This is a genomic window from Blautia sp. DFI.3.45, from assembly GCF_020593505.1.
Taxonomy (GTDB): Bacteria; Bacillota; Clostridia; order Lachnospirales; family Lachnospiraceae; genus Blautia_A; species Blautia_A wexlerae.
In genome coordinates this window covers 1-52,771 of record NZ_JAJDMI010000026.1, presented here as the reverse complement: position 1 = coordinate 52,771, position 52,771 = coordinate 1, and the positions used below count along the sequence as shown (strand labels likewise).

47 protein-coding genes are annotated in these 52,771 nt (G+C 37.7%); 1 reads left to right on the top strand and 46 read right to left on the bottom strand.

All coding sequences use genetic code 11. The features are described from left to right. Positions 1-38: 38 nt before the first annotated feature. The 24 genes from LJE09_RS10655 to LJE09_RS10540 all read right to left on the bottom strand — a co-directional run bounded on the left by LJE09_RS10655 (position 39) and on the right by LJE09_RS10540 (position 23,486). Complete coding sequence (locus LJE09_RS10655) at positions 39-803, bottom strand: sugar phosphate nucleotidyltransferase (RefSeq protein WP_227311307.1); 765 nt, start codon at positions 801-803, stop codon at positions 39-41. 11 nt (positions 804-814) lie between these two features. Then, positions 815-1,021 (bottom strand): 4Fe-4S binding protein, encoded by a 207-nt coding sequence (locus tag LJE09_RS10650; protein ID WP_179985298.1) that lies wholly within the window; start codon positions 1,019-1,021, stop codon positions 815-817. 26 nt (positions 1,022-1,047) lie between these two features. Further along, positions 1,048-1,974 carry an acyltransferase family protein gene (locus LJE09_RS10645; RefSeq protein ID WP_227311305.1) on the bottom strand — a complete coding sequence of 309 codons (927 nt, stop codon included), beginning with the start codon at positions 1,972-1,974 and terminating at the stop codon, positions 1,048-1,050. 99 nt (positions 1,975-2,073) lie between these two features. Beyond that, on the bottom strand, positions 2,074-3,042 hold the full coding sequence (locus tag LJE09_RS10640; protein ID WP_173702756.1) for a Coenzyme F420 hydrogenase/dehydrogenase, beta subunit C-terminal domain: 969 nt from the start codon (positions 3,040-3,042) through the stop codon (positions 2,074-2,076). Beyond that, on the bottom strand, positions 3,042-4,061 hold the full coding sequence (locus LJE09_RS10635) for a Coenzyme F420 hydrogenase/dehydrogenase, beta subunit C-terminal domain (RefSeq protein WP_173702755.1): 1,020 nt from the start codon (positions 4,059-4,061) through the stop codon (positions 3,042-3,044). The genes LJE09_RS10640 and LJE09_RS10635 overlap by 1 nt, the downstream gene beginning before the upstream one ends. A 14-nt stretch (positions 4,062-4,075) precedes the next feature. After that, on the bottom strand, positions 4,076-5,026 hold the full coding sequence (locus tag LJE09_RS10630) for an acyltransferase family protein (RefSeq protein WP_207739571.1): 951 nt from the start codon (positions 5,024-5,026) through the stop codon (positions 4,076-4,078). A 62-nt stretch (positions 5,027-5,088) separates the two neighbouring features. Continuing rightward, a complete protein-coding gene (locus tag LJE09_RS10625; RefSeq protein ID WP_195455123.1) occupies positions 5,089-6,495 on the bottom strand; it encodes a lipopolysaccharide biosynthesis protein in 1,407 nt (468 codons plus the stop codon). A 62-nt stretch (positions 6,496-6,557) separates the two neighbouring features. After that, the gene (locus LJE09_RS10620) at positions 6,558-7,658 is read right to left on the bottom strand and encodes a polysaccharide pyruvyl transferase family protein (protein ID WP_055058503.1); all 1,101 of its coding nucleotides are present in this window, start codon (positions 7,656-7,658) and stop codon (positions 6,558-6,560) included. Continuing rightward, positions 7,655-8,782 (bottom strand): UDP-galactopyranose mutase, encoded by a 1,128-nt coding sequence (glf, locus tag LJE09_RS10615; protein WP_173703725.1) that lies wholly within the window; start codon positions 8,780-8,782, stop codon positions 7,655-7,657. The genes LJE09_RS10620 and glf overlap by 4 nt, the downstream gene beginning before the upstream one ends. Continuing rightward, positions 8,779-10,041, bottom strand: coding sequence for an O-antigen ligase family protein (locus LJE09_RS10610; RefSeq protein ID WP_173703724.1), 1,263 nt, complete (start codon positions 10,039-10,041; stop codon positions 8,779-8,781). The genes glf and LJE09_RS10610 overlap by 4 nt, the downstream gene beginning before the upstream one ends. Beyond that, positions 10,025-11,104: a glycosyltransferase family 2 protein gene (locus LJE09_RS10605; protein WP_173703723.1), complete on the bottom strand. Its 1,080-nt coding sequence runs from the start codon at positions 11,102-11,104 to the stop codon at positions 10,025-10,027. Before LJE09_RS10605 ends, LJE09_RS10610 begins: the two co-directional genes overlap by 17 nt. A gap of 22 nt (positions 11,105-11,126) precedes the next feature. Next, positions 11,127-12,074, bottom strand: coding sequence for a family 43 glycosylhydrolase (locus LJE09_RS10600; RefSeq protein WP_055058507.1), 948 nt, complete (start codon positions 12,072-12,074; stop codon positions 11,127-11,129). Between the two features lie 17 nt (positions 12,075-12,091). Further along, a complete protein-coding gene (locus LJE09_RS10595; protein WP_173703722.1) occupies positions 12,092-13,273 on the bottom strand; it encodes a glycosyltransferase family 4 protein in 1,182 nt (393 codons plus the stop codon). Positions 13,274-13,306: 33 nt separating this feature from the next. Then, entirely contained in the window at positions 13,307-14,449 is a 1,143-nt protein-coding gene (locus LJE09_RS10590) for a Coenzyme F420 hydrogenase/dehydrogenase, beta subunit C-terminal domain (protein WP_227311303.1), read from the bottom strand. Continuing rightward, positions 14,433-15,569, bottom strand: coding sequence for a polysaccharide pyruvyl transferase family protein (locus tag LJE09_RS10585; protein ID WP_117674300.1), 1,137 nt, complete (start codon positions 15,567-15,569; stop codon positions 14,433-14,435). The genes LJE09_RS10590 and LJE09_RS10585 overlap by 17 nt, the downstream gene beginning before the upstream one ends. Before the next feature lie 15 nt (positions 15,570-15,584). Continuing rightward, positions 15,585-16,694 (bottom strand): glycosyltransferase, encoded by a 1,110-nt coding sequence (locus LJE09_RS10580; RefSeq protein WP_195455118.1) that lies wholly within the window; start codon positions 16,692-16,694, stop codon positions 15,585-15,587. A 19-nt stretch (positions 16,695-16,713) separates the two neighbouring features. Further along, positions 16,714-17,544, bottom strand: a complete 831-nt coding sequence (locus tag LJE09_RS10575) for a glycosyltransferase (protein WP_173703760.1) — start codon at positions 17,542-17,544, stop codon at positions 16,714-16,716. Between the two features lie 824 nt (positions 17,545-18,368). Further along, complete coding sequence (locus tag LJE09_RS10570) at positions 18,369-19,823, bottom strand: sugar transferase (RefSeq protein ID WP_173680975.1); 1,455 nt, start codon at positions 19,821-19,823, stop codon at positions 18,369-18,371. Between the two features lie 164 nt (positions 19,824-19,987). After that, on the bottom strand, positions 19,988-20,500 hold the full coding sequence (locus LJE09_RS10565) for a hypothetical protein (protein ID WP_055058514.1): 513 nt from the start codon (positions 20,498-20,500) through the stop codon (positions 19,988-19,990). A 107-nt stretch (positions 20,501-20,607) separates the two neighbouring features. After that, entirely contained in the window at positions 20,608-21,762 is a 1,155-nt protein-coding gene (locus LJE09_RS10560) for a tyrosine-type recombinase/integrase (RefSeq protein WP_055052909.1), read from the bottom strand. Between the two features lie 682 nt (positions 21,763-22,444). Then, positions 22,445-22,729, bottom strand: a complete 285-nt coding sequence (locus tag LJE09_RS10555) for a DUF4160 domain-containing protein (RefSeq protein ID WP_055052910.1) — start codon at positions 22,727-22,729, stop codon at positions 22,445-22,447. Position 22,730: 1 nt separating this feature from the next. Then, on the bottom strand, positions 22,731-22,952 hold the full coding sequence (locus LJE09_RS10550) for a DUF7723 family protein (protein WP_081016990.1): 222 nt from the start codon (positions 22,950-22,952) through the stop codon (positions 22,731-22,733). Then, a complete protein-coding gene (locus LJE09_RS10545; RefSeq protein WP_055052912.1) occupies positions 22,945-23,217 on the bottom strand; it encodes a DUF7724 family protein in 273 nt (90 codons plus the stop codon). The genes LJE09_RS10550 and LJE09_RS10545 overlap by 8 nt, the downstream gene beginning before the upstream one ends. Next, positions 23,214-23,486 carry a helix-turn-helix domain-containing protein gene (locus LJE09_RS10540; RefSeq protein ID WP_173703537.1) on the bottom strand — a complete coding sequence of 91 codons (273 nt, stop codon included), beginning with the start codon at positions 23,484-23,486 and terminating at the stop codon, positions 23,214-23,216. The genes LJE09_RS10545 and LJE09_RS10540 overlap by 4 nt, the downstream gene beginning before the upstream one ends. Positions 23,487-23,629: 143 nt before the next feature. Here LJE09_RS10540 and LJE09_RS10535 point away from each other — a divergent pair, with 143 nt between their 5' ends. Continuing rightward, on the top strand, positions 23,630-23,920 hold the full coding sequence (locus LJE09_RS10535; protein WP_155512384.1) for a hypothetical protein: 291 nt from the start codon (positions 23,630-23,632) through the stop codon (positions 23,918-23,920). 54 nt (positions 23,921-23,974) lie between these two features. On the opposite strand, the gene LJE09_RS10530 is transcribed toward LJE09_RS10535, so the two are convergent. From LJE09_RS10530 to LJE09_RS10430, 22 genes are all read right to left on the bottom strand, one after another. Next, positions 23,975-25,648: a phospho-sugar mutase gene (locus LJE09_RS10530; RefSeq protein WP_173703538.1), complete on the bottom strand. Its 1,674-nt coding sequence runs from the start codon at positions 25,646-25,648 to the stop codon at positions 23,975-23,977. A gap of 41 nt (positions 25,649-25,689) precedes the next feature. Continuing rightward, positions 25,690-26,676, bottom strand: a complete 987-nt coding sequence (locus tag LJE09_RS10525; protein WP_227311301.1) for a type I phosphomannose isomerase catalytic subunit — start codon at positions 26,674-26,676, stop codon at positions 25,690-25,692. A gap of 58 nt (positions 26,677-26,734) precedes the next feature. Continuing rightward, positions 26,735-28,051 carry a sugar phosphate nucleotidyltransferase gene (locus LJE09_RS10520; RefSeq protein WP_173698405.1) on the bottom strand — a complete coding sequence of 439 codons (1,317 nt, stop codon included), beginning with the start codon at positions 28,049-28,051 and terminating at the stop codon, positions 26,735-26,737. 24 nt (positions 28,052-28,075) lie between these two features. After that, positions 28,076-29,017: a GDP-L-fucose synthase family protein gene (locus LJE09_RS10515; protein WP_334296862.1), complete on the bottom strand. Its 942-nt coding sequence runs from the start codon at positions 29,015-29,017 to the stop codon at positions 28,076-28,078. 21 nt (positions 29,018-29,038) lie between these two features. Continuing rightward, positions 29,039-30,091 carry a GDP-mannose 4,6-dehydratase gene (gene gmd / locus LJE09_RS10510; protein WP_008704427.1) on the bottom strand — a complete coding sequence of 351 codons (1,053 nt, stop codon included), beginning with the start codon at positions 30,089-30,091 and terminating at the stop codon, positions 29,039-29,041. 162 nt (positions 30,092-30,253) lie between these two features. Beyond that, positions 30,254-31,129 carry an AraC family transcriptional regulator gene (locus tag LJE09_RS10505; protein WP_173698403.1) on the bottom strand — a complete coding sequence of 292 codons (876 nt, stop codon included), beginning with the start codon at positions 31,127-31,129 and terminating at the stop codon, positions 30,254-30,256. A 22-nt stretch (positions 31,130-31,151) separates the two neighbouring features. Then, on the bottom strand, positions 31,152-34,097 hold the full coding sequence (locus LJE09_RS10500) for a fucose pyrophosphorylase domain-containing protein (RefSeq protein ID WP_173703539.1): 2,946 nt from the start codon (positions 34,095-34,097) through the stop codon (positions 31,152-31,154). Between the two features lie 55 nt (positions 34,098-34,152). Next, the gene (locus tag LJE09_RS10495) at positions 34,153-34,326 is read right to left on the bottom strand and encodes a hypothetical protein (protein WP_173698365.1); all 174 of its coding nucleotides are present in this window, start codon (positions 34,324-34,326) and stop codon (positions 34,153-34,155) included. A gap of 271 nt (positions 34,327-34,597) precedes the next feature. Then, positions 34,598-37,351 carry a hypothetical protein gene (locus LJE09_RS10490; RefSeq protein WP_173698364.1) on the bottom strand — a complete coding sequence of 918 codons (2,754 nt, stop codon included), beginning with the start codon at positions 37,349-37,351 and terminating at the stop codon, positions 34,598-34,600. A 9-nt stretch (positions 37,352-37,360) separates the two neighbouring features. Next, on the bottom strand, positions 37,361-39,721 hold the full coding sequence (locus LJE09_RS10485) for a hypothetical protein (RefSeq protein WP_173698363.1): 2,361 nt from the start codon (positions 39,719-39,721) through the stop codon (positions 37,361-37,363). Positions 39,722-39,742: 21 nt separating this feature from the next. After that, positions 39,743-41,035 (bottom strand): tetratricopeptide repeat protein, encoded by a 1,293-nt coding sequence (locus tag LJE09_RS10480; protein ID WP_173698362.1) that lies wholly within the window; start codon positions 41,033-41,035, stop codon positions 39,743-39,745. A gap of 34 nt (positions 41,036-41,069) precedes the next feature. Continuing rightward, on the bottom strand, positions 41,070-42,482 hold the full coding sequence (locus LJE09_RS10475) for a non-canonical purine NTP pyrophosphatase (protein ID WP_147419396.1): 1,413 nt from the start codon (positions 42,480-42,482) through the stop codon (positions 41,070-41,072). A 345-nt stretch (positions 42,483-42,827) separates the two neighbouring features. Continuing rightward, entirely contained in the window at positions 42,828-45,101 is a 2,274-nt protein-coding gene (locus LJE09_RS10470) for a hypothetical protein (protein WP_227311299.1), read from the bottom strand. A gap of 520 nt (positions 45,102-45,621) precedes the next feature. Beyond that, complete coding sequence (locus tag LJE09_RS10465; protein ID WP_173698360.1) at positions 45,622-48,459, bottom strand: hypothetical protein; 2,838 nt, start codon at positions 48,457-48,459, stop codon at positions 45,622-45,624. Then, the gene (locus LJE09_RS10460) at positions 48,410-48,634 is read right to left on the bottom strand and encodes a hypothetical protein (RefSeq protein ID WP_173698359.1); all 225 of its coding nucleotides are present in this window, start codon (positions 48,632-48,634) and stop codon (positions 48,410-48,412) included. The genes LJE09_RS10465 and LJE09_RS10460 overlap by 50 nt, the downstream gene beginning before the upstream one ends. Before the next feature lie 157 nt (positions 48,635-48,791). After that, positions 48,792-50,285 carry a hypothetical protein gene (locus tag LJE09_RS10455; RefSeq protein WP_173703541.1) on the bottom strand — a complete coding sequence of 498 codons (1,494 nt, stop codon included), beginning with the start codon at positions 50,283-50,285 and terminating at the stop codon, positions 48,792-48,794. A 204-nt stretch (positions 50,286-50,489) separates the two neighbouring features. Then, positions 50,490-50,783 carry a VanZ family protein gene (locus LJE09_RS10450; protein ID WP_118521955.1) on the bottom strand — a complete coding sequence of 98 codons (294 nt, stop codon included), beginning with the start codon at positions 50,781-50,783 and terminating at the stop codon, positions 50,490-50,492. A gap of 27 nt (positions 50,784-50,810) precedes the next feature. Further along, positions 50,811-51,110 (bottom strand): helix-turn-helix domain-containing protein, encoded by a 300-nt coding sequence (locus tag LJE09_RS10445; protein WP_055060664.1) that lies wholly within the window; start codon positions 51,108-51,110, stop codon positions 50,811-50,813. 221 nt (positions 51,111-51,331) lie between these two features. Beyond that, positions 51,332-51,634 (bottom strand): helix-turn-helix domain-containing protein, encoded by a 303-nt coding sequence (locus LJE09_RS10440; protein ID WP_044952070.1) that lies wholly within the window; start codon positions 51,632-51,634, stop codon positions 51,332-51,334. Continuing rightward, positions 51,621-51,971: a type II toxin-antitoxin system RelE/ParE family toxin gene (locus LJE09_RS10435; protein WP_227311297.1), complete on the bottom strand. Its 351-nt coding sequence runs from the start codon at positions 51,969-51,971 to the stop codon at positions 51,621-51,623. The genes LJE09_RS10440 and LJE09_RS10435 overlap by 14 nt, the downstream gene beginning before the upstream one ends. Positions 51,972-52,113: 142 nt before the next feature. Next, the gene (locus LJE09_RS17960; RefSeq protein WP_255601799.1) at positions 52,114-52,248 is read right to left on the bottom strand and encodes a hypothetical protein; all 135 of its coding nucleotides are present in this window, start codon (positions 52,246-52,248) and stop codon (positions 52,114-52,116) included. Positions 52,249-52,275: 27 nt separating this feature from the next. Then, on the bottom strand, positions 52,276-52,575 hold the full coding sequence (locus LJE09_RS10430) for a helix-turn-helix domain-containing protein (protein ID WP_055060664.1): 300 nt from the start codon (positions 52,573-52,575) through the stop codon (positions 52,276-52,278). Positions 52,576-52,771: the final 196 nt, after the last annotated feature.

Genomic DNA, 52,771 nt, shown 5'->3' with positions numbered 1-52,771 from the left:
AGGGAAATAAAACATGCGTTTTGTGCAATTTTTATTTTTCAGACACGCTCTAGTAGCTGACCGATGAAAATAGGAATCAGATACTCTGCCTTCAGCGGATTGCCCGGCACTTCCTTTTCAAAGAACTCTTTGAATCCTTCCTCCAACACAGCCAGGAAGTCAGGAGTCAAGCCCCACATGTTCATGGAAACCAGAGAATTCACATCGACAGCCACACCGTCTGCCTCTGCTCCGGTTGCAGTCTTCACGATATTCTTTGTTTCCACAACCTCAGTCAGGTTGTTATCCTCATCCATCTTGCAGATACCACGGGTCACACCGCCATTATCGGACAATGTGTTCTTCAGCACAAATCCCGCCATGCAGGACTTGCCACCATTCACCAGATACTCATGGACTGCCTTGAAACCTTCTTTTCCATAGTAATCATCTGCATTGATTACAATGAACGGGGTCTTTATTACGCTCTTTGCTGCAAGCACAGCCTGACCAGTTCCCCACGGCTTTGTACGTCCTTCCGGCAGAGTTCCCGGAATATCGTTAATGTCCTGAAAAGCGTAATCCACAGTTACATTATGAGCAGAGCAAATAGCTGCGATACGATCACCGATGACCTCTTTGAATTCCTTCTCGATATCCTTACGGATAATAAATACCACATGATTGAAACCAGCCTCAATCGCATCATGGATTGAGTAGTCCATGATGATATGGTTGGCATCATCGACCGGTTCCAACTGTTTTATTCCTGTTCCAAATCGGCTGCCGATTCCGGCCGCCATGATAAGTAATGTTGTTTTCATAATCTCTCTCCTTACTGTGCTCGTGCTGCTTTTATCGGACATACCTTAATGCACTGATGGCAACGAACACATTTACTTTCATCTATCTGCGGATACTCAAAGCCTTCTTCGTCCTCGACCATAGAAATAGCCTCTTTCGGACAGATGGCATAACAAGCTGTACATCCACAGCATTCTTCCTTTCTTTTATATAATACTGGTACTTCTTTTTCCACCATTCACAACAACCTTCCTATTCATTTCACTATTGCCATAACCACCTAATTCTTTTATTTTTATTTCCAGCCCAGACGAGCAATGCAGACAATAAAAATGCAGACACACCAACAAACGTAAATTTATGTATTCCTTCTGGGAAACAAACTGCTAATGTTGGAAAACATTCAAACGCTCTGACAAAAATATAATGGCACAGAAACAGTAACGTGCTCATAGATCGGAACCATTTTCCCAAAGATCCAATATGCAAAGGTAGCATAATAACTGACTCAACTACAAGCACCGACACAACAGGTAGCAACAGTTTTCTCCATTCGTACTGAAAGTACACTCCCACAACATAAAGTATAAAAGCTGAGATTGTGCAAATGAATACTGTTTTTGTTTGAGGGATTTTCTGGATTAGCGTCCCAAGCATACAATAAAACATCCCCATAAACACACCATTTTTTATTGTCTTTCCCCAAATCATATAATACAATTTCCAAAATCCTGCATATCCATTGACAGATGCCACATCCAACTGTTTTTGAACAAAGATACCGGCAATAAAGAATACAACTCCTATCAACATGATCCAAGTATCGTTAATTTTCGATTTCTTCAATATCAAAATCAGAATCAATCCAATCAGTAATGCATTCAAATACCATAGCTGCGCATCACCGATAAAAAATACGGTTCTGAACCACTTCAAAAGTACGCCAAGCATACTACTTTTACTCAGTATCAACCTGCTCGGTAAAAGCACAACTGACCAGACAAAATATATTTTCAATGTTTTCAACAGATAACTTATCGCATATTCTTTTTTCTGAGCTTCGTTTTCTAGTTTTTCAATTCTGTTAAAAAAGAAATAACCTGCCACTATAAAAAAAAACGGAACCGCTAAGCTATCAAAAGAATTAACAATACTTGCTAAAATCGGATGTACGACCGTCCCCCCCCGCATGAATATGAATAACCGCAAAAGCGAAAACAAATTTAGCCAGATCGATACTATCCATTTCCTGCTTGTTTAATGCTTTTCCACTCATAAATACTCCTTTCCTCAAGTTTTACTTATTAAGTGCTGTATTTTTCGTTTTGCTCTTCTCAGAACCTTCTTTATATAATTTGCAGTTCCATTGTCCCCATATGCTCTGGCAATATACGAAAAAGATTTATCATTCACATCGTTCCAAAACTGTTCTCTTCCCTCTGGTTTTGGAAATGGGGCTTTCAAAGGTGGTTGCATACTATCTTCAATTCTTGTGCTCTTCCACTTCAATTCAATCTTCACATTTTCAAAGATGCTATCAGCCTTTTCATTATTAACTAGGACCAATGACACTCCTTTATTATCATCGAATTCCGGAGCAGCCTTTTCGATTCCCCAATAATCTGCTATCGTAATATCTCCTGGATGCATGATGGACTTATATGGACATTCATAACAACTCGGTCTAAGAACCATGTGACCATAGAAGAGATTCTTAAAAATCGGGCTACTTACATTTTTTCCATTATCAAACCAAATGGTTTCAACATGATCTTTCCATCCGAAATCCTTCTTGTTTCTAAAGTCAACCTTAACAACTTTTCCATGATTCTTATGTTCCTGCCATCTAAGGTACTTATCCCAAACAACAGGACTCGGAACTCCATGACAGACAATATCTATGCATATAAGGTTGTCATAATCTTTACCAAGAAAATGCTTTAATCCAGCGACTTGACAAGAAGTTCCAGAGAATAGCACCTCTCTTTTTGCATTCAAATCTTCCTGTACTTTCTTATATGTATCTCCCATTTTACTTTGGATATACTTTGAACCACGCATTTGATTTCGTCCATCTCTGCTATCAGTTCTCACATGAACAGCATGAAAATCATCAGTTAAAACGCATCCATAAACAGTACCACCATCATCCAAAACCAAGTCTGACAATGCCGTGAAAATACCACCAGAACGTGAAGCTGCCCTGATTTCTTCGTCTTTATGCTTTACAGCATATACCTTAGGCTGCGACCAATTCATTATGCCGCCCTCCTTTCGGAGTAGTCAACATAATAAATCAAATCAGGATTTAGGGTTTGCCCCCCCCCGATTGATATTAGCTTAACAAGCTTGTTTTTGATTTTCGTTTTTAAGGGAGTTGTTCCATATTTTTTCATAACGAAATCCACTCCTTTCCTTTGATAATCATTCCAAAATTCATCTCTCTGCTCTGATCTTTTAGTAGGAGCTTCCAAGTTCGCCTGCCAGCATTGTTTTGTATCGCTTAGTCTATACTCCAACTTCACTTTGACTGTCTCAAAGAGCTGCTCTCCTCGGTCTGTGTGGATCAGGAAGATTGAGTTGCCTTTTTCATCATAGAAGTCCGGAATTGTTTCCTCAATATGCCAGAAATCTCCGATTGTCATATCCGTCTTTCGTTCAGTTGTCGCATACGGACATTCATAGCAGGACAGACGTAATGCACATTGGTTATAAAAGACTTTAACATAATCCTTTATCAGATGCTCCTGACCGCCAGCTGTTACATATGCCGTCGGAGCTTTCCAACCATTCCGCTTATCCTTAAATGTCAAATATGTAATCTTCCCATACTTTTTCTCAGCAGACTCAGCATATTCTTTCCAGAGCCTTGGACTCGGCGATCCATGACAGATAATATCAACTATCCATACTCGTTCACGGAATCCCTTCATTTCCGCAAACTTACGAAAACCATCGGCCTGACATCCCATGCCGACAAAAAGCAATCGTTTTTCCGGATGATTAATCAGCCAGTCCTCTGCGATCTTATAGATTTTTCCTGGCTTGCTCTGCATATATTTAGAGCCAATAGACTTGTCACGTTCTTCTCTGTTTTCGATTAGTTGAAACTCAGTGGCGTGATCTTCATAATTGTACACAGCGCAAACCACGGCATCACCGTTATCCAGAAAACAATCCGAAAGAGCTACAAAAGCTCCACCGGATGAACTGCGTAACAGAGAAGCCCTATCTTTCAATCTTCCAGCATAAACTTTCGTTTTCACTTCTGTTATCAAACTGCCACCTTCTTTCAGCGGTCTATTACTGCCGCCATTTTTATCTTGTCAACTATCATCAAAAAAATCAATGTTGTAATGTAAACCACGATTGGCGCAATGAACTTATAGATGCCGTACACACCCACTTTATGGGCAACCATACCAATACAGGTAATAAATATCGGATGCAAAATGTAAAGCCATGTGGAATATTTTCTTCCAATCAATGCTAGTGTTTTATTACTCCCATGACATTGCAAGGTAAATAAGAATACCGTAATAGCCAATAAGGTCGTACTGATATAATGATCTCTTGCTGAATTAACATTAAGGCTAACCAGAGCAAATCGTTCAAGCAGTGATGTCGCAGAAAACACAATCAAGAAAATAGTCAAGACTTTCTTTTTGACTTTTTGCCCAAATCCATTTCTAATCAACCGCCCTATACAGAAATAAGGAATACCAACGAACAAGAAATTGCGGACAAGGATATAAGGAAATTCTCTTCCAAGCAACAGAACAGAATATTTTCCTAGAATTAAATCTCCCATCAGTAAAAACGGTGCCGCAAAAACAAGGCATTTTTCGATTTTCAGCTTATCAAAGATGTGCATAATAATCAGCACATACAGGATTGCTCCCAAGTACCAAAGATGCCCCTTCAGCGGAGACTCATTGAAAGCTATAAATTTCAGCACATTTTCAATCGTAAATGTATCAAGCAAGAAGCTCATGTTTCGGCTTAATACGGCATAAAAAGAATCCCACAGCAGATAAAGTACATTTGCTTCAAGTACCAATTTAAAAATCTTTTTTATCTGCCGAGTCTCGCCGTTTTTTTCCTCGACATCAAAGTAGAAGTATCCGGTTATCATAAAGAATACTGGTACAGCAATTCTAGTCAATGCTGTAAAATATTTTCCAATTACTCCCGGAAACGGTACATGAATACAAACAATCAGAAAAGCACAAGTTGCTTTCAGAATGTCAATATTATCTGCTCTGCTCTCAAGATTGTCCTCCCCAACTCACACTATTTCAAGTTTTATTTTCCAAGACGGCTCTTCACCAGATTTACACCCGATTTCAGCATGTCCACATTAGTTAAAACTGCATAAACTGCAGTAATACAAAGTGCTGCAAATTGGATCATCCTATTTCCGCAATAGTATGTTCCTATGAGCATCCCACCAATAAGGACACTGCCAATAATAATAGGCTTTCTAATTTTCATGTGTACAGTTTTATTTACGTCAATATAACGAACAATAAACATTGAAAGAAAGGCAATCAGCGTTGAAAGGGATGCTGCAAACACTTGTATCTTGTTAATTAAAATCAAATCGACTGCGATGTTAATAATAGCCGCTGAGATTGATGTGTACGCAATCTTTTTTGCGTTTTTTTGTGCCACATAGACACAACTATATAATCCAACCAATACACGGAAAAGCATCGCATACATTAAAATCAAAATCTGATTATATGCAGCGCTGTATTTTAGATTAACCATTATGGGAAAAACAAAAGGCATACAGGCAACAATACCAAAACAAGCCGCTGCAAATAACTTGAACAATGATGTCATTGTTTCTGTCAAAAATTCATCCCTATCTTCATCACCATAGTGCAATGAAACTGTTTCTGTCCAAGATAAATTTAAGATATTATAAAAACTTATAAATACATTTGGAAATTTGTTTGCAACAGAGTAAATTCCATTTGCTGCTGTTGTAAGAAAATGTGCAATAATTGTTCGATCTGAAGCATTTACAACCCACCAAGCCAAATTATTTGGAATTAGCGGAATGGAGTACGTTCCAACACTTTTAAATATACTCAGGTGAATATTTTTTGGAGAAATATATTCCCAGCATTTTGATGCGAATATCAAATAAATTAATGTAACAATCTGTGCAGATAACGTGGAAACAAACAATCCTTGGAGTCCCATTTTCAAAATAACCAAAGCAATAACATTTAATATTGTCGTTGTTGTTGCCGAGATAAAGGATGCTACCGTATATTTGACACTTTCTCCTAATCCCCTTACAAACTGCAAGAACAGTGCTGTAAATACCTGTAAAATCACATAAAGCAAAAGGAAGTATGCATTTTCGATATGTAATTTGGGAGTAATTATTAGATACATACCAAAATAGACAACAGATTGTATCATACTAGAAAACAACAATGTTGACAAAAGTTTGCTTTCTTCTTCTTTGTTCCCACGGTAATCTAACATAAACCTAAATAGTCCTTGATCTAGTTGCCAGTTTACCAAAGGCAATAATAAAGCTGAATATGTGACTAATAAATCAAATGTACCATACTCTTCCGTTGATAAAATTGCCGTATATAAAGGCAGTAGGAAAAAGCTAATACACTGCGTACATAACTTTCCCACTGTCAGTATGGCCGTATTTTTTGCTAATTCTGTTTTACGACTCATTAGTATCTCCTATAACAAGTTCTGCCTTGATATGTGGCTATAAAATACCAAGGCAGAACTGCTTATTTTAATATCCTATCAATGTAATCCAGTGACCTGTGACGTTCGTTGTCCAGTAGTAAATTCACTACATTCCATTCAATTTTTGGTATGTTCAATCCATTTGCAGATTTTCCTTTTACAAGTCCACATTTCTCTAACTTGAAAATATTGAGAATATTAAGAACCCTATCTTTTCTTTCAATCTCTGTTTCCACATAAAAAGGTGTGTTCAAGATAATAGAAAAAGCTGTAGCATGAAACGAATTTGTTACTACACATTTTGCACCTGCAATCCACTGCAAAAATTCTGCTGGGCCTGCAGCTCCAATGTGCTTAACATCACGATATTTAAACCACGTTTCCTGATCCCACAACATAAGAAGTTCATAGCCTGTTTCTTCGCTTAATTTTTTAGCAAACTCCAGCGCCGGTTCAGCGGTCTTACTATATCCCATTTTGAAAAAAAGGATGTAATCTTTTTTTACTGGCTTTGCCGCCAAACGCAACCAATTGCTTTGGGTTGTGAGGAAAACCGGATCTAATACAATTTCAATGTTTTTTTCTTTTAATCTTTGATTAAGAGCCTCTTTGGATGCACTTTCTCTTACCGAGATATTCTTAAACCTTTGAAGACACTGAATCATTTCATTCGATTCATCTGTTGAAAAATCAGCACCGCCTGTACTTGCTGCGTAAGCTATTTTTTCTACTGAGTCATCGATCTCCGGCAGAAAGTAGTGCATATCATGCTCAGTAAGATTGTAATTCCATACCTGATCCGAACCTACAATAATTTTTTCAAAGGAGTTGCAAGTCTTCTCAAAAGAATCTTCACTTTGGCATTGTCCTGAACAAATTGTATTTTCTTCTCTGAATGACTGAAACTTTGAATTTCGCTTGATCTTATCCGGAATTCTCAGTATGCTTTTAATAATAACTTTCGGATGCTTACTTTTGAATGGGCTAATTGAATAATCCTTATAAATAAACTCTGGCTCATAATTTATAAGTTCACATTCTGTACCACCATGTTCTATAATTGTCTTTTGTAATGATACAGCCTGTAGCAATGCACCAAAATTATTTGCAGAATGAAAAGTTAATATACCAATTCTGCTCATACATTTTCTCCCACGAATTCTTTCTTACATTTCTCTAGTACAGCAGCAATAACCTGATCCATATCGTAGTACTTGTACTCGCCCAGACGACCGCCGAAAATCACTTTATTCTCTGCATCTGCCAACTTCTTGTACTCAGAATACAGCAAGCTATTCTTAGCATCATTGACCGGATAATACGGCTCATCCCCCGGTTTCCATTCACTGCTATATTCACGGCTGATGATAGTTTTCGGCAAGTCATTTCCATTCTCATCCTTGCCGAACTCGAACCACTTGTGCTCGATGATTCGGGTCCACTGCGTCTCACGGTCCGTGTAGTTGACGGCAGCATTGCCCTGGAAGTTCGGCTGGTCGAGCAGCTCCGTCTCGAAGCGCACCGAACGGTACTCGAGGGTGCCCAGCTTATAATCAAAGTAGGCGTCAATGGGGCCGGTGTAGACCACCTTGTCAGCCAGCGCATCCAGCTCGGACTTGTGCTCCTGATAGTCCGTATTCAGGCGCACCTTGATGCCGTCCAGCAGGTTGGCAATCATCTTGGTGTAGCCGCCGATTGGGATTCCCTGATACAAGGCATTGAAATAGTTGTTGTCAAAGGTCAGGCGCACGGGCAGGCGCTTGATGATGAAGGCGGGCAGATCTTTGCAGTCGCGGCCCCACTGCTTCTCGGTGTAGCCCTTGATGAGCTTCTCATAGATGTCACGGCCCACGAGAGAGATTGCCTGTTCTTCTAGGTTTTTCGGCTCGCCGGTGATTTCCTTGCGCTGCTCCTCAATTTTGGCGGCAGCCTCCTCCGGCGTAACCACGCCCCACATCTTATTAAAGGTATACATGTTGAACGGCAGCGAGTAAAGCTCGCCCTTGTAGTTGGCTACAGGCGAGTTCGTAAAGCGGTTGAACTCGGCAAATTGGGTGATATAATTCCAGACCTTTTTGTTGTTGGTATGGAAGATATGTGCGCCGTACTTATGGACGTTAATGCCCTCAATGTTCTCGGTATAAATATTGCCCGCAATATTGGGGCGTTTATCAACAACTAATACAGATTTGCCATGTACCCTTGCTTCATGTGCAAATATTGCTCCGTAAAGGCCGGAGCCTACTACTAAATAATCATATTTCATATTCTACCTCGCATATTTGATGTAAAAGAGATGTTAATTGCCACTGCGACTGCATAGAAACAAAAAGTCGAATCATATATAGGATTTCCTGTCATTCCATATAACAACACAAAAAATTGAATTGCAAACGAAACCGATAAGGCTAATTTTATACTTGTCAATTCGACATCACGTTCTTGATGACTAAGAAAATTAATATTTTTCCATGTTATTACTATACTTGATGCCATTGCCATAATAAACACACAGAAACCTAAAAGTCCTGTTTCGCATAATAATTCAAGGTATATATTATGACACCCAGCAGTGGCACCCGTTAACGTACTCAAGCCGGATTTATATCGAAATCCATACCATCCGATTCCCAATATTGGATTTTGATTAAAAATAGAGCGCGCCCTATCCCACATAAGAATCCGCAATAAACTTGCATTATCAGATCCGGCTGTTTGAAATCGTTCAAATACTCTTGCAATATCTGGAACATAATCCATAAGAAAATTCAATCCTATCAAAGCAGCCACCGCTGCCATCATGAGCTTGAAGGATTTTAACAACCTTTTTTCAGGATTAACAACATAATAAACGACTATTAAAGTTGCTACGCCGAAAAGCAAATGTGCTCTTTTAGATGTAAGAAGAAGTGCGATAACTGTAGCAATACCAGCTATCATTATATATTTTCGCTTCTTTTCGTGACCATTTAAGGTCAAAAATACAGCCCATACAGTCAATAAAACTATTGTAATATATGTTCCATTTTGAGAGTAATGATCTGCAAGAGCCGCTCGATACCCATACAATCCGTCTTGTGTTCCATCTTGATATTGTTTGTAAGTTGTATTAATAAAAAGCTGATACAATCCATTATTCACAAAAAACAAAAGAGTTGCAATAACATTTGCTATTCCTACTGCTGTTATTATTTGGGGTGCCTTTTTTATCCAATCACAACTTTTAACGCTGGCAAATATGAATAAGTAAGCGCCTATTAATCTTATTGAATTGTAGTAGCCTCCACTCAAAAATTCTTGATTTCTAAAAAGCACAAAGAAAAAACAAAGCATCCAAGGTATAATAATACTTCTTTTCTTATAATACAGCGGTAATAATAAAGGTATCGCTCCAGAAAGAACCAAAATATATAGTCTCGCTTTATAAGGCAAAACGAACTGAGCAATCCCCCAATAATTTCCTGCAATCAGCAGCGTAATTAAACTTAGCGTTATAAATAATGTGTGATTAATTTTTACTTTCATTTCTACTCCCGTCCTCTATATCGTATTTTTTTCTTTTCACCAATTTCAAGCAAGAGTAGAAGTATAACGCAATATTCTTATCATACAAAAAAAACTTCAGTCTCTTTTTGAACGGTTGAGTATTACGTCTGTTTAAAACTTCGATCCATGGAGCAGTATGTAAAACTTTTGAAAATTCAGACACTTTCTTATTGAATGGGTCAGTATTTTCCTCTGCTAAATATGCTCTAAAACATATATGTTTTAGCTTCATAAGTAACCAATCTGTATATGCGGCATGCACAATGCCTGTTGAAGCACCATACTTTTTTTCCAGAATATCCACTGGAAGAGTTAATTGTCCCACGATTTTAGGATTATATTTATTCAACACACTATAATCATTTTGAATATAATAATACCATTTTTCATAAAGCATTCCAATTCGGTAATCCTTAGAACTATTTAACATGGTTAATGCCCAAATAGTATCTTCGCCAACTGCAACTCCTGGGATAAATTGATTTTCCAGTGCAATCTCCTTCTTCAGGAAATGTGCCCAACATCCTTCTCCATTAAATTCCCATCCATCCTGATCAGGTCTCCACCTCTCACAGCTTTTTGAAAAAATATGACACTCCAATTCTTTTTTCTTATGATCATCCAACAGTTCAAATTTTACGTTCTTTTCTCTACTTGGAAAAATACTTGGCCTTTTATCTGTTGTATTTATCATTCCAACTATAACATCACAATCATAATCCTCAACAGCTTGGACCGCGCTTTCTAGTAACCACGGAGTTAATATATCATCACCATCAACGAATAAGATATACTGTCCTGTTGCTTTATTCACTCCAAAATTACGAGCTACTGAGACCCCTTCATTTTTCTTGTGAAACACACTTATACGAGAATCTAACTGAACCAACTCATCTAGTCTATTACCGTAATAATCTTCACTTCCATCATCAATAATAATCACTTCAAAATTGGGGAAAGTTTGAGCAAGGATACTATCCAAACATTTTAATAAATCTTCATATTTTGTATTAAAAACCGGAATAATTATACTTACTATCATCGGTTAACCCTCCCCATATCTTCTATTTGATGCGATATTCTGCCAAACCAATTCGCTCACAATTTTGTTTTCTACCGTTATACCACATCAACAGTTTGTTTTTTTGTTTATTTAAAACAACCGTAGGCTTGTAAACTGCATCTGCATCCCAGGATTTTTTTTCTGGTGAAATAACAGGATTATCCATACTTCTAACCCAATTATGTATTCCGTCATTTGACTCTGCCATACAAACTCTAGCTGTATCCACATTTTGATATCCAATGTAGAACATATAGTATCTATCATTTTCCTTCAAAATATCGCATCCGCCTACCTTGCATTGATCATACTTTTCATTCGACTTTTCAAGTATAGGGTTATTTGCATACCTTTCCCAGTTAATGCCATCTTTACTTTCCGCATAGCAAAGAACATCTGGTTCAAATTGCTCACCAGCTGCATACCACATTTTAAAGATTTTTTCATCTTTGTCCCAGAGAACACACGGATTCATAACCGAGCCTTTTTCGTATGGCTCACTCGGAACAAGAATTGGTTTTTGTTGCATTCTTGTAAATCGAATGCCATCATCACTTGTGGCGATGCCTATTGCACTATTATTTCTACTTTGTCCAGTGTACCACATCAACCATTTTCCATCTATTTTACAAACAGAAGCGCGATTAACCCGTTCTTCCCAGCTTCCCTTATCCCCTGCTTCTAAAGCAACTTTCCATTTTTCCCATTCTGTACCATCCGTAGAATCAGTACATATTATTCCGCTATTTTTTCGTTCCGAGACAAAAAGGCGGTATCTATCTTCTATCATTACTACAAATGGATCAAACACGGAGGCTGTCGTTTCATCGCCAAACACTGGCGATCCATATTTTTCCCAACCTCCCTGCTGAGGAGCGTAATCATAAGTTGCTTTTTTATTATGGATATATTCAATTTTTCTTCTTACCTTTGAGAATACGCTGCTCATCAAAAGTCTCCTATATGTCATCTAATGCTTGCTGCAATTTCTGAAATAATATTAATATAATTTTTTGCAAATTTTTCAACAGTGAATTCATTATTAAACATTTCAATTATTCCAGCTTTGGCATCGCACAATTCATCTACTGGCATTTTTTTAATATCCAATATCCTATCTTGTGCTTCTTCCAACGTATCATAAAATTTTATTCCCGGTTGCTTGAACTGTTCAAAATACTTATTCCCGCCTGTGCGACTCATTACAACGGGTACTCCAAGTGAAAGAACCTCTAATAATATCAAATCAAAGTATGTTTCATGATTTGGCAATACAAAAACATCTGAAGCGGCAATAAGTGAATGTGGATCATTTGTCCATCCCACCTCAATCCAGTGATCGTTTTTCAATCCCGTCATCGGTTCTTCTTTTCCAGCTATTAGAAAATATACATTCTTATCCGCAAGGAGCTTTTCTCCAAGTCTTTTTAAGTCAGCATATCCTTTTATTTCATTGTGCCTTCCGGCATAAGAAATCACAAAAGCGTTGTCTGGAATTCCGTATTTCTTTCTGAAATCTTCTCTATTTACTTTTGCTTTACATCCAACTATTCCAGTTGGCATATAACGATACTTTTTTCCTTCTCGGAGTTGTTCATAACCTTCCCATGTATGATAATATGGTTCCTCCGCTTCCTTACATGGAAAAATAATATAATCTGCGCGCTTAAAAGAATAGGCATCCATTTCTTCAATTCTGTCAACCCATTTTTTCAACATCTTATAATCAAACGGATTCAGCCACGCTAGTTTTTCCTTAAACTTTGCGCACGGAGAATGCGATGTTAGAATTACAGTTCCCTTATAATTTTCCAAAGTTTTTCTACATAAATACATTGCATCAATTGAATGGAAATGAATCATATCATATTGATGTAATTTCTCGTCTAATGGATACGCCTTTTTTTCATAAAAAATGTCATCAACTGCTCTTCTAAATTCTCGCAAACGTTTTGGTATTTTGTCTTTATTTTTGACAGTATCCCTTAAACTTTTAGGTGCCGCTTCATAAAAAGAAACATCTATCGGAAATTCCTCCTTGTTCAATGTATCTAAGCCCTGTCTCAAATTAAATAGATACCCTGCCGGACCTCCTACTGGTTTAAGCATACTTTCTGGATAGTATATTAAAAGTTTCTTTTTGCTCATATGTTTTCCTCCGTTACCGTTGCCGACTCGCAATTACATCTTACCGTCTTTTACTGTAATCATGAAAGCCTGTGTTTTCCCCCCCCCACGAACAATATACTTAACGATAGATTTTACTTTTTCTTTCGCCACAATTCCTGGTGCTGTTTTCACCAAGGCTTTTCCAAAGTTATTGTACCTGTTATAGTTTTCAAAGAATTGATCACGCGATTTACTGCATTTTGAAGGTTTATTTAACTGTTCATTATGTGAAATCGCGTTATTGATGTCGACATCTAAAAGGTTTAATCCAGCACTCTCAATCAGCTCTTTACCTTTTTCACTCTGACAAAGAATTAGTGACACACCATTTTTCACTTCTCCACTTAGTTCGGTTCCCCAAGAATCTCCCAGCGTTATATCAGATACTCTGTCTAAAGTAGCAAACTTACACGAATAGCAATTTTCTGTATAATCATATGAGTGAAGGAATGCGATAAGGTAATTATCCATAGTATGAAACGCTGCAATAGGTTTCCCGTCTCTATTCAACTCATATAAACTTTTTATTCGAAAATTGATATCTGTAAGGGTATTTATATCATGTCCATATTCTTGAAGGCACTTTTTAAGTAAATAAGGTGATGGAGTTCCATGACATATCAAATCAGCGGTAACTAAATTGGTCTTATCTTTAATAAATTGATTCACCGCTGCTACTTGACAGGGCAATCCAATAAAAAGAACTTTCTGATTTGCTTTCACTAGTGATTGAATTTTTCCGTAAATTTTTTCCGGATTACTCTTAACATATTTTGATCCTGCAAATTTTCTTGCAACTGCCATCTCATTTGTTACTTCAAATACAAATTTTCCGCTGTCAAACAAGCAAGATGCTACATATCCACCGTGCTTTATAAATGCGCGAATAATTGCAGATGCAGCACCCCCAGATGAAGCATGTTCTCTTATTTCAGAATCTGCCCATCCTTGATACCACCATTTCGGCTTACTCATGTCATTATCATTTTCTCGTGGACACACTTTCGTGCAAAGTCCACAGTCAACGCATTTTTTAGTATCAATCAGAGCATTATAATACTTCAAATCATCTTTGATTGTAATTGCATTTCTATGGCACTTTTCCACACAAGCCATACAGCCATTACACATATTCAATTCACATACTGTCTTCATTTTTCACACCACTCAAAGCATTGCTAAGCCATAGCAAAGAACGTTTTCTTTCTGCCGCAAGTATCTCATTTACACGGTTGTAATCAATTTTTGATTCAACAATGCTCAAATCTCTTTCATTTTTTGCAACTCGATTTGTTAATCCTAAAATTTCTAAGATGCTTTGCAATCTTGTACTGTATTTTCCCGGATATACAATTACAAATTCTTTGTTGAAATTCAAAGAAAATGCTGTCGCATGGAACGAATCTGTTATAACATAGTCTGCCCCATCAATTAAGGCAAGGAAATCTTCAACCGGTGGATTGCAGAACATTTTTCCATTCTTGTAAAACTCATGTAATTGATAACTTAAATACCTAACTTCCAAACCTGTTTTAATTGAAAGTTCTTTTGCATACGCATCAATTCTTGGATTTCTGTTCAAATTGTAAATTAGAATATACCTGTCCTTCGTGAACTTTCTGGAAGAAATTTTTCTCCAATCTTCTCCACTTAATAACAATGTGGGATCTAAAACATTTGTACTATTCTCGATTCCCAATTTATCAACAATCTCTACTCCTGATAGTTCTCTCAAAGAAATACTATCGTATCTTTTTAAAAGACGCCTCGTTTCATTTACTTCATCTGATTCTAATTTACTTTTTCCAAAACTTGCAGCATATGATATTTTTCTGGCTGACTCAGGAGCAAATGCCAGATAATACGGATATTCAATTCTTTCATTCCATCCATAATTCCAGACCTGATCGCTTCCTGTACAATAAACATCATAATCAAAATTTTCGCTTTCTAATTCTTTCTCACTTTTATATGTTTTAGGTGTCATATCAATATAATCATTGAGAAACTTAAAAAACATCCGAAATCGTATAATGTAAGATGGAATAATTATTGCTCTTGCAGCATTTCTAATCAAAAAACTCTTTTGGAATTTTTCTCCCTTGTTCTTTATCCTTTTTAGCATCCCGAGCGGAGTAAAACGTTCTGGATAATAATCAATGACTTCACATTCATAGCCCATATCTTTGATTTTTTCTTGTAATGCATAGGTCTGCAAAACCGACCCGTAATTAACCACTCGATGTTGTGTTATTATCCCAACCTTTTTACTCATATATCAATAATCCTTTCAACTATTACTTTGTTTCCACAAATCTATATATCTTTTTTCCATTGACTTTGCAGCAGTTCTTATATCAAACTTTTTCGTAATTAGTTCAATTTTATTTCGTTCCTTGTTTATTCTTTGTTGGCTGATAGCATCTACCCATAAGCCAAGATTTTCATTGCCGATTTTCAAAAATTTTGTGTCAGAGCATATCTTAACTTCCCTCGTCACCTCATCTGAAAAGAAACAAGGAAGTCCTGAATACTGCGCTTCTATTCCTGTTACAGGAAGTCCCTCAAACAAGGATGGTAAAACAAAAGCATCCATTGCCTGATAATAATTCTCTACATCTTTATGAACCCCGGCAAAGATAATTTTATCCTTGATTTCCAAATCCTCTGCTAAATTTTGAATCTTTGAAAACAGCTCTCCTTCTCCCAGAAGTAATAACTTGATATTCGGTGTCTTTTGCTGAACTTCTTTAAAAATTCGCAAAAGATACTCATGATTTTTCTGTAAATTAAATCTTCCAACATGACCAATAACATACTCGTCACGGATACCAAGCATTTTCCGCATTTCAATGCGCTTGTTTTCATCGAACGTGAATCTGTCCACATCTATTCCATTTGGTACAAACTCAAAAGTGTCTTTTCCATAAAGATACTTACCTGCTTCCGTTGAGCACGCCAGACGAACATTAGCATTCCATTTTGTTGTTCTGAATAACAAATATTTTGCCGTCCCTTTCAAGGTATGCAAAAAGCCAGCTCCATGGCTATGAGCTATTCTCCATGGTACATTATATTTCTTTGCTACTCCAAGATAAAAAACAGCAAGACTACTTAGATGACCATGAATGATTTGATACTCTTTATGCTCATCAAAGAACCTGTTCAATTCAGAAATATACTTAACAACATTTTTATCATCCAATACTGTAAAATGGTAAATTTTACCGCCCAGTTCCTGTATTTCATCCTCATAAAGACCAACAGCTGCATGATGAACTACAAAATCAAACTGCACCTTTGATTTATCAACCATTCGGTACAAATTCATTATATAGTTTTCCATTCCTCCAGCATTTAATGATGCTACAACCTGTAAAACTCTTATCGGTTCTGTCATAATTATTTTTATCCCTATATTACTTTCTCAAAAATTTCATGTAAAAGATTTTTCTCAATGAATTCGGAAGCACGCAAACAAATGCTTGCCCCAAACCACTAATACAAAAATCCATCAATGACATATACCCTTTCCTATACTGTCCCCACTTAAATTTCAAAACAGTTTTTGCGTATTTAATGCCGCCACGACGTTTAAAAAAGTCTTCACTAGTTCGTATATAATACAGAGGTTCCGGAATATTATAACTTTTTATGTGATACTCTAGCACCATTCTTGCAAACAGATCATAATCTTCATACAGCAAGACTGACTGATAGTTGCCGCTTTTTAACACCGCACTTTTTTTATACATAACTGTTGGATGCAATACTGAACATCTACGGTGCATAAATCGTTCGATTTCATCATTCTCAGATGGCACTCTATGAATTGATATAACATTATCTATATCATCTACAAATTCAGCCTCATAAGATCCAACCATTCCCAATTTTGGATCTTCTCTAAACTTCTCCAACTGCCTTTCGCATCTCGTGCTGACCACATAATCATCCGAATCCATTCTGGCGATAAGCTCATTTTTAGAATTTTCTATTCCTTTTGCAAGTGCTGGTCCCAACCCAAGATTAGTTTCATTGACTATAATATTAAACGTTTTAGGATACGCCGTCACAAAATTATTTATCACTTCATCAAGTTCCGTCGTGAGAGGACCATCTTTTACGATAATAAATTCATCCGGCTTAACAGTTTGATTCAGCATGCTTTCGATACTCAATGATAAGTATTCAGGTTTTTCTTTATAGTATACCGACATTAAAACTGTATATTTTGAATTTTGCATCATTATCTCCCCTCATTTTCCGTCATCTCTTTTTCATTTCTTTTTAATCTATCTACACATCCAAATTCAGGATGATATCAGCGTGTGTTCACCTAAGTGTTTTTCCTTACTGTCATACCCTTTCGGCGCAGCAATCATATTTCTACTTTTCTCCGGTTTATTGAGTACACCTGTCTTGCTTTTGCAAGCATCGAAGTGTTGATTTATATAATCGAACCCCGCATACCCTGCAATGACTTTTTTTCTAAGTGTTGGATTGTTGAATCGAACCTTGTCGGTGCACAAGTTTTGTTAAAACTGTATATATCATCCAGTCCAATTCTCGTCATCCACTGTTCATCATGAACAAATTATTCACTCTCACCGCACAAAACATGAATTTATCATCACCATACATGCTCTACTCAACAGCTGTTTTATGAAGTAGAAATCATCTGTTTTTCTCTATTTTTCATGACTCAACAAACCGTTATGATGTAGGTGTCATTAGCGGGTCAGATAGTGTACTCAACAGCAGTTTCAGACGTTAATGATAAACTCATGGATTTTTGTTGTTTTCTCCTGTTTTCCGCCATTTCTATGATTCTTCTGAAAAAGATGTGCCAATTTTGTGCCGCACGGGCCAAAAGTTCAGCGTTTTGTATAAGTATCTAGCATTTATAGCTCATATAGTTGTAAAATATAGCCAATTTCAGCAGCTCAATTAGTGTGCAAAACAGGTTCTTTTCGATGATGCTACGTCAATATGGTTTGTTGAGTAGACATTTATCGGCGCCGCAATCATATTTCCCTTGTTTTTTACTTCATAAAACATCCGTTGAATCCTCCTATACCGACCCTTCCCTCTTCAGAACCGTCATCACTGTCTTAAACAAAATCTTTATATCCAATCCAAAATTCCAGTTACTGATATATTCTGTATCCAGTCGCACGACTTCTTCAAAATCTGTGATATCACTTCGACCGCTTACCTGCCACATACCGGTAATTCCTGGTTTGATGGCGATTCTGGCTCTATGATGCAGTTCATATTTCAGCAATTCGTCCTGTAATATCGGTCTGGTACCTACCAGGCTCATGGTTCCATTTAATACATTCCAGAACTGTGGGAATTCATCGAGGGATGTTTTTCTGATAAATTCTCCTATTCCTGTTTTTCTGCTTCCGTCCGGAAGGATTTTGTTTCCAATCACACGTGGGTCAAAGTCAAGCTTGAACATACGCCCGTCGCTCATTTTATTCTGTGCCATAAGTTCTGCTTTGCGTTCTTCGGCATCCATGTACATGCTTCGAAATTTATACATCTTAAATGGTTTTCCATTCTGACCAATTCGTGTCTGTGAAAAGAAGATTGGACCTGGCGAACTGATGTAAATAGCCGGTGCTACAAAAATAAAAATAATTCCTGTAAGGAAACATCCTACAAGTCCTCCCAGAATATCCAGTGCTCTTTTGGCAAATGCCTGTCTGTCTGTAGCATAGTTCATAGTGGTTGTCAGAACCGTATATCCGCCTACTGTTTCTACAAACTGTTTCTGTCCCGAAGTACTTTTCACTTTTGCCAGATTTACATGAACTACCATTCCCATCTCCAGCAATTCCTGTATCAGTTCATCCGGATATGAGTAAGATTCATCTATATTTACAAAGACTTCGTCTACCCATTGCTGGCAGATATAGGATGCTGCATTCTCCAGTTCTGCTACTACAGGAATTCCTGAAATCTTCCTGCCGACTGCATTTTTATCAACGATTATCAGACCATTGATGTTATATCGATTGTAATTGTGTTCTTTTACATTCTGGATTACTTTTGCTGCCTGATCATAGTTCGTTACAATGTATAACGAATGCTCTCCACCTTCTGCCATTTTATGGATCAGATGTTTCTTCCATGCTATTCTTGTGCCATAGGAAAGGAATACATAAAATACTCCCATTAGATACAGAACAGTTCTTGAGAAACTATGTCCATCACTGACAGTGAACAGATACAGACCACTTGCCAGTTCCAGCAGAATCATCTGCCGGATAACAGAATGTAATTCCTGATAATGCCCCCTTCTCAGAACTCCTTTGTAAGATTCAAAAATAATGATTAGAAATAAATCCGCCAATATTACGAAGCTTATCATATTGCGGTAAATTCCCGCTCTGAACAGACTCTGAACAGAACCATTTCGAATCAGATGTGCAATTAGTAAGGACAAGAATAAGCATATTAAATCTATAAGTATGAAATCCTTGTGTTTATACCATCCTCTTGACTTTTTCCTATACATACGCTCTTCCTCATCTTCTCCTTCTTTTTTCTTTTTTTAAAGCATCTTCAATCTGGTCTGATATCTTCGGACAAACCAAATAAGCCGCAGTCTTTTATGTTCCGGCTTTTTTATTCTTTATTTATATTTGTCATATTTCTCTTTCTCATCTTCATATTTGTGCATCACCCTTTTGAAATAATTTCCAGACCTGTGCGCAGTTCCTGCTGTCCATCTCCCGCCGGGAGTACCAGCCACGCAAGGCGTTTATGTCTGTCAATTCTGCGGATAAATTTCTCTCTTCCCTGAAGGGGTCCCTGTGTCACATGAGTTGTGCCGTCTTTGATGTAGCCTGTTGACATTGAGATTGTCTTTGTATCCGGCTGCATCAGTGCTTTCAGGAATTCTTCCTGTTCCGGACGTAAGGGTGTTATGCCGGACATGACAGCTTCTGCCAGAGAGTCTGAGCAGTGCTGTCTGCTCAGTGTGGTTTTCAGTTCCTCTTTGTTCCTGCATTCTATGAAGAAGCAGTCTGTAAACAGTGGTTTCTGCTCTACATGCCAGGAACCCTGGTATCTTTTCATGCAGTCATAGGTGGGGATGAAAATTTTTTTCTTATCCTGTTCTGACAATTGGGTGTCGTAAAATTTCTTAAAGTCTGCGATAATATTTCCCGTACATTCGTACACGAATAACATGGCGGAGGTCACCTCATTTTCCAACTGAAGCCACAGAGTATCACACTAAGTGGTACAAAACCCCGAAACTCCTGTAGTTATCAGGAGCTTCGGGGTTTTTGACCAGATTATATGACTGTTAACAGGCAGGAGAGCTTTTGCATGTTTTGCTGCTTTAGTTCCATGGAGGGATGCACATACCGGTTCAGGGTAATATTTACAGTAGCGTGTCCAAGAATTTCACTCAGGCTCTTGACATCAAAGCCGAGTTCAATACAGCGTGTGGCAAATGTATGTCTCAGTGCATGGAAATTCACAGGAACTAGGCCACACTGTTTCTGTACATAATGGAAATATTTCTGCATAGTGCGGGGTTCAATATATTTTTCATTTACAGCGGCAAGAACATATCCCTGACGGTTGGGAAATTCCTTTTGAATGAGCTGGATCAAACTGTCTGGAATTGGAATTGTACGGATAGAACATTTGCTTTTGGGCGATGTAACCATAATACGGGTTTTCTGTGCGGTGGTGGAATCTGGAATTTGCAGCCGCTGCATTGTGTTGTGGACATGGATAGATTTTTCCTGAAATGAAAAATCTTCCCATTTCAGCGCACAGATTTCACCAACCCGCATTCCCGTAAAAAGACACAGCAGAATCCCAAGATTGCGTTCTGACATGTTGGCATAAAGATATCGGCAGAGAATGTCCTGAGAGGAACGTGGAATTACGACTGTATCCGGCGCAGTCTGGCGGATGATGATCTCCTTTCCGGTACTTGGCGGCTGATATCCCTGAATCTGGGCATATCTGAGCAGACTTCTCACCAGAGACAGAATGTCTAGAACCGTCTTTGGTGAGAGTCCCTCTCCGGATGAGCTGCCATGTGTAAGAAGGTCATCACAGAATTTTTGAATCCGGGATGAAGTGAGTTCACTTAATGGAACATTATCAAATTCCGGAAGAATATAAGTATGAAGTATATTGTAGTATTTAACATAAGAAGACTTTTTGATTTGAGACTGTATGGAATTCATCCAGTCATTTGCCAGTTTTCTGATAAAACATGTTGGCATTGTAGTTTCGGGAACTTTGCAGATAGTAGTCTGGTTCGCTTCTATATTAATAATAGCTTGACTGCGCTTTCTTTTTGCTTCCTTATAGGTGGGGGCATATACATATCCGTAAACAGCTTTTCCGGTCTTTGACCGTGCTTTGATGTATCTTCCTTCCCATCGTCCATCTTTGCGTTTGTAAATGTTTTCACCTTTTCGTGGCATAATTAGTGGTTCTCCTTTCAATTTCCGCGTGACGGTTTTATTTACGGTGAATGAGCTAAGCCATTTAGCTCCATATGGCGAATTAAAGGATGAACCTCATTAAAAATTTCATAAAAACGAATGATAATATAAATATGCTTTGGTAAAATAGCATAGAATTTAGCAGATTGCTTTATAAATATTGACAAGATGTGTCACATTATGTAAAATTATCCGTAGTTGAAAATTATCGAATCCGAAAGAAACTGAATCCCTTAGTGTGATAATCTACGATTTCAGGAAGAACATTTTGGGCTTTTCTGATGTAAAAAATAAAGGAATACGTCTATGATTATTATTCCCTGTTTGTATTGATTTATTCGTATTTTTTAGAACTTATTGTTCTTATTTTAACAGATTTTTTATTCTTTTTCAAGGTTTTTGTTCTGAAAATGGACAAAAAAATACCCTGTCAGTTTGAAACCGGCAGGGTTAATACTATCCTTCTCCTGACATACTGGCTTTTCTTTCCTGTCTGTGTCAGATAGCCCGTCGTAAACAAAGCACTCCACATATTGCCTTCCCATCAGACCACAATATACAATACGAAAAACATACGAAGCAATTGACATACGTATAAATACGTATTGCAATATAAGTATGATAAGGAAAGGAGATATAAAAGATCCCAATGTTGCGATACTTAATTGTTTTTTCCATAGTAGCCTTCATGGCTATACTCTGACCACTTCAAGTACATTTCCTGATAGTTCTGTTTGATAAACTCCTGTATCTTTCTGATTTCTCTATCATTGAGAATACCACGATTCTGCAGCACAGTATCGCCGTTGTCTTTTACAAAAAACTTTGCCGAACCTGCCTCGGTTAATTTACGGTCACTCGCATGAACGTGCATACACTCAATCACACAGTAAGATGTGAAGTACAAATAGTATCCTGCAATTTTATATTCATAATACTTCGGCATCTTAATCCTCCATAAACTTACGGTTCTTCTCCAGATAATCTCCAGCAATACGCACTTCAATGTCATCCATGCTTGTTTCAAGTACCTTACCATCTTTTGAAAACACTGCCGCACGATCTGGGCGATTCAGATTCAACACGCGATAGCCCTCTGTGCATCGTGTGAACGCATAGCCGTTCACAATCATGTCCGCCGCATCCGCAACCTGTTTAATATCAGCCATTTGCAACCTTCACTCCTTTTATTGGTTCTAGAAATTTATCAGCATCAAAATAAAGATTTTGAAGAATCGGTACAAGATCAATGTATTCTTCTTCCGGTTCAGCATTCTGCTTATACTTCGCCATCACTACCAAGTAGCCGTTATCCCACTCTTTCACTTCCGTGTAATGCTCCAAAGAATACGGTGCAGCAAAGCGAATCACATGATTACCAAAACGAAATACTGTATAATTTTTCTCATTGCTAAGAGTAGCTTCACCAGTCATGCTGAATCCTCCTTAAAAAGTCTGTCCACCATTTCATGGATTTCATTCACTGTTTCTATATCTGATTTCATTGAACATGGACACGAAACCTGCCGGGAGAGTTCGCTGATTCCTTTCATGAGAAGAGAAAATCTCTTTACTGTAACGTTTTGAATATCAATATCACCGGCTTCCAATTTCTGAACCCAGCGAAGATCCAGCCCTGCTGCATCAGCAAGAGCTTTTTGGGTAATTCCCAGTCCGTGTCTCCACTCTTTTATCTTAACCATGTCAACTCCTCCTGTGCCAATTATACGTCAATATTGGCGCAGAGTCAACACAATTTTCTTTGCTTAGATCCTATATTTATAAACCGGATTACATTGATAATACTATTGATTTGAATTCCAATGCAGCCAAAGAACTTGACTGGATGAGTTTTTGGGAACAATTATTTGTAAAATCTGTCAATTCCTCATTAGATTCTTTTGCCCATTTAAATGAAGAATTAAAAAAGGAACAAAACTCTGAAAAAAAGACACTTCCCATGAATTTGGAAGAAGATGCTCTTACCGCTTCTGAAGAGAAATCCATGATTCAGTCAGGTTATCTGACACGCGATGGAGAAAAATTATATTTACCGGAAATTATACGTCACGCACTTGGATTTCGATACGAAAGAGGAGCACGACCTCGTGTACTGTCGTTACTTCTTAAACATTAACAGTATACTTTTCTCCAATTATCACCGAAAGGCTCCTTACGGAGCCTTTCAAAATCAACAAATCCACTTTTCTGCAGTTTTAGCAATCTCATCTTCTACTTCCTCTGCCATTTCTTTATTCTCAGCACTGACAGAAATATAAATTTTCAGCTTAGGTTCGGTACCAGAAGGACGTACCACCAGAGAGCAGTTGTCTTCCAGCAGGAATTTTAACACATCAGACTTGGGCAATCCATCCAGTCCCTGTACATAATCCAACAGCCTGACAACCTTCTTTCCGCCAAACTCCTTAATGCCACCGCGGAATGCCTGCATGATGCTCTGCATCCTGGCAAAACCTGCGCTGCCATCGAACTCATAGCTGTGCAGGGTGTTCAGGCAGTAACCATATGTCTTATACAGTTCATCCAGCTTGTCCAACAGGCTGATGCCCCGGGTGGCATAGTAGCTGAACATCTCACAGATCATATACGCACCATCCACGCCGTCCTTGTCGCGGACGTAAGAGCCGGTCAGATAACCATAGCTTTCTTCGAAGCCGAACACATAACTGTCTGCTTTCCCCAGCTGTTCCAGCTTGCCAATCTGCTCGCCGATGAACTTAAAACCAGTCAACACGTTGACGGTACGCAGTCCGTAATGGGCGGCAATCTGCTCGCCCATATCCATCGTCACGATGGTCTTGATCATGACCGGGTCGGCAGGCATCTTACCGTGCTTGATGCGCTGACTGCAAATGTAATCCAGCAACAGCATACCTGTCTGGTTGCCGGTCAGCAGCTCATACTCCCCAGCCTTATTCTTGACAGCAATACCCACACGGTCACAATCCGGGTCAGTTGCCAACAACAAGTCAGCGTTGCACTTCCTGGCATACTCCATGCCCAGTGCCATTGCTTCCTTGATCTCAGGATTCGGGTAAGGACAGGTCGGAAAGTGTCCGTCTGGCTGCTCCTGCTCCTTGACCACAGTAATGTTAGTGTAACCCATCTCCTGGAGGGTGCGGGTCACTGGCTTCAACCCCGTACCATTCAGCGGGCTGTACACGATGGCTACATTCTTGTTGACGTTCTCGCCAAACAAGACTGACTGACTCTTGACCTGCTCTACAAATGCAGTGTAAACCTCGTCCGGAATATACCGGATGCTGCCGTTTGCCACGCCAGCTTCAAAATCACTGGTCTTGACATCCGCAAAGATGTCAAGTTTTTCAATCTCGGCAAGAATCTCCGCCGCTGCTTCGGTCGTGATCTGACAGCCGTCAGCACCATAGACCTTGTAACCATTGTATTTGCCGGGATTGTGGGAAGCTGTCACCATGACACCTGCAGAAGTATGCAGATAGCGAGTCGCAAAAGATACGGTCGGCACCGGCATCAGGACAGGCCAGATATTGACACTGACACCATTTGCTGTAAACACCCCTGCTGCGACTTTTGCAAACACATCGCTCTTGATACGGCTGTCGTAGCCGATTGCAACAGAAGGTTCTTTAAAGTGTTTCTTCAAATAGTCTGCTAATCCCTGAGAAGCCTTTGCAACTGTGTAAATGTTCATACGGTTTGTTCCTGCACCGATCACACCGCGCAGACCGCCTGTTCCAAATGCCAGATCACGATAAAACGCATCTTCGACTTCCACATAGTCCATTGCCTTCAGTTCCGCAGCAACATCCGTATCTGCCACTGCATTTGCCAGCCATCTTTCATATTCCTTCTTAATCTTCATCTTACCTACCTGTCTTTCCCCATACCCTGGAGTTCTGTATTTTATCCTCTGATATCAAGGAACTGCGCCTGTCCGTGAATCGTAAGGACTTCTGAATCCGCCGGCACAAACACACAGTCTCCCTTATAAAAATTAACAGTTCCCTCATCATAGGATATCGTGCCACAGCCATCCATGCACAGTAATACCCGAAATGCCATCCTGTCCGCACGGTAATGCACCGTCTGTCGGCGTTCTGTATTGATAAGCATCCGGTATACTTCAAAATATTTGCAGCGTATCAATAGCTCCGATGCCATCCCCGGACGGTACTTCAGAACCCGCAGCGGCTGTCTCGGCTCTGCACTGCCGTAAAGATCTGCCACATCCAACGCCTTGTCGATATGCAGTTCCCTTTTCTTCCCGTCCTTTCCTATGCGGTCGTAATCATACAGCCGATAGGTCAGGTTTGAGCTTTCCTGGATTTCTGCCACGAGTGCACCTGCCCCAATGGCATGGATCGTGCCTGCAGGGATAAAAAACAGGTCATCCTTGTGAATAGGTACCTTCTGCAGATACTTCATCACCGTACCTTCTGCCAGTGCCTTTTGCATTTCTTTCTTTGTGCAGTCCTGCCGCAAACCGTAGATCAGTTTTGCATCCCTGGCTGCATCCAGCACATACCACATCTCCGTTTTTCCAAGCTGACCATGTTCCTTCATCTTTGCATAGTCATCATCCGGATGCACCTGCACAGACAGATCCTTTCTTGCATCGATCAGCTTCACCAGGATTGGCAGCGTTGTTTCGCCCTTATGCCGTTCTCCCAGATACTCCGGGTGGGCTTTTATGACCGCAGTCAGCTCCATTTTGTCAAACGTTCCACAACACACAGTACTTACCCCATCCGGATGCGTGGAACATTCCCATGTTTCTGCCAACGGAGACAACTCAATATTCTTCCCATATTCATCGTTCAGCCTTTTTCCACCCCACAGGTAATCCTTACCTGCCGGACGGAGCAAAAGGGGTTCATTTCTTTTTTCCATGCATACGTCCATTGATCACCATTTCTGTCTTTCTTACCAGTCGTATTTTCTATCTTGTTTACTGCTCCAGCTCAAACTTCTGCTTATCGTGGACGTTGATATCCGCACCCAGCTGTACCTCAATCAGCTTCAGTTCCGTATCAGCTATCACAGTATGACGGCAGCCTGCGGACATAGTTATAACGTCACCTGGCTTTACCATCTGCTCCATACCATCCACGATGGTTTTTCCTTCACCGGATATGACTACCCACACCTCATCCCGGTTCTTGTGGCTGTGGTAATTCATACTGTGGCCGGGATTTAAGGTTACCTTAATCGTCAGGGATGTGGTTTCCACATCGACCACCTTAAAACTGCCCCAGGACTTCTCAGCAAACATAATCTGCTGTTCAAACTTATCTACAAACGGCTTAATGTAAGAACTCTGCTCTTTATCCGAGACCAGAATGCCTTCCGGTGATGCGGAGATCACCAGATCATGCAAACCCATTGCCAGTACCGGCACATCCATTTCATTGATGATATGGACTCCGGAGCACTTGTCGTTCAACTCCCCCTTACCAATAATGCTTTCGTCCATTGCCTCAGTCAGCGTATTCCATGTGCCAAGGTCTTTCCACATACCGGCAAAACGGACAACCTGAATTTTTGACTCATGCTCTGCCACAGCATAGTCGAAAGAAATCTTCTTCATGGTATCGTACTTGTCGAACAAATCCTGATAGTCTGTAAAATCCATCATCTCATGGGCTTTATCCATCACATAGCCCAGTTTATAAGCAAACACACCGCCATTCCAGAGTGCTCCCTGTGCAATATACTGTTCTGCCACATCCGCTGTCGGTTTCTCCCTGAAGGTTCTTACCTCAGCCACATGGTCTGCACTCTCAGGGATGATGTAGCCGTACTTTTCACTGGGATAGGTCGGCTCAATACCCATCAGTACCAGATTTGCCTCGCACTTGTCTGCTTGCTCTGACAGTTCCTTCAATGCTTCAAAGTAATCATCCTCCACATAAGGGTCAACCGGGCAGACTATCACAGATTCAGACGGGGCAACATGCATCACATCCACCAGATAAGCTGTTGCCAGTGCAATGGCCGGGAATGTATCACGGCGGCACGGTTCTACGCTGATGCCCACGTCCTCACCCAGCTGGTTGTGGATCGCAGAAACCTGTGTTTTACTGGTGGCAATAGTCACGGTCGCATCTGTGTCCACCTTCCTGATCTGTCGGTAGACACGCTGCACCATGGACTCATAGGTGCCGTCCTCCTTTTTGAAAATCTTGATAAACTGTTTGGAACGGATGTCATTGGAAAGGGGCCACAGACGCTTGCCGGAACCGCCGGACAACAAAATGATATTCATAATCTTCTCCTCGTAAAAATAAGATCAGCGTTCAGCGCGCATGGGATTATTCAGAAAGTCCTCATACGCAAGGCGTATGCCATCCTCAAGCTCGGTTTTATACGTCCAGCCAAGGTTCGTTGCCTTGGAAACATCCAGAAGCTTACGCGGTGTACCATTTGGCTTATCAGGATCCCATTTGATCTCACCGTTATAGCCTACAACCTTCGCAACCAGCTCAGTCAGCTCCTTAATAGTCAGTTCCTTGCCGGTACCAGCATTGACAGTCTCGTTACCTGAGTAGTTGTTCATCAGGAACACACACAGATTTGCCAGGTCATCCACATACAGAAACTCACGCAGCGGAGAACCATCCCCCCAGCAGGTTACACTTGCAGCATCGCTCTCCTTCGCCTCATGGAAACGGCGGATCAGCGCCGGAAGCACATGACTGTGTGTAGGATGATAGTTGTCATTTGGACCGTACAGATTTGTCGGCATTACGGAAATATAGTCTGTGCCATACTGGCGGTTCAGAAACTCACAGTACTTTAACCCGGAAATCTTTGCCAGTGCATATGCCTCATTGGTTTTCTCCAGTTCAGAAGTCAGCAGGCAGCTTTCCTTCATCGGCTGGGGTGCCATACGCGGATAAATACAGGAAGAACCTAAGAATTCCAGCTTCCTGCAGCCGTTCTTCCATGCAGAGTGAATCACATTCATTTCCAAAATCATATTATCATACATGAAATCAGCCAGTGCATTCTGGTTTGCCACAATGCCGCCTACTTTGGCAGCTGCGAGAAACACATACTCCGGCTTTTCTGCAGCGAAAAACTTCTCCACTGCATCCTGACGGGTCAGATCCAGCTCCTTATGGGTACGTGTCACAATATTCGTATATCCCTGACGCTGCAGCTCACGGACAATGGCAGAGCCTACCATTCCGCGATGACCTGCAACATAAATTTTTGCATTTTTTTCCATCATAATCGTATGCCTTCTTTCTTACATAACAGCCTTCATGGCCTTCTCGCGCTTTGCAAGCTCACGGTCATTCTTTGCCATAATCTCCACCAGTTCTTCATAGCTCGTCTTCTGCGGATTCCATCCCAAAACCGTCTTCGCCTTAGTCGGATCGCCCCACAGATTGTCCACATCAGTCGGCCGGAACCACTGGGGATTTACGCATACCAACATCTTGCCGGTAGCTGCATCGTAACCCTTCTCATCAATGCCGGTACCTTCCCAGCGGATGGTCATACCGTTAGCTGCAAACGCCTTCTCAGTGAAGTCGCGGACCGTGTGCTGTACACCTGTCGCAATGACAAAATCCTCTGGCTTCTCCTGCTGCATGATCAGCCACATGCACTCAACATAATCTTTGGCATAGCCCCAGTCACGCAGGGAATCCATATTGCCCAGTTCCAGATGATCCTGCAGACCTTCTGCAATGCGTCCTGCAGCCAGTGTGATCTTACGGGTAACAAAATTTTCACCACGACGCTCAGACTCATGATTGAACAGAATGCCGTTAACAGCGAACATTCCATAAGCATCACGGTATTCCTTCACCATCCAGAAGCCATACTGCTTTGCCACAGCGTAAGGGGAATATGGATGAAACGGTGTGGTTTCTTTCTGTGGAACCTCTTCTACCTTGCCATACAGTTCAGAAGTAGATGCCTGATATACCTTACAGGTCTTTGTCAGACCACAGACACGGACAGCTTCCAGCACACGCAGGACACCCAGTGCATCCACATCACCGGAATATTCCGGCGCATCAAATGATACCTGCACATGGCTCTGGGCAGCCAGATTATAAATTTCATCCGGTCTGATCTCTCCCACCAGACGGATCAGCCCTGAAGAATCAGACAGATCTCCGTCATGAAGTTTAATCACATTTTTTTCGATCAGATGATCGATACGGGCAGTATTTGAAATGGAAGCACGACGTACAATACCGTGAACCTCGTAACCTTTCTCCAGTAAAAATTCAGCCAGATAGGAACCATCCTGACCGGTAATACCGGTAATCAATGCAACCTTAGACATATATTAACCTCAACTTTCCTTTTGATTTACTTTCTGTTGATCAATAGCAACTGTTCAATACCTCCACAGTTACTGCATTTATTTTAGTAAAAAATCCGGAAAGCCTGAATTCACGATATTGCCCTTTCTCCCTGTTTTCTTACATTATCTTGCTCTTTTTTCTCACTTCTCCCACTTCTCTCTGTACTCTAAAGGACTCATGCCTTCCATATGTCTGAAAACCCGGCTGAAATAATGAGGCTCCCCCAGACCGCATTTATAGCCGATGATCTTTATCTTTTCGTCGGAAAAGCGGAGCATATATTTTGCCTTCGTGACTCTCCTGTTCATCAGGTAGCTGCTGATACTGACACCAAACTGCTCCCTGAACACGCGGGTCAGATAGTATTTACTGATAAAAAAATGCTCTGCCAGAAAATCCAGGCTTATTTTCTCCTGATAATGCTCATCCAGGTACTGCTTTACAGGAAGTACATTCTGTTTTTTCAGATCTGCATCCCTGTGTTTTTCTCCCGGGTGCCAGGACTCATTCATCAGAAGCGTCAGCAGATAATTCAGCTCACTGTTGATCTTCATATCCCGAATGTAATCATCGGAATCTGCCAGCTCATAAATCCTGTGACAGATTTCCAGAAACCCGGAAACAGAAACGGGGTGGAAGACTGCTCTTCCACCCCGCTCTAAATACTTGTCATAAATTGCTGTCATATTCGGCCCATAGAAATGTATCCAGGATAAACTCCACAACTTCTCCGAACTACTGTGTGCATACTGTTTCCTGCAGTCAATAAACACACAGTCTCCTGTACGAAGAGAATAAGTTCTGCCTTCACAGATGAGCTCACCCTCGCCATCTGTCACTGTAAAAAACAAATAAGAGGACAGGTTACTGCGCCCTGTGCTGTGAGGCTTATGTACCTGCAGAGAGCCAATCTCCTGCAGATACAGTAAAGAAGTCCTGGCAAAATTTGACGGTGTATATAAAATCCTGTCAGAGGTGACAACCGGTAATTGTGTATTAACAAATAAATCTTTCATCTGATCTTTTCCTTCGGAATTTCTATTCCCATACAAGCTTACAGTCAGCTACGCCAACAAGGCTGTCCATAAATACTTCTTTCAGACGTTCTTCTACCATCTGCCTTGTCACACCCTTTTTCAGAATCACCTGAAGGAAACCGCCGCCACCGGCACCACATACCAGCTTTCCGTCCACCAGCTCCTCAATACTGCTGAAAATCTGCTCAATCAAAGTGTTACTGCTTCCGGCATCTATTTTCTTACTCAGTTCCCAGTGATAATCCAGAAGCTTTGCAAAACCGTCTACGTTTCCACGCTCCAGTTCAAAGCGCATCAGTGCTGCTGTTTTCTGGATCTCCTCCAACGCAAACAGACTGTCCGGTTCATTGCCCACATAGCGCCCCACCACATCACGGAGAAGATTTCTCGCCAGACGCCTCTGCCCTGTATAGATCAGGACAAATCTCTCATCCAGTTCCTTCTTTGTCTGCGGTGAAAGCTCTATGTGTGCTACCTGAAGCTGCTGTTGAAGCCCAGGCATGGAGGTAATATATTTAAGACCAGATGTAATACCTCCGACCTGATCCTGCCATCCGCCTCCTGTAGACATGATCTGCTCCATTGCCAGTACATGGGCATATAAATCTTCTTCTGTATATGCGATTCCCATAAATTCAAACACTGCCTTCACACAGGCTGCCGAAAGAATAGATGAGGTGCCAAGACCGGAACCTTTGGGAACATTTGTTACCTCAGAATGCATAACAAAACCACTGCCAAGACGTTCCAGTATTTCACCCAGAGTATGTCCTTCCCTGGGAATGATCCCACAGGCAAGAAGACAAGCCTTCTGCAGGGCAAAAGGATCATAAGGGTCACCTGTCGCCTGCAAAGGCTCAATCGTGTCAAACTCTCCATGAACATCCATATCCCGGCTGTCAAAAACCACCTTCTGCTCAGGAATCCTCTCCAATGTCACCTCTACCGGCTTCTCCCCGTTCAGAAGAATAGCTGCATTTAATACAGTCCCGCCCTTTTCATTACAATAGGGCGGCGTATCACTCCAGCCACCTCCCCAGTTCACACGAAGCGGCAGCCTAACTGTATGATGATCTGTAACAATCCTTGCCTGCTCATTATAAGCAAGGCTTTTGATCGTCGCTTCCAGAACTTCCGACTGAATAATGCGGAAACATTCCTGCACCTCATTCTCATCCTCAAGGATCACTCCCAGATAATAATGCAGACGCATTTTTTCACCGAAATCTGCTTTTCTCAGACGCTTCTCCAGCCATTCCTTCTGAATCTTTGTCAAAGACTGCAGCTTTCTTATACTTCCTGCCGGAACCTGATCTCTGATTGCCTTTGCAATCCCGTCCATAGTTACCAGATCTGCCATCCGCTTATTCCATGCTATGATAGCATCCGGATCCGCCTCATTAAATCCGGCGCAGAGAGACTTGTGGGAAGCTGCAGTCCATAAAGATCTGTCAAAATCTTTCCCTCCTGTGACAATCTCATAAAGTTCCAGTGCCGCATCTGTTGCCTCCCGGATCGTATCTGCCTCCTGATACAGCGCAGCAGACCACAAGGTATGTGCCTGTCCGTTCTCCTCCCAGAATCTCACTCCAAGTGTATCTTCCAGTTCATCCAGATCCCTGCCAAACAGTCGGTTCTCCTTAGGATTATCATTTACGCCAAAAATACGGACAATAAATTTTCCGTTTCTCTGCTTCAGCCCATGGAGAACAACATTATCAGGAATAACCTGATCCTGCACATCTATGTAAGAGAGCACACTGTGGCTGCCAATCCTGGAATTTCCATGCACATAAGAAACCTCCAGATAACAGTCCTTCCCAACAGATGCCCTGCTGCTCAGTACACTGTTATAGCCGGACACATCACTGCGGATACTGCTGCCCACTTTCCGGCTCCATCCCAGATAATGGTACTCATCCACACCTCCGTTCATCAACTCCAGTATCTCCCTGGTCGTTCCAAAATGAATAAACTTCGCAGGTGCCAGACGCAGAAGCTTCATCCTGTAGGGACGCAGCACCTCCCACACACGGGTTCTGGCAGCCGTCAGTTCTGGACAGAATTCACCCTCCGGCTTCTCCCTGTAAAAATCCTCCAGCGTAGAATCCGAAGCCAGAGGATAAAGAAAATCAGCGTAAAGAGAAAGACGCGTTCTCTCATTGACATTTCTGTCATAGTCCGCGTCTGTTTCAATCAGTGAATATAAAGATTTCATAATGTCAGTACTAAAGATCAGTGCCCCGGTATCAATATCCACACAACCGGATTCATTGACTGCTCCTGCTTCCCGCAGGACCTCCACAGATTTCTTCTGCAGACAGCACTTCACATTTCCGTCCGGTCCATTCAGATAAACACCATGGTTCTTGCCGGTCTCTACGTTTTCCTTAAAGGATATGGCAGCTGCACCCACATTGTTGTAGTCAATCTGAAGAGGATTAAATAAAAGCAGTACATCTCCCGACAGCAGCACCATCCCTTCACGGATCCGCGAAGGAACAGAACTCATGCATATCATGAATTCATCAAATAAAGTGGAACTACGTCCATTGGGTAATTCATGAGGCACCGGCGAAAAAAGCTTACCCAGCGCAGAATACTGAGGAACACGCTTACTGTCCCCGCCTGAATGAATCACCAGCACACGAAGGCTGTCAAAAGATCCTTCCTGTTCATGAAGATATCTCAGAACCTCCAGCGTAGCCCCGCCGGATCCGACACGCCTGCCATCACGGTCCGGGATGGCAATAAACTTCGTGCCTCTCGGCAGGAAATTCTGCCTGTCCGCAATCTGTTTACGGAAACCTTCTGCCTGCTGCTCATTGGAAGCAGTCAGGATCACGTAGTCCCAACGTGGGAAGCTACGGAGTTTTAAAGATCTGTTATAATCGTCCCAGCAGTCCTTGTAGGCCTGGGACAGGAAAAGGGAATTTAAGTTTGTCATTTGGGAGTCCTCCTTGGGTATAGATTTTTTCAATATATTGTTTCGTTCGGGCATTTTATGGAAGTTTATCGTTTGCGTCATCATTTACTGTAAGAAATGATTGGTTCAATCCCATCTTTCGTATCTTATCCAGCCAATCATAAATCATTGATTTTGAATACATTTTTTCTCCATTTTCGTCTACCTTTTTTTCCAGAGCTCTTGCAATAAATGCATATTCATTTTCCAATTTGATATTAAAGATTCCCTCCCTCTTATATATGTAGTTTTAATAATTTTTTCAGGCAAAGAGACCTAAATTGTTTCATTCCCGCTTGTAATAAGTTTCATATCCAGAAAACAATTTTCTTATTTTACTCAAAAAAACTATGTACATATTCCTTGTCGGTTGCAAGATTTAATATATTAAGATGAGTTATTATCTTTTCTAATAATTGCCCGTCCACGCATATAGGATTACTTTCTAAATCGGTTGTATTTATATTTAGAGCGTCCAGTTTTTATTGATGTACACATTCAGGAATTTTATCAATAAATTTTTCTAAATTTGATGATTCCGGTTTTGCAAAGCTTAGTTGTAAGCCTAATTTTCTGATATTCTCAATCCACTGATAAATGAACATTCGATTATAGAGATTTTTGCCATTTTCATCTTTTGCTTTTTCCAAAGCCAGTGCTATTAATGCGTATTCATTTTCCAAATAAGTTGAAAAAATCCCCTGATCATCTGTATTTATACATACAGGAATCTGAGGACATTCATTAAGTTTGGTTTCCGATCCAGTTAATCCTATATTATATAATTTGAATACCGGATGCTTATCATATCGATCAAATGTACCTATAAAAAAGTTAGACGAAGGATTAACTTCTATTCCAATTCCCAGTTTTGAAATCCAAAACTGCATTTCTCGTTGGATTTCTTTTATACATTTTATCATTTTATGGCTTATCTGAACTTCTATTGTTTTTCGTCCTTCATTTTTTACATGTGGATTATAATGATAGAGGAAATATAAATAGGCACATTCAGGATTATAACGAATCCGATAATCTCTCGGACATTCTTTATTCACAGAGAAGCGTTTCCATTCGGAGAAATCTTCTGTATCTTTAAAATATCCATTTTTATAACATTCCGGATCATCTCCGCGTAATTGCCATGCCGAATAGTATTCAGAGATTCTAAAGTTGAAATGCGTATTACTATATCCTTTAGATACACGCTCATTGCTCCTCTGAAAATATTTTCCTGCCTCTCTTATAACAGCCTCAAAAAATTCATCCGATACAGCATCTCCATAAATCAGTCTGAAATATTTATTATATTCCTGCTCAATATTTAACAGTAAATCCTCATATCCGATAAGAGAAAAACGTTTAATTCGGTAATATACCCATACAAGATTGTCCAGATAATCCTGCTGCGTAATCAATATACAATTTTTCTTTCCTTCATAATATTCATCCGGATCTTCACCCAATGCCAATGCATGACCTAATCTTGAACCACAATTAAGATTAAAAAACATAATTGCCTCTTCAATTGCTCTAAGACCATCTACCAGACTTTGAAAATCTTCGCCTACATGATATGTCATCTGAAGCTGAGGTACTGTTACTTCTTTATTGTTGTCATAATATACTTTATTTCTTTTCGCATATACTATATGATTTTTTAAATAACGATAGGTCTGAGCAAGAACTTCCGGTCTGCATCCTATTTCTCTTGAACATCCATCTATTCCCCTCAATCTTTTTGCTGTTTCAGGAAATTTTGTACGAAATAGTGCAATTGCTTTAGCCTGTTTTTGCAGGCTGCGCCTTTTTTGATAATGACGACAATAAGAATCGCTGTTTAATAGTTTCTCATTATCCTTCTCTTTTACAAAATGAAATACATAAAAATATCGTTCCATCAATTCTTTATCATTTTTCATGACTTTATCATATTTTTCAATGTATTTTTTGTTTTGTAAAGCTGTTTTTCTTGGTGTAAGACGTGTTTCAAGATGAAGTATGTTCTGATTGACAATCGTTCCTTTTAATGCCATTTTTATGTATTCTTTTTCCAGAGGTGTATCTTCAATAAAATCTTCTTTTCTGTTCTGATACTTTTCAAAATTGTCAAATCCAATATTTTCATTTGTTTGCACAAGTTCCGCTCTAACTGCACGCTTTATAACAAGGTATAGATAGAACAGGTTAAAATATTTTTGATCTTTGACGGATTTTGCATATATTCTGAGAAACATTTCATACATAAGCCATCGTTCACCAGAAAGGCTATTATTCACCTCATTTTTTCCTATTCCTTTTCTATATTCACCTGTCAATGCATAATCCAACTGTTTTTCACCTTTATTCGTTCTGAAAAAATCAATATTTTCCTGAATTTTGTTTCGGTAAAAAATAATTTCTGTTTTGTCTTTCAGTAGAAACATTACAAGATTTTCAGTTGACCATTTTCTTGTTTCAGGATCAGGATCATAATTATTCCGAACCAGATTATTGGCAATAAAGAATTCCTGTTCAGTTATTTGCGCGAATAAAAAGCAGCGTATCAACGCTGCCTTTAAATATAATGAATACAGATGTTCTTCTTCCGTTCCAATTTCATACGAAACCGAAAGTCTTTTATTGCCATATCCTTCCAGAATCTTCTCATATTTTTTGCTCCTCACATGATTCATCATATTAATCCAGGATAATGGAAATTGTGGTGCTGAACCTTTTAAATGAAAATGATTATCAGCCAGCCCCTGCCGCAATATCCAATTTAAATGCTCATTATTATTTCCAATTACTGGTTTCCACGAAAAATCCCTGTTCCTTTTTCCTTCCCTACAGTCCTGAAAAGCCAGATATGCAGTTGTAAATATATCTTCTTCCAACAAATGTGAAGTAAAACGCCATCTGAGTACATTTTCATAACGGCAAATCGGTTCACCATCTATTTCCTGCAAAACTCTGGTTGCAAATATCAAAATCGCATCAAAAACACTGAAACCTTCTTTGTCCTCATATTTTCCGATTTCAAAACCTCTCACATAATTTGCCTGATCTTCATATTCATTCTTAATATAGTCAAACAAATTATCCAATTCATCATTAGAATAATATTTTAAATAGTATCCTGCTATTTTTACAAAAGTGTCTCGATTAATATTATCATACTGAATCTCTGAGTTCACTATTAATGATGTTGGAATCTTGCTCAATACAATATTTAATACCGACCGTAAATTATCCATTTAAGCTCCTTAGTCATCAAGTCCAAATTCCTTTGGTACATAAACCTTCTGAACAGTATCAAAAAACAAACTCAAAAGATCCATATCCTCATTTAAAATCTTCTCAAACAATCCAAATTCAGAAAAATGTTCTTCATATTCTGTGCCAAATGCTTTGTCATATTTTCTGAGGTTTTCTTTGATAATCCAACAGTATCTGTATAAATGAAGCGACACATTTTCTAATGTGAGTTCCATCATAAATCTTCCTGCAAACTCTTTTTCCAATTCCTTTCCCAACCCGCATAGAAATTCCAGATTATAAAATGGCATAATCTTTCTGCTATTCTCATCTCTACATATTACTAATCTTTCAATTATTCCCTGTGCCTTTCTTGATGTAACACCACTGTCTTTCAGATTTTTCTCCATACATTCGCAAAACATTTCTGCCAGTTTACATCCTTTTAAAATGTTTAATATTGAATTTGAAAAACTAAATATTCCCTTTCGACTCCAGTTATCATTATGTTTTTCTCCTAAAGTCATGGTCTGATTCTCCTGAATAAATTCCCATGAATTAGTTTCTTCATTGATATCATTTTCCAAATTAAAAAACAATGTAATATATTGGAAATTTTTCATCATATCTATCTCACTATCTGGAATTTTCCCTGATTTATTGGCACTAACAATAAACTTCTTTACCTGAATTTCCAGTGCTTTATTTAGATTAAAAAACTCAAAACAATGAACATTGCACAACATTGATCTTTTTTCTGTTGTTCCTATTATTATGTATTCAGATCCCATCTTCTTTTCCCATTTTCCCCAGAGTCCCCATGGCGAATAATAGTCATAAAGTTCCTTGGATTTCTCTGTATCCTGCATCATTTCCATAATTTTCATAGAAAGAAATAGCATACAAACGTTTGATTTTTTTCTTTCTTCAATATTTTTCGACTGGATCAGAGATATCATTTCCAAGATACTCTGATTATTATTCCCAGCATTCAAAATACTTCCCAGCAAATCCGTCTGCTCTTTTGGTCTCATGTCTCCTAAAATGGAAAATATCCTTAAATTTTCATCTTCTTTTTTCAAAACATTAGGAAACATTTCTCCCCAAAACCATTCATACGCTTTACTTTTTCTTAACGAAATATCAATGTCCGAAAGTTCACTCATTTTCTTTATCCAGGTGGAAAGTTCACGTAATGTATTTGGCGTAAAATATTTAATCAATTCACCATTCTTATATAATTCAATTCCCAGCTTATCTCTGCAATCTCTCTGAACTATTTTTTTAATTGTTCCTTCTCCGTATGGTTCTCCTTCATCATCCTTGTAATATACCTCTATTTCTTCTCTGTCCAGAAGTTTCCATTCACTTCCTGAAGACATAATAATTCTTCTATCTGATGGAATTATTTTCTCCAGGTATTCTCTGGTCAGCCTTTTTATGTGTTTATCCATATTCTCGAATTTATTTATGGAAGAAAATTCTCTTGAAAAATGGTTATCACATATTTTTTCCAACTGATCATAATCAGCTGACAGGAGAACAATTATATTAGGTCCCATTAAATATTGACGAATCTGCTCTATGATTTCAAATCCATGATCTATATTCATATCTGCTTCATCTATTGAGATAACCAGAAAGTGATTTTCTATTTTCAGGTCTTCTGTATTTGGATATTTCATGATTTCCAAATATTCTTGCACCAATTCCTGAAATGATTCTTTTAAATTCCAGGAAAGAGATAATTTCTCCAAAGTTTCCAGAAATGTATCATCTTCATCTTCTATAACATCTTTTGAACTTCTCAGATTCTTCAAATTTGTATATACTCTGTCAAATGCCAGTGAAATATTTCTTTTTCTATATGAGTAATCATTCGTTTGTATAATTCCCATTCTCCGGCCTTCATAACTATGGTTTTCTTCTTCTTTCCATTTTTTCAGCATTTTTGACAGTATACATCCAAGAATATCCTCTTTTTTGTCCATAACAGAAGCATCTATATATTCTAACCCTGTAAACATCAAATGATCTTTCGAAGATAATTTATTTTCACCTTTATCACTTTTTCTGTAAAAATCTTTAAGATATTCCATATAGGAAAGCATCGTTGAAGTTTTACCAGAGCCTTTTGCACCTGTAAAAAACAATATATTATATATCTGTTCTGAGTTTCTCAGTTTGTTTCCTGTAGTACCTTTGTTTTTTAATTCCCGGAATTTTTTATTTTCTCTCAGTATTTTTTTCGTTATCGCATAAGCCTTTTCATATGCATCTGCTGATACGGAATTTTCAAATTCACTTTCTTCCTCATATTTTATGGCAGACAGATCATCAATAAGCAACTTGTATTTTTTCTCTTGCATAACCATTTCTCCTTCGAATTTTTATTTTAGATAATATAAATCTATTCTTTCCTGTACATGCTCCATAATGTTTTCCAGAAAATCGTGCTCTCTCTCTTTTTCAGTTTTCTCTGTATCTGACATTTTTCCCATACAATGTATCATTTTTTCCAAGTGAGAATATTCAACCTTTTTCTCTTTCAATTCATTAATCAGCTCATCTAATTCATTCCCCTTATATGCTACTTTTTGTCTAAATATGTCTCTTATTTTTATCATTATTTTTTCATAATACTCAAAATCATAAGTTGTTGTACTATTATATAAATGTTTTCCTGTTTTGTTTTTAAGTTGTTCAAAAATACTTTCATAAATAATTATTGCCTTTTTCCATTCTCCTCTCTTTTCATAATAACTACCAATCTTATATCTTGCTCTGTAATGCGTTTTTGCTTCATCTGCTAATTCATAATACTTAATTGCCTTTTCTATGTCTCCATATTTCTTCTCATAAACTTTACCCAATTTATATAGTATCTCCGGATTCCTTTCATTCTCCAGTATTTCTTTGTAGTACAAAACTGCCATTTTATTTTTCAACGGACTGAGATCAGCTATTAATGCACATAATTCGCACAGAGCTGGCTGCCACCCATATTCTAGCGATAACTTATTTACATCTTTAAAAAGATCTTCTACCTTTTCTTTTCTTTCCTCCGGATTTCTGTTCTCGATAGCTGTTTCTAAATACTTGCAGTATAAATACATAAATTTGTAATTCCATGAGTTGCTCTTTTTTACCTTTACTTTTTTTTCCAGTTTATCTAAATAGTTTTTTAAATCACCAATAGATGTTTTGCTGTTATTCAATATCCATGTATCCCATTCCGTTAATCCTTCATATGCCAGTTCGAAATATAGCCAGGTTGACAGCCACAAACTGTTACCTATATATGTTTCAAGAAGATTACTATAGTTTTCTTTTTTCTTAAAAGTAATTTTGTCCAATGCATTTATAAATGTATCTTTTTTTTTCCAGTCATATGGCAAAATATCTTTTCTGCTTTTGTACAACGCATTGCTTCCGCAATTTTTTATATTCGTAAAATAAAATACATTGTCTTTAATTTTGCTATCCTTTATTACAGGAAGATTTTGTTTAGATAAAAAATATAAATGTAAACATTCTGTTTTTATTGCTTCCAGATTATGCTTTTTCGTATTTTCAATTTCGTTTCCTATTACCCATACTCCACTCATTAAAAAAAATTGTTTCCAGAAAGAATAAGTTACAGTTTCATTATTATCATATGTTATATAAATTTTATTTGTCATCCCACTGTTATCCTTTCCTTTTCTTCTTCTCTTTTCAACTCCTTTTCTTTTCTTTCGTTATTGCTTCGCAAAGATCTTTTAAAAATATTTCCGTTGCTTTTTTCTTATCTGCTTCATCACCGGAAATACTTACAATATGATTATTTCTAAAAACTTCTTCCTGTACATAATTTGGTGTTGCAGTATAAATATATGAAGGATTCTCAAGCTTAGTATTTTCCCATCGCTTTCTTGAAAGATATAATAACTGCTTAATATTAATATCTGCCAAACTATATCCCAGAAACAAAACCGTATATTTTAACAGATCTGCCTGCAGTTGAATATCCATAAAAGACTGATAATCCATTCTTTTAAAATATTGGCTTTCTGTCAATACTATACTTTCCATATCCTCAGTATCTCCATGAAATTTCATAATCCTTGGATAATTATGTTCATCGCTGTTAAAGTGATTTAACTTTACAATCTTATGTAGTTTCCTTTTTTTTAATTTATAATACTCTTCCAGCATATGATCGTAATTAGTTGTATAAATTACCGGACAGTCCAGTTCCATAATATATTTATAAATCATGGACTCCTCCAGATGCTTTTTCAAATCAGGATTCTTGTTTATATCCCATTTATTTTTAAATATATCTTGTAGTTTACCGCCTTTTCCATCACTATATTCAGCCAAAAGCATATTATCGCCATATTCTGAAAAAACATCAGGATCATAATCATCTGCCTGACCAAGTTCTCCTATTAAAGAATTCCAGGATGGCAGCCCTATTGACGCAGATATTCCGGCTCCAATAAATAGCATTACTTTTTTCTGATTGATCAATCTCGCCAAATCTTTTATATTATTCTGATAACTTTCCAAATCAGGAGAAAGTATTTCTTCTTTTTCTAATTGTTTCGTTAATTCTTCCCATGCTTTTCTACGCATTGAACGTTCATTTTTATCAAGTCTGGCATAAATCTCATCCTTATCATTATTTTCAGAAGGTTTAAAAATACTATCCCATGCATACGCTCCTTCTAATTCATCTGCCTTCTCTGTAATTCTTCCATTTTCCATTCCTTCAGCAAAAATCAACTTCTTTCCCGTACAACAGCAAAGTTTAGTAATTGCTTTTGCTTTCCATTTTTTTTTATAATTGCAGGAATCAACTATTTCTTTATTTCCAAGTTTTTCAAAAAAATAGTTCGTCTGAAGTCCCGGTAAGTTATTAAATGCTTCAACCTCTAATATCGTATGATCCACGATCACAGGACGTTTAATTTTCTTAAAAGCTGCTAATGCCTTATGTCTAAGTAATTCTTCTACTTTATCAGTCTGCAATTCTTTTATAGAATATTGATACCATCTGATATCATATGAAGTACCCTCTGCCATTTGCTTCAATTCTTCATATTTATTTTTACTATTGGATACAAAATATAATAATCGTTTCAAATCTGTTTCCTCCCTCACCAGCTTACTAATATCTATATTTTTGTAATAAAAAAAGCGTATATATGTCTATTCTACTTAAAATATAGAATATATTTCAAACATATAACCGCTTCTTCCTTTCAATATGCCATAGAGCAATTAAAAGATTTTTTCTTTTGTATGAATTTCTTATAAAACGTTTAAATAGTTATTTGAAATTAAAGTACATGATCATTTTTTTCAAAAATTGTTACCGTCCTTTTATTTTACCATATTAAGTAATTTTTTCAATGGCTTTGTTTTAGTTTACAAAAATTAGTACTTAAATATGTTTCTGATCTTCTGGAAATCATTAAAAGAAATATTTCAATCCACTCCTACTATTTTTTCTATCTGTTGCAAAATTTGCCCTATTTCATTTAATAATGTATTTCTTGGACGTATTTCTCTTACAAAGCTGCTATCCACTCCGTATTGACGTATTTTATCAATCCATTCAATAACCCGTTCTCTTGAATATCCCTTAGAAAGTAAAGCATGATACATATATCCCAGTTCATTTTCACAATTTGTACTGAAGATTAAAGGATCATCTGAATTAATCGTAACCATTACTTCATGTGCATGTTCATTAACCAGTCCATGATTATTCAGATTCATAATATGATGCATAAATAGTTCACGATTTTCTCCAATTGCTGTATTGGAGGTGGGATTAACTTCAACAAAAATACCTTTTTGCGCTACAATTCTTAATAATTCCTCCTGTATTTTTAAGTAAAGAGAGAGATTTTCTCTTTCAACATGTACCATAATCGGCTGCTGCATTCTCCTGTAATATACAGGACAAAAATATGCACAAACCAATTTTTCAGTCGTCCATCTATGTTCTTCATTGCTCCTTCCTTTATAATATTTACAAAAGTGTTCTCCATCTTCTTCCAGCATATCTCTCTGACAATACTGTTTCATCATTTCAAACGATTTTTCATGCAATAAATGAAATTTTTCCAGATATGCTTCATAGAGTATATCTGGTGTTAAATTTGTATCATTGCCATATATTTCCGATGCTAAAATCTGAATTTTTTCTTTTAACTGCTCTGCAAAAATATTTACATTTAATTCTCCGGATATACTTGTTCCCCATAACCATACAAGATTTTCCAGCCATTCTTCTATCGGAATAACAATTGTTTCATGCCGGTCAACCCATCTTTCAATATCTTCACCAAGAGCAATTCCATGACCAATACGATCTCCGGCTTTAAATCCCATAAAAGAAATAGTTTCGTATATATGACGGAAACCGGATAAAATATGTCGGAATTCTTCTCCTACATGATAAGTTAATCCAATATTATTAATTCTGGAATATCTATTTTTTTCCTGCCGGATGGGTTTTGTAATAATCTGTCTGCGAATCGCAAGATAAACAGGTGCAAAAATCCAAGGTTCTGCTTTATTTTCAACAGATGCTGTATCAATTCCTACAACATATTTATCAAGAAAATCAATCTCACCTCTTAATTCTTCTAAAGCAACCGCGCTGTCTTTCATTCGTTTTTGTTTTAAAGTGATATGATCCATATTCCAACTTTTTGTTCCTGTTTCACTATATTGCAGCCAGCACATATCACCAATTCTGTTATCTACAGAATCCGTTTTAAAAAAACTGAATATGATACCCAGATTAGGGACCTGTTCTTCCTGATACTCTTCCAGAATCTTTTTATACTCTTTCAAAACCAGATAAATCTCACGCAGTATTTTTCGCTTTAGTTCCTGCTTATTATATTCTGTTTTTACTTTTACACCTAATTCAGGTATGCCAACTCTTATTTCATATTTTTTCAGAAATACATTCTGGTGAATGGAATGCAGTAAAATTTTACAGATTTCATGTTTTTCCAGACGTATTGCCCGTTCGTTACGCCGCATTGTACTATAATGCATTTGAAAGTACTCCAACCCATAAATTGGAACACTCTGTAAAATATCTTTAAAAACAAAATTCTTACTGCGAAGATATTGCATGAACAAACGTAACTCAAAAACATATTCTGCATTTATTTTTTTGTCTCTAAAATATTTTGCACTTTTAAACAAAAAAATCATTTCTTCATATGTATGCAGACTTTTGTATCTTGCATATAATGTTCCCATTAAAAAATTATGGTCCTGAAGTTCTACGTTTTTCCATCGTCTATATAATTCACTATAAGAAGTTTCCGTATATTCCGAATTTAAACTTGTATCTCCTCTCGCCAATTCATCAAATAACCCGCTGATTTCCAACACTTTAGAAAAATTACCGTTTAGAAATTCTCTTAAACACCGATATCCTTCCTGATGTTCCAGATATTCTGCAAATATAGTACGAAAAGCAATTATATGAAACGGAATATTAAGCGAATTTACTTCCTGCCATCTGAAAAGATTCATGTATTCCTGCCAGATATACTGATACTGCATCCCTGCATTAAAATGTAGATGTGTTTCAGCAATTCCTCTTCTTAACAATGTTTCCAGAATATTATCGCCTAAGAAAATCATGCCATTCTGCCTGTACAGGTAATACTCCTCATCCAATTCATTCTCTGTCAGGAAGACTGCAATGAGAATATCAAGCGGCATCATACGGGATAACAGATTCCAGATTTCTATTTTGTTATATACATCCTGTCCTGAAAAAATATCTTTTTCTCCCGTACTGTCTTTCTTATTTGTCCACATACGGATAGCAATCCTTCCATCTCTGAATGTTAACAATGATCTGGCAATACGGGATAAATTTTTCAAATATAACACAGATATCAGATATTCTCTGTTATCAATCTCTCTAAAAAACCCGAAAAGTTTATTGCATTCCTGTTCTTTAAAAAATAAATTGAGCATCAAAATATAATCATCAATTTGTGTAACATATAACTGCTTACCAACAAATCTTTTCACTTCATTTTCTGCATCATGATAGTGCTTTTTTAATTGTTCAGCTTTCTTCCAGCCTAGATTATTTCTATTGGATACTTCATAAAATGCCTCTCGGACAGATGCGATGCAATCCTGATTTCTATGATAAAAATCAGGATTGCAATAGGGAAGTGTCAAAACGTCCAAAATCTGGTACATTCGTCTTTTATCCATGTTTTTCCCTCTTTTATACTAAAAAATTTATATATCCATCAGCTGCATTTTTAATAACGTCATGAAGACCCTGAATAAATAATGAATTTTTCTCATTGTCTTTATCTGTATATACTTCCTGTAATGTTTCGTATAATTTATGATACGCTAGCCTTTTATCCTCAAACTGTCCAAGTGAAGCTTCCTTTTGTGTATTCGAAGATGATATCGAATTTTCCCATAATTTTATTTTTACAATCTGTTTTAATGTATCTTTATAAATCTTCTGCATTTCTATTATTTTTTTAGTATATTGACCATACGAATCAGGGATAAGTTTTAAGTACATTTTCATTTTTGTCATTTCATATGATATCAATCTCCAATCGTTTTCCGATGATATATTGCTATAATGTGATAAGAATTGTTCATTTTCCTTTTTAAAGTCTAAATTTGATATATTTTTTTCTATATAAATGAATAAATCATCTACATATCTCCTGCTAATAAAATTTTTTTCCACTTTCTGTCCTGTCATATACCTTGTATGTCCAATAGAATTTTCTATTTGTAAAATACGTCTTTCGATATCATAATTAAACATTATACTTTTAATTCTGTTTATACATTCATCAAATTTTTCCCTGTTACTTATCCAATATGTGTCCACTTTACTATATAAATCACATAATCTATTTCTCAAATCAACCAGATTTTTATACTCACATATCTCTGTTTCTACCTGCTCACTTTCTTTTTCACAAATTGCTTTTGACAAAATCAGCTGCAAATCTGATAAAAAATCTGCTATTTCTTCCGTATAAATATGTATTCCATATAATCTCTTTACATTTTGATTATAAAAATCTTTATCAATAGAAAATACACCTTTATATGCAAACCAAATCATAGGAATCACTGTACTAAACCATTTCGGACTATTCCAGTAATATTCCTCTAAAGTTTCAGCTTTCACCTCTTTTTCCAATGTATTAATTCCGTATAAATATGCCTGAACATCCGAAACTCTGTAACGATTAAATGGAACTATTCTATAATAATTTTCGATTATATTGCCATACGTATATAAAAATTCAGACAAGTTATTAGAATAGACTTTACTCTCCCTTTTTATCAATGATTCCATCTCACCACTTGGTACTACAAGTTTATCCATCAATGTCACAAGATACCTATGACCATGAATTCTATTTCTTTGTCCATATATTTCCATTTTCTGCAGTAGAGGTGTCATTAATAATAAAATATTCTCAATAAAAAATAAGAGCATAAACAGCGAAAGATATCTACTGATAATATTTCTGGCTTTCACCTTATCTTCATTCGCATATTGAATCTCCTCATCAAATAACTGTAAAACATATGCATACGAAATATATATATCAAGGGTTTCTTCCCTGGAAATAATCAGATTTCTAGCCATTTGCATGATTTCATAATTGTTCCCCCAATATATTCCTCTTGTCTGCATTATATCAACAACAAATTCTCTCACATATTCCTTCAATCTTTCTTTTTTATATAACGAATTTGATGTTCTTGCCCCTTTTTTATCCGTTTTTCCCATGGCTGATAACTTTTTTAGAAACTGCTGAATTACCAGACTTCCATCTGTAATCTGACGTGATGTTGTTCCCAAAAACATTAAATATATGGAAATGAAATTATTGTCATCACCATCATTATAATATAAAAAATTTTTCTCCTTATTTTCTACGTTGTCACTAACTTCTATAATAAATTTGTCAATAATCTCTTTCAAAAATTCTTCTAAACTTTGATCTGCTTTTCCAGATGTATCCTCTCCATCCAGACAAAACATCCGCTTCTGTGCGCAATCTTCAAATGTCTTTAATGGATATCTACTTGATACAGGCATAATTTTTCTCATATATAAGCTTGCTGTTTCCTGAATTTTATCATTATATTTCCCAACTTTCGGCACTCGCTCAAAAGAATTTTCAAATAGATTATAATTTACAGGGTCATCCGAATCCATATATTTTAATACACCCTTCATTTTGTGCGTCATAGAGTTCAATATCACATCATAAAACAATTCTTCATCTGCTGTCATAAATATAATCAGATTAGGATGTGACAAATATTTTATAATTGTAGAACATATTTCCAAAGCTTTTTCCGGGTTTAAATCTACATCATCAAAAATCAGATAAATTAATGGCTCCTTCTGATCATCTTTTTCCTTTCGATGTTTTACTATTTTTACAGCCTCCACCAACTGCATCCAGAACTCTGCCATTTTTTTTGATAATTCATATCCACTTTGGTTTCTTCGTTCATTTATTTTTATTTCTTCCGAAAAAGAAGTTCCTCCATCCTTTGTCTGTCTTGAATAACAAAGTTCTTTTACCTCATCATAGAGATCTGCCAAAGATACTTTTTGCCTTTTACACTCATGAAAGAAATTATCTCTATTTTTCTCCTGTACTTCCAGTGCATCACTTAATTTCTTCACAAGTTCCTCCAGTGACGCAAGAATCCATCCCAATGTCTCTCCATGTTCCGGAATCACTTCCGGCATCACAATTGGTAAAACTATATTATTTACGCTGTCCTCTTCAAGATATTCACGCAACGTAAAAATCGCAGAAGTTTTTCCACTTCCGCGACCTCCTAATATAGTATAAACATTCTCATACATTAAGTTATACTGTTTATTAATGCATTCTTCTCTTTTTATCTGCTTCTTTCCAAGCCACTTCCGGTATGAGTCTATACGATCAAGCAAATCATTCCAACCTGGAAAAATATTTTCTAATTGCCTTTCACTTAGTAGTTTAAAATTCACTGACTGCCTGTATGTTACTTTCTTCTCCTTTTTCCTCATTCGTATTCTCCTTCATTCTTCCAATTCGAACATACTCTATTTCCATAGTTCTGGCCATTACATATCCATCTTCTTTTATCGCTATTTTATCCCAATATTTTTCTAGCGCCTCCTTTCTCCTCATTCTTCGTATTACTTCTGAAATCTCCTTAGCATGACTCGACGCCATTACCATATTTCTTTCCTCCTTAACTCCTGTCTCATTGAATCCGTTTCTTATAAATTCCTATTCTTTCCGTTCTTATTTTAGAACATATTGTATTTTAGATATTACTATTTTTTATATGAATTTTCAAGATTCTAATTTTGAAAAAGCTGTGAATTATCAAAATTCATAGCAAATTCTTGTTTATCTGCGATGCAAGATTCCCACCACCATGTCTGCTGTCACTTCCTGACGAAGCCATTGTAAACATATATCTTGGATCCCCTTTATATGTAAGTTTATAATGACCTCCATCCTTCGTAATAACAAAACCAAACTGTTTTAGATTCCTTTTCAGGCTCTCGTCAACTTTTGTATATCCCTTTAATATATGTTTGATTTCTTCCCTTTTGGCACTTAATGTACCTGTAGGCTCATTATATTCCAGAATATCTTGCAGTATATGCTCTTTCCGGGTTTTCTTTTTTATATTTCCCAAATAGCTGTTAAGAACTTCTAAAACCTGATCTCTGATTTCTCCATCATATAGTTCGTTTTCTATGCCATAATATAATAGTGGAACTTCTGTAATTCGCTCATACTTGGCTCTGAGTCCCTGATTTTCCACCTGTAATGCTACAATTCGATTATTCAGATCCTCAATTGTGCGTTCTTTTTCTTTAATAGTGTTTTCATTTTCTTTGAGTTCCGTCGCAAAATTTTTATAGACTTCAGATACTTCACTTTCTGCCTCTGCTTTCTTTTCTGTAGCACTCGCATATTTGAGTTTTAGTAATTCATTCTGAACACCCTCCCAGGTCAGCATCCTGTCGCGAGCCTGCTGATTTACATATCGGGAAACAATATTTACAATCCGATCTATTAAAACTTTTTCCCGTCCCTTATATTTATTTGCAATAATTATCTTATATGCAGCTGAACTGCCTGAATAATAAATTCCAATACTTCCATGATGTGAGTTCATTCCATTACAGCTTTCTTTGAGAAGTTTTGACACTTCTGTATCATCTTCAACAAATACATGTGCAACTCCCCTCAGATTATACGCTAACTCCTGAACCCTAAACGGATACATTCCCCATGATTTTGTTACATATATCACAGGCATAGAACAGACTATCTTTCTACATATAATATCTTCTATAATCTTGTAATTATTTTTGGTAATTGAGATTGGCCTGTCACTTATCTGTATCCCATTATCTGTAGCAATATAATTTCTATTAAGTAACATATTAACAAGAATCGGCGGCTTAAACTTCGGAACAAATCCTGTTGTTTTATCTGTTGTTTCCCTGTCTAACTTGATAGAGAAAATATGCTTATTGAAATTAACCACAATATCTGTATTCCAAATAATATTATTTTCATCAAACTGATGAAATCTAATAGCAATCGTATTATATCTACGAATTTCTTCAATTGCTAATGATAAATTTTCCTGCTCAAATTTTACATTTCTTTTCTGCCCATCCCAATCTAAATTAGTAATTTTGTTATGAGGGCTTCCCTGATTCCATTCAATTACCAATTTAATCAGTATATCCTGCGTCAATGTCTCCTTTACAGGAAAAATCGCTGAGTATATTTGCATAAATAGAAACCTTCCTTCTTTTGTAATTTGTACATTTTCTGTATTTATCAAAATTAAGTCTTCCACTTTAAGTCTCTAAAATGTAAAAAAGCAGACAAAATACCATTCCACTATGTTTCAAGTGAATAACTAAAGTATTATGTCCGCTTCTCTTCTTAAACGCGACAAAGCGACGATTTAAGGTATCCGCTTTTATTCCTGTATTACATTATACCTATTTTTTAACAATTTTCAACATAATTCATGTAAAATCAACATTTCTACATAAATCTACATAAATAAGTTGAAATCCATTTTATAGCAATCCTCTAAAATAATGCATCTTAATCCAGTCCAAGACTCTTTACCTTTTCTTTTTATCGCAACATATGCCGCTAACACGCCAATCCATCCACCCACTGTATTTCCAAATACATCATCAAGTTCTGCAATACCAAGTCCTGTAATATACTGCGTCATTTCAATTGCTACAGACATAATAAACGGTATCAACAACACCCATTTTTTCTGATATACCTTACACAAACCTGTCCCCAATGGAACAAAAAGCCAGATATCTATCATTTATGATTATCCTGAAATAAAAATCTGTCAGTCATCACAGATTTTTATTTCAATATGTTTTCCAAGTGCATTTGCATATTTCTCCAATACAACCAGTGTTGGTACCCTGCCTCCGCTCTCAAACCGGGCCATATTCGACGGTTTTATCCCTGTAATATCCGCTATTTCCTGCTGCGTCATTTTCTGGCGGTGTCTCTCCTCCACTAACTGCCGGATTGTTTCCGAAGATCTGCTCAACACCTTTTCCTGGATCTTCTCTGTATATACTTCCAGTCTCTTTTCCCTGGCTTCCTTTTCTGTCAGGTATTCTTTCATGTTCTCCTGCATTTGCTCGTCTCCCTATCCCATCTCTGATAACTCATTTATGAAATTTTATCACTCATGATAGGTTTTTGCAAGATATTTTATGTTTCTTTTATATAACTTTTAATCCCGGTTTATTTTCTTTATCGATATTTCATGGGATCTGGCCCAAAATACATGACCCCGCGCGTACCCGAGAAAAACCGCAGGTGAAAATTCCTGCGGTTCCTATTTTCTCATACTCTTTACATTTTATTTTTTGTTGGCATCGGAACAAATTCCAACTTTAATTGCATCCCTAATCCCTGTGCAAGTTTTTTCACCATACTCAGGCTGGGATTTCTTGTTCCGTTCTCAATCCGGCTTATATCTGCCTGCGTAATTCCGGTTTTAGCTGATAAATCTTTCTGTGTCATATTCTGCTGCACTCTTGCATCAATCATCGCCTGGATAATATCATATTCCGGTTGCAATGCATCATATTCTGCCTTTACCTCCGGATTCTGCAATGCTCTTTTTTTATAATCTTTATAGCTACTCATTGCCATACCTCCGTTCATAATCTGCTTTATACTTCTTTGCCAGTTCTTTTTCTGCCTTTGGTGTCTTCTGCGATTTTTTTATAAATCCATTGGTCAGCACTGCCTTCTTGCCTACAATAAAGAAATACAGTACTCTTGTAATATCTGATCCCTGCTTGGTACGAAGCTCAAATATTCCATTCTCCAATGGTTTTGAATATGGCTCACGAAGCAATGGACCGTTCATTTCCAGCAAGTCAATTATCCGCAATGTTTTTGCCAGCAACTTAGGCTCCAGAGAATCCAATAATTCCTGCACAGGGCATCTTCCATCTTCTGTATCATATAAAATGATCTCGTACATTAGTATGCTCCTTCCTCTTTATAATTATAATATGTCGTATTCGACATATTGTCAAGATGATTCCAAACACTTTTTCATATAATCATAAACTTCCCGATTTCTATATAGCCTATTTCAAGCAGCAGATGGACATGGTTTGTCATCAGACAATACGCATTGGTTTTCTTCTCACTCCTCTGTGCATGATGTGGTAAATTGCTCCCGGATACCAGTCCCTTAATTTTCTTGCGATCTTTCTCCCTCCATTTCGCTTTTCTATTTTTAATAATACTATCATTTATGATTATCCTGAAATAAAAATCTGTCAGTCATCACAGATTTTTATTTCAATATGTTTTCCAAGTGCATTTGCATATTTCTCCAATACAACCAGTGTTGGTACCCTGCCTCCGCTCTCAAACCGGGCCATATTCGACGGTTTTATCCCTGTAATATCCGCTATTTCCTGCTGCGTCATTTTCTGGCGGTGTCTCTCCTCCACTAACTGCCGGATTGTTTCCGAAGATCTGCTCAACACCTTTTCCTGGATCTTCTCTGTATATACTTCCAGTCTCTTTTCCCTGGCTTCCTTTTCTGTCAGGTATTCTTTCATGTTCTCCTGCATTTGCTTATCTCCCTATCCCATCTCTGATAACTCATTTATGAGATTTTATCACTCATGATAAGTTTTTGCAAGATATTTTATGTTTCTTTTATAGAACTTTTAATCCCGGTTTATTTTCTTTATTGGTATTTCATGGGGTCAGACCCCAATGTGGTCAACTTAAGCCCAGAATGCTGAAAATTCAACGATTCTGGGC

Bases quoted from the DNA above. Each gene is read 5' to 3' on its own strand.
- LJE09_RS10655 (WP_227311307.1), bottom strand. From the start codon at position 803: ATGAAAACAACATTACTTATCATGGCGGCCGGAATCGGCAGCCGATTT.
- LJE09_RS10650 (WP_179985298.1), bottom strand. From the start codon at position 1,021: ATGGTGGAAAAAGAAGTACCAGTATTATATAAAAGAAAGGAAGAATGC.
- LJE09_RS10645 (WP_227311305.1), bottom strand. From the start codon at position 1,974: ATGCGGGGGGGGACGGTCGTACATCCGATTTTAGCAAGTATTGTTAAT.
- LJE09_RS10640 (WP_173702756.1), bottom strand. From the start codon at position 3,042: ATGAATTGGTCGCAGCCTAAGGTATATGCTGTAAAGCATAAAGACGAA.
- LJE09_RS10625 (WP_195455123.1), bottom strand. From the start codon at position 6,495: ATGAGTCGTAAAACAGAATTAGCAAAAAATACGGCCATACTGACAGTG.
- LJE09_RS10620 (WP_055058503.1), bottom strand. From the start codon at position 7,658: ATGAGCAGAATTGGTATATTAACTTTTCATTCTGCAAATAATTTTGGT.
- glf (WP_173703725.1), bottom strand. From the start codon at position 8,782: ATGAAATATGATTATTTAGTAGTAGGCTCCGGCCTTTACGGAGCAATA.
- LJE09_RS10610 (WP_173703724.1), bottom strand. From the start codon at position 10,041: ATGAAAGTAAAAATTAATCACACATTATTTATAACGCTAAGTTTAATT.
- LJE09_RS10605 (WP_173703723.1), bottom strand. From the start codon at position 11,104: ATGATAGTAAGTATAATTATTCCGGTTTTTAATACAAAATATGAAGAT.
- LJE09_RS10600 (WP_055058507.1), bottom strand. From the start codon at position 12,074: ATGAGCAGCGTATTCTCAAAGGTAAGAAGAAAAATTGAATATATCCAT.
- LJE09_RS10595 (WP_173703722.1), bottom strand. From the start codon at position 13,273: ATGAGCAAAAAGAAACTTTTAATATACTATCCAGAAAGTATGCTTAAA.
- LJE09_RS10590 (WP_227311303.1), bottom strand. From the start codon at position 14,449: ATGAAGACAGTATGTGAATTGAATATGTGTAATGGCTGTATGGCTTGT.
- LJE09_RS10585 (WP_117674300.1), bottom strand. From the start codon at position 15,569: ATGAGTAAAAAGGTTGGGATAATAACACAACATCGAGTGGTTAATTAC.
- LJE09_RS10580 (WP_195455118.1), bottom strand. From the start codon at position 16,694: ATGACAGAACCGATAAGAGTTTTACAGGTTGTAGCATCATTAAATGCT.
- LJE09_RS10575 (WP_173703760.1), bottom strand. From the start codon at position 17,544: ATGATGCAAAATTCAAAATATACAGTTTTAATGTCGGTATACTATAAA.
- LJE09_RS10570 (WP_173680975.1), bottom strand. From the start codon at position 19,823: ATGTATAGGAAAAAGTCAAGAGGATGGTATAAACACAAGGATTTCATA.
- LJE09_RS10565 (WP_055058514.1), bottom strand. From the start codon at position 20,500: ATGTTATTCGTGTACGAATGTACGGGAAATATTATCGCAGACTTTAAG.
- LJE09_RS10560 (WP_055052909.1), bottom strand. From the start codon at position 21,762: ATGCCACGAAAAGGTGAAAACATTTACAAACGCAAAGATGGACGATGG.
- LJE09_RS10555 (WP_055052910.1), bottom strand. From the start codon at position 22,729: ATGCCGAAGTATTATGAATATAAAATTGCAGGATACTATTTGTACTTC.
- LJE09_RS10550 (WP_081016990.1), bottom strand. From the start codon at position 22,952: ATGGCTGATATTAAACAGGTTGCGGATGCGGCGGACATGATTGTGAAC.
- LJE09_RS10545 (WP_055052912.1), bottom strand. From the start codon at position 23,217: ATGACTGGTGAAGCTACTCTTAGCAATGAGAAAAATTATACAGTATTT.
- LJE09_RS10540 (WP_173703537.1), bottom strand. From the start codon at position 23,486: ATGGTTAAGATAAAAGAGTGGAGACACGGACTGGGAATTACCCAAAAA.
- LJE09_RS10535 (WP_155512384.1), top strand. From the start codon at position 23,630: ATGAGTTTTTGGGAACAATTATTTGTAAAATCTGTCAATTCCTCATTA.
- LJE09_RS10530 (WP_173703538.1), bottom strand. From the start codon at position 25,648: ATGAAGATTAAGAAGGAATATGAAAGATGGCTGGCAAATGCAGTGGCA.
- LJE09_RS10525 (WP_227311301.1), bottom strand. From the start codon at position 26,676: ATGGAAAAAAGAAATGAACCCCTTTTGCTCCGTCCGGCAGGTAAGGAT.
- LJE09_RS10520 (WP_173698405.1), bottom strand. From the start codon at position 28,051: ATGAATATCATTTTGTTGTCCGGCGGTTCCGGCAAGCGTCTGTGGCCC.
- LJE09_RS10515 (WP_334296862.1), bottom strand. From the start codon at position 29,017: ATGGAAAAAAATGCAAAAATTTATGTTGCAGGTCATCGCGGAATGGTA.
- gmd (WP_008704427.1), bottom strand. From the start codon at position 30,091: ATGTCTAAGGTTGCATTGATTACCGGTATTACCGGTCAGGATGGTTCC.
- LJE09_RS10505 (WP_173698403.1), bottom strand. From the start codon at position 31,129: ATGAAAGATTTATTTGTTAATACACAATTACCGGTTGTCACCTCTGAC.
- LJE09_RS10500 (WP_173703539.1), bottom strand. From the start codon at position 34,097: ATGACAAACTTAAATTCCCTTTTCCTGTCCCAGGCCTACAAGGACTGC.
- LJE09_RS10490 (WP_173698364.1), bottom strand. From the start codon at position 37,351: ATGGATAATTTACGGTCGGTATTAAATATTGTATTGAGCAAGATTCCA.
- LJE09_RS10485 (WP_173698363.1), bottom strand. From the start codon at position 39,721: ATGCAAGAGAAAAAATACAAGTTGCTTATTGATGATCTGTCTGCCATA.
- LJE09_RS10480 (WP_173698362.1), bottom strand. From the start codon at position 41,035: ATGACAAATAAAATTTATATAACATATGATAATAATGAAACTGTAACT.
- LJE09_RS10470 (WP_227311299.1), bottom strand. From the start codon at position 45,101: ATGATGCCGCTTGATATTCTCATTGCAGTCTTCCTGACAGAGAATGAA.
- LJE09_RS10465 (WP_173698360.1), bottom strand. From the start codon at position 48,459: ATGAGGAAAAAGGAGAAGAAAGTAACATACAGGCAGTCAGTGAATTTT.
- LJE09_RS10460 (WP_173698359.1), bottom strand. From the start codon at position 48,634: ATGGTAATGGCGTCGAGTCATGCTAAGGAGATTTCAGAAGTAATACGA.
- LJE09_RS10450 (WP_118521955.1), bottom strand. From the start codon at position 50,783: ATGATAGATATCTGGCTTTTTGTTCCATTGGGGACAGGTTTGTGTAAG.
- LJE09_RS10445 (WP_055060664.1), bottom strand. From the start codon at position 51,110: ATGCAGGAGAACATGAAAGAATACCTGACAGAAAAGGAAGCCAGGGAA.
- LJE09_RS10440 (WP_044952070.1), bottom strand. From the start codon at position 51,634: ATGGCAATGAGTAGCTATAAAGATTATAAAAAAAGAGCATTGCAGAAT.
- LJE09_RS10435 (WP_227311297.1), bottom strand. From the start codon at position 51,971: ATGTACGAGATCATTTTATATGATACAGAAGATGGAAGATGCCCTGTG.
- LJE09_RS17960 (WP_255601799.1), bottom strand. From the start codon at position 52,248: ATGATAGTATTATTAAAAATAGAAAAGCGAAATGGAGGGAGAAAGATC.
- LJE09_RS10430 (WP_055060664.1), bottom strand. From the start codon at position 52,575: ATGCAGGAGAACATGAAAGAATACCTGACAGAAAAGGAAGCCAGGGAA.